The 57,230-nt window shown below is 63.9% G+C and carries 48 protein-coding genes and 2 pseudogenes (2 of these 50 running past the window's edge); 21 read left to right on the forward strand and 29 right to left on the reverse strand.

Annotation, left to right across the window (positions count from 1 at the left end; all coding sequences use genetic code 11):
• Together uraD and puuE are read right to left on the reverse strand one after the other, a co-directional pair.
• Positions 1-412 carry the 5' portion of a 2-oxo-4-hydroxy-4-carboxy-5-ureidoimidazoline decarboxylase gene (gene uraD, locus KCX70_RS05645; protein ID WP_102851406.1) on the reverse strand. 104 nt of this gene lie to the left of the window's left edge, so the window shows 412 of its 516 coding nt (coding positions 1-412); it begins with the start codon at positions 410-412; its stop codon lies off the left edge, out of view.
• Entirely contained in the window at positions 412-1,341 is a 930-nt protein-coding gene (gene puuE / locus KCX70_RS05650; protein WP_212619543.1) for an allantoinase PuuE, read from the reverse strand. The genes uraD and puuE overlap by 1 nt, the downstream gene beginning before the upstream one ends.
• 352 nt (positions 1,342-1,693) lie before the next feature.
• Between puuE and uraH the strand changes: the two genes are divergently transcribed.
• Complete coding sequence (gene uraH, locus KCX70_RS05655; RefSeq protein WP_031311204.1) at positions 1,694-2,047, forward strand: hydroxyisourate hydrolase; 354 nt, start codon at positions 1,694-1,696, stop codon at positions 2,045-2,047.
• Between the two features lie 333 nt (positions 2,048-2,380).
• Here the strand turns inward: uraH and KCX70_RS05660 are convergent, their stop codons facing one another.
• Together KCX70_RS05660 and KCX70_RS05665 are read right to left on the reverse strand one after the other, a co-directional pair.
• A complete protein-coding gene (locus tag KCX70_RS05660) occupies positions 2,381-3,007 on the reverse strand; it encodes a LysE family translocator (protein WP_212619544.1) in 627 nt (208 codons plus the stop codon).
• 159 nt (positions 3,008-3,166) lie between these two features.
• Entirely contained in the window at positions 3,167-4,513 is a 1,347-nt protein-coding gene (locus KCX70_RS05665) for an NCS2 family permease (protein WP_102851402.1), read from the reverse strand.
• Between the two features lie 371 nt (positions 4,514-4,884).
• On the opposite strand from KCX70_RS05665, the gene KCX70_RS05670 reads away from it, so the two are divergent.
• Positions 4,885-5,649, forward strand: a complete 765-nt coding sequence (locus KCX70_RS05670; RefSeq protein WP_021209614.1) for a GntR family transcriptional regulator — start codon at positions 4,885-4,887, stop codon at positions 5,647-5,649.
• Between the two features lie 427 nt (positions 5,650-6,076).
• Here KCX70_RS05670 and guaD read toward each other — a convergent pair whose 3' ends face one another.
• The 5 genes from guaD to KCX70_RS05695 form a co-directional block, all read right to left on the reverse strand.
• A complete protein-coding gene (guaD, locus tag KCX70_RS05675) occupies positions 6,077-7,384 on the reverse strand; it encodes a guanine deaminase (protein ID WP_212619545.1) in 1,308 nt (435 codons plus the stop codon).
• A gap of 364 nt (positions 7,385-7,748) precedes the next feature.
• Positions 7,749-8,582 carry a xanthine dehydrogenase accessory protein XdhC gene (gene xdhC, locus KCX70_RS05680; protein ID WP_212619546.1) on the reverse strand — a complete coding sequence of 278 codons (834 nt, stop codon included), beginning with the start codon at positions 8,580-8,582 and terminating at the stop codon, positions 7,749-7,751.
• 125 nt (positions 8,583-8,707) lie between these two features.
• Positions 8,708-11,098 (reverse strand): xanthine dehydrogenase molybdopterin binding subunit, encoded by a 2,391-nt coding sequence (xdhB, locus tag KCX70_RS05685; protein WP_212619547.1) that lies wholly within the window; start codon positions 11,096-11,098, stop codon positions 8,708-8,710.
• A complete protein-coding gene (gene xdhA, locus KCX70_RS05690) occupies positions 11,091-12,530 on the reverse strand; it encodes a xanthine dehydrogenase small subunit (protein WP_212619548.1) in 1,440 nt (479 codons plus the stop codon). The genes xdhB and xdhA overlap by 8 nt, the downstream gene beginning before the upstream one ends.
• 372 nt (positions 12,531-12,902) lie before the next feature.
• Positions 12,903-13,340, reverse strand: a complete 438-nt coding sequence (locus KCX70_RS05695) for a hypothetical protein (protein WP_212619549.1) — start codon at positions 13,338-13,340, stop codon at positions 12,903-12,905.
• Between the two features lie 80 nt (positions 13,341-13,420).
• Here KCX70_RS05695 and KCX70_RS05700 point away from each other — a divergent pair, with 80 nt between their 5' ends.
• Entirely contained in the window at positions 13,421-13,789 is a 369-nt protein-coding gene (locus KCX70_RS05700; RefSeq protein ID WP_212619550.1) for a MerR family transcriptional regulator, read from the forward strand.
• Positions 13,790-13,794: 5 nt separating this feature from the next.
• Here the strand turns inward: KCX70_RS05700 and KCX70_RS05705 are convergent, their stop codons facing one another.
• From KCX70_RS05705 to KCX70_RS05730, 6 genes are all read right to left on the reverse strand, one after another.
• Positions 13,795-15,150 carry an 8-oxoguanine deaminase gene (locus tag KCX70_RS05705; RefSeq protein ID WP_212619551.1) on the reverse strand — a complete coding sequence of 452 codons (1,356 nt, stop codon included), beginning with the start codon at positions 15,148-15,150 and terminating at the stop codon, positions 13,795-13,797.
• Positions 15,151-15,530: 380 nt separating this feature from the next.
• On the reverse strand, positions 15,531-16,232 hold the full coding sequence (locus KCX70_RS05710; RefSeq protein WP_021209606.1) for an ABC transporter ATP-binding protein: 702 nt from the start codon (positions 16,230-16,232) through the stop codon (positions 15,531-15,533).
• A 2-nt stretch (positions 16,233-16,234) separates the two neighbouring features.
• On the reverse strand, positions 16,235-17,002 hold the full coding sequence (gene livG, locus KCX70_RS05715) for a high-affinity branched-chain amino acid ABC transporter ATP-binding protein LivG (protein WP_102851392.1): 768 nt from the start codon (positions 17,000-17,002) through the stop codon (positions 16,235-16,237).
• On the reverse strand, positions 16,999-18,255 hold the full coding sequence (locus KCX70_RS05720) for a high-affinity branched-chain amino acid ABC transporter permease LivM (protein WP_021209604.1): 1,257 nt from the start codon (positions 18,253-18,255) through the stop codon (positions 16,999-17,001). The genes livG and KCX70_RS05720 overlap by 4 nt, the downstream gene beginning before the upstream one ends.
• Positions 18,252-19,175, reverse strand: a complete 924-nt coding sequence (gene livH / locus KCX70_RS05725) for a high-affinity branched-chain amino acid ABC transporter permease LivH (protein WP_102851390.1) — start codon at positions 19,173-19,175, stop codon at positions 18,252-18,254. The genes KCX70_RS05720 and livH overlap by 4 nt, the downstream gene beginning before the upstream one ends.
• Before the next feature lie 470 nt (positions 19,176-19,645).
• Complete coding sequence (locus KCX70_RS05730; RefSeq protein ID WP_021209602.1) at positions 19,646-20,764, reverse strand: branched-chain amino acid ABC transporter substrate-binding protein; 1,119 nt, start codon at positions 20,762-20,764, stop codon at positions 19,646-19,648.
• A 199-nt stretch (positions 20,765-20,963) separates the two neighbouring features.
• On the opposite strand from KCX70_RS05730, the gene KCX70_RS05735 reads away from it, so the two are divergent.
• On the forward strand, positions 20,964-21,281 hold the full coding sequence (locus tag KCX70_RS05735) for a DUF2288 domain-containing protein (protein ID WP_212619552.1): 318 nt from the start codon (positions 20,964-20,966) through the stop codon (positions 21,279-21,281).
• Positions 21,282-21,451: 170 nt separating this feature from the next.
• On the opposite strand, the gene phnE is transcribed toward KCX70_RS05735, so the two are convergent.
• From phnE to KCX70_RS05755, 4 genes are all read right to left on the reverse strand, one after another.
• Positions 21,452-22,219 carry a phosphonate ABC transporter, permease protein PhnE gene (phnE, locus tag KCX70_RS05740; RefSeq protein WP_021209600.1) on the reverse strand — a complete coding sequence of 256 codons (768 nt, stop codon included), beginning with the start codon at positions 22,217-22,219 and terminating at the stop codon, positions 21,452-21,454.
• Complete coding sequence (locus tag KCX70_RS05745) at positions 22,216-23,049, reverse strand: PhnE/PtxC family ABC transporter permease (protein ID WP_212619553.1); 834 nt, start codon at positions 23,047-23,049, stop codon at positions 22,216-22,218. Before KCX70_RS05745 ends, phnE begins: the two co-directional genes overlap by 4 nt.
• Positions 23,043-23,885, reverse strand: a complete 843-nt coding sequence (locus KCX70_RS05750; protein WP_249121700.1) for a phosphonate ABC transporter ATP-binding protein — start codon at positions 23,883-23,885, stop codon at positions 23,043-23,045. The genes KCX70_RS05745 and KCX70_RS05750 overlap by 7 nt, the downstream gene beginning before the upstream one ends.
• A gap of 161 nt (positions 23,886-24,046) precedes the next feature.
• Complete coding sequence (locus tag KCX70_RS05755) at positions 24,047-24,898, reverse strand: putative selenate ABC transporter substrate-binding protein (protein ID WP_212619555.1); 852 nt, start codon at positions 24,896-24,898, stop codon at positions 24,047-24,049.
• Positions 24,899-25,134: 236 nt separating this feature from the next.
• On the opposite strand from KCX70_RS05755, the gene KCX70_RS05760 reads away from it, so the two are divergent.
• The 8 genes from KCX70_RS05760 (at position 25,135) to KCX70_RS05795 (ending at position 32,576) form a co-directional block, all read left to right on the forward strand.
• The gene (locus KCX70_RS05760; protein WP_102851384.1) at positions 25,135-25,467 is read left to right on the forward strand and encodes a hypothetical protein; all 333 of its coding nucleotides are present in this window, start codon (positions 25,135-25,137) and stop codon (positions 25,465-25,467) included.
• A 175-nt stretch (positions 25,468-25,642) separates the two neighbouring features.
• Positions 25,643-26,698: a M4 family metallopeptidase gene (locus KCX70_RS05765; protein ID WP_212619556.1), complete on the forward strand. Its 1,056-nt coding sequence runs from the start codon at positions 25,643-25,645 to the stop codon at positions 26,696-26,698.
• Between the two features lie 10 nt (positions 26,699-26,708).
• Positions 26,709-27,032 carry a protealysin inhibitor emfourin gene (locus tag KCX70_RS05770; RefSeq protein ID WP_212619557.1) on the forward strand — a complete coding sequence of 108 codons (324 nt, stop codon included), beginning with the start codon at positions 26,709-26,711 and terminating at the stop codon, positions 27,030-27,032.
• 68 nt (positions 27,033-27,100) lie between these two features.
• Positions 27,101-27,988 carry an NAD(P)-dependent oxidoreductase gene (locus KCX70_RS05775; RefSeq protein ID WP_212619558.1) on the forward strand — a complete coding sequence of 296 codons (888 nt, stop codon included), beginning with the start codon at positions 27,101-27,103 and terminating at the stop codon, positions 27,986-27,988.
• Positions 27,985-28,767 carry a hydroxypyruvate isomerase family protein gene (locus tag KCX70_RS05780; protein WP_212619559.1) on the forward strand — a complete coding sequence of 261 codons (783 nt, stop codon included), beginning with the start codon at positions 27,985-27,987 and terminating at the stop codon, positions 28,765-28,767. The genes KCX70_RS05775 and KCX70_RS05780 overlap by 4 nt, the downstream gene beginning before the upstream one ends.
• Positions 28,768-28,892: 125 nt before the next feature.
• Positions 28,893-30,239 carry a spinster family MFS transporter gene (locus KCX70_RS05785; protein WP_102851380.1) on the forward strand — a complete coding sequence of 449 codons (1,347 nt, stop codon included), beginning with the start codon at positions 28,893-28,895 and terminating at the stop codon, positions 30,237-30,239.
• Positions 30,240-30,357: 118 nt separating this feature from the next.
• Complete coding sequence (locus tag KCX70_RS05790) at positions 30,358-31,623, forward strand: Hsp70 family protein (protein ID WP_102851379.1); 1,266 nt, start codon at positions 30,358-30,360, stop codon at positions 31,621-31,623.
• Positions 31,624-31,679: 56 nt separating this feature from the next.
• Complete coding sequence (locus KCX70_RS05795; RefSeq protein WP_212619560.1) at positions 31,680-32,576, forward strand: CHAD domain-containing protein; 897 nt, start codon at positions 31,680-31,682, stop codon at positions 32,574-32,576.
• A gap of 182 nt (positions 32,577-32,758) precedes the next feature.
• On the opposite strand, the gene KCX70_RS05800 is transcribed toward KCX70_RS05795, so the two are convergent.
• Positions 32,759-33,310, reverse strand: coding sequence for a peptidylprolyl isomerase (locus tag KCX70_RS05800; protein ID WP_021209588.1), 552 nt, complete (start codon positions 33,308-33,310; stop codon positions 32,759-32,761).
• Between the two features lie 77 nt (positions 33,311-33,387).
• Complete coding sequence (locus tag KCX70_RS05805; RefSeq protein ID WP_102851377.1) at positions 33,388-34,317, reverse strand: LysR family transcriptional regulator; 930 nt, start codon at positions 34,315-34,317, stop codon at positions 33,388-33,390.
• 67 nt (positions 34,318-34,384) lie between these two features.
• Here KCX70_RS05805 and KCX70_RS05810 point away from each other — a divergent pair, with 67 nt between their 5' ends.
• Together KCX70_RS05810 and KCX70_RS05815 are read left to right on the forward strand one after the other, a co-directional pair.
• Positions 34,385-34,705 carry a hypothetical protein gene (locus tag KCX70_RS05810; RefSeq protein ID WP_021209586.1) on the forward strand — a complete coding sequence of 107 codons (321 nt, stop codon included), beginning with the start codon at positions 34,385-34,387 and terminating at the stop codon, positions 34,703-34,705.
• Positions 34,706-34,868: 163 nt separating this feature from the next.
• Positions 34,869-36,212 (forward strand): DEAD/DEAH box helicase, encoded by a 1,344-nt coding sequence (locus KCX70_RS05815; RefSeq protein ID WP_212619561.1) that lies wholly within the window; start codon positions 34,869-34,871, stop codon positions 36,210-36,212.
• A gap of 42 nt (positions 36,213-36,254) precedes the next feature.
• Here the strand turns inward: KCX70_RS05815 and KCX70_RS05820 are convergent, their stop codons facing one another.
• On the reverse strand, positions 36,255-36,551 hold the full coding sequence (locus KCX70_RS05820) for a hypothetical protein (RefSeq protein WP_021209584.1): 297 nt from the start codon (positions 36,549-36,551) through the stop codon (positions 36,255-36,257).
• Between the two features lie 156 nt (positions 36,552-36,707).
• Between KCX70_RS05820 and KCX70_RS05825 the strand changes: the two genes are divergently transcribed.
• The gene (locus KCX70_RS05825; RefSeq protein ID WP_021209583.1) at positions 36,708-37,079 is read left to right on the forward strand and encodes a hypothetical protein; all 372 of its coding nucleotides are present in this window, start codon (positions 36,708-36,710) and stop codon (positions 37,077-37,079) included.
• 37 nt (positions 37,080-37,116) lie between these two features.
• Here the strand turns inward: KCX70_RS05825 and KCX70_RS05830 are convergent, their stop codons facing one another.
• The 5 genes from KCX70_RS05830 to KCX70_RS05850 form a co-directional block, all read right to left on the reverse strand.
• Positions 37,117-39,216, reverse strand: coding sequence for a glycoside hydrolase family 5 protein (locus KCX70_RS05830; protein WP_212619562.1), 2,100 nt, complete (start codon positions 39,214-39,216; stop codon positions 37,117-37,119).
• A 477-nt stretch (positions 39,217-39,693) separates the two neighbouring features.
• Positions 39,694-41,445: a S8/S53 family peptidase gene (locus KCX70_RS05835; protein ID WP_212619563.1), complete on the reverse strand. Its 1,752-nt coding sequence runs from the start codon at positions 41,443-41,445 to the stop codon at positions 39,694-39,696.
• Entirely contained in the window at positions 41,442-42,407 is a 966-nt protein-coding gene (egtD, locus tag KCX70_RS05840) for an L-histidine N(alpha)-methyltransferase (protein ID WP_021209580.1), read from the reverse strand. The genes KCX70_RS05835 and egtD overlap by 4 nt, the downstream gene beginning before the upstream one ends.
• Before the next feature lie 3 nt (positions 42,408-42,410).
• Positions 42,411-43,706: an ergothioneine biosynthesis protein EgtB gene (egtB, locus tag KCX70_RS05845; protein WP_031311201.1), complete on the reverse strand. Its 1,296-nt coding sequence runs from the start codon at positions 43,704-43,706 to the stop codon at positions 42,411-42,413.
• A gap of 424 nt (positions 43,707-44,130) precedes the next feature.
• Entirely contained in the window at positions 44,131-44,442 is a 312-nt protein-coding gene (locus KCX70_RS05850; RefSeq protein WP_021209578.1) for a hypothetical protein, read from the reverse strand.
• A gap of 133 nt (positions 44,443-44,575) precedes the next feature.
• Here KCX70_RS05850 and KCX70_RS23500 point away from each other — a divergent pair.
• Together KCX70_RS23500 and KCX70_RS23505 are read left to right on the forward strand one after the other, a co-directional pair.
• Positions 44,576-46,360, forward strand: a pseudogene (locus tag KCX70_RS23500) (DEAD/DEAH box helicase); the annotation flags it as partial.
• 744 nt (positions 46,361-47,104) lie between these two features.
• Positions 47,105-49,630, forward strand: a pseudogene (locus KCX70_RS23505) (Lhr family helicase); the annotation flags it as partial.
• Between the two features lie 814 nt (positions 49,631-50,444).
• On the opposite strand, the gene rapA reads toward KCX70_RS23505, so the two are convergent.
• Positions 50,445-53,294, reverse strand: a complete 2,850-nt coding sequence (rapA, locus tag KCX70_RS05865) for an RNA polymerase-associated protein RapA (RefSeq protein ID WP_212619564.1) — start codon at positions 53,292-53,294, stop codon at positions 50,445-50,447.
• A gap of 237 nt (positions 53,295-53,531) precedes the next feature.
• Here rapA and KCX70_RS05870 point away from each other — a divergent pair, with 237 nt between their 5' ends.
• From KCX70_RS05870 to ccoM, 4 genes are all read left to right on the forward strand, one after another.
• Positions 53,532-53,828 (forward strand): aspartate-semialdehyde dehydrogenase, encoded by a 297-nt coding sequence (locus KCX70_RS05870; RefSeq protein WP_212619565.1) that lies wholly within the window; start codon positions 53,532-53,534, stop codon positions 53,826-53,828.
• Positions 53,828-54,436, forward strand: coding sequence for an alpha-ketoglutarate-dependent dioxygenase AlkB family protein (locus tag KCX70_RS05875; RefSeq protein ID WP_212619566.1), 609 nt, complete (start codon positions 53,828-53,830; stop codon positions 54,434-54,436). The genes KCX70_RS05870 and KCX70_RS05875 overlap by 1 nt, the downstream gene beginning before the upstream one ends.
• Positions 54,433-54,594: a hypothetical protein gene (locus KCX70_RS05880; protein WP_021209573.1), complete on the forward strand. Its 162-nt coding sequence runs from the start codon at positions 54,433-54,435 to the stop codon at positions 54,592-54,594. The genes KCX70_RS05875 and KCX70_RS05880 overlap by 4 nt, the downstream gene beginning before the upstream one ends.
• Before the next feature lie 223 nt (positions 54,595-54,817).
• Entirely contained in the window at positions 54,818-54,925 is a 108-nt protein-coding gene (gene ccoM / locus KCX70_RS23450) for a cytochrome c oxidase subunit CcoM (RefSeq protein WP_003300927.1), read from the forward strand.
• A 70-nt stretch (positions 54,926-54,995) separates the two neighbouring features.
• Here ccoM and pulA read toward each other — a convergent pair whose 3' ends face one another.
• Positions 54,996-57,230: the 3' portion of a pullulanase-type alpha-1,6-glucosidase gene (gene pulA / locus KCX70_RS05885; protein WP_102847480.1), read on the reverse strand. Its footprint extends 885 nt past the window's final position; 2,235 of the gene's 3,120 nt are visible here — the last part of the coding sequence; the start codon falls outside the window, past its right edge — the gene reads right to left on this strand; its stop codon occupies positions 54,996-54,998.

Raw genomic sequence — 57,230 nt, forward strand, 5'->3', positions numbered from 1 at the left:
GGATCTGGTGCCGATTGCTGCCCTTGACCGCCATGATGAAGATGAAGCCGAACTTGTCCTTGTAGGCCTGGTTCAGCTCGGTGAAGCGGGCGAATTCTTCCGCGGTACATTCGTGAATGCCGGCGCCGGCCTGTTCGGCGGTGCTCGATGCCGTCAGCTCGCCGCGTACGGCCGCCTTGCCAGCGAGGTCCGGGTGAGCGTTGATCAGCGCCAGTTGGGTGTCGTGCGGAGCCGAGAGCATGGCCTGCGACATGCGCTCGTGCATCACCTCGACGTAGTCCAACGACTCGTCCACACCTGCCTGGTAAACGGTATCGGCGACCCACGGCGAATGCTCGTAGACATCGGCGAACGTGGCGATGAAGGCGTCGCGGTCCAGGGTGGACGGCTTGATGGTCTTGAACGGGGTCATTAGCTGCGTTCCTGGGTCAGAGGGTGGGTCGTGTGCCAGTGGCGGGCGATGTCGACGCGGCGGGCGAACCACACCTGCTCGTGACCCTTGACGTACTCGATGAAGCGCTGCAGCGCCGCCAGACGCGCCGGGCGACCCAGCAGGCGGCAGTGCATCCCGATGGACAGCATTTTTGGCGCGCCCTCGCAGCCTTCGGCATAGAGCACGTCGAAGGCGTCCTTGAGGTAGGTATAGAAGTCGTCGCCCGTGTTGAAGCCCTGCACCTGAGTGAAGCGCATGTCGTTGGTGTCCAGGGTATAGGGGATCACCAGGTGCGGCTTGTCCGGGGTCGATTCCGGATCCCAATAGGGCAGGTCATCGTCGTAGGTGTCGGAATCGTAGAGGAAGCCACCTTCCTCGCGGACCAGCCGGCGGGTGTTCGGACCGGTGCGGCCGGTGTACCAGCCCAGCGGACGCTCGCCGGTGATGTCGGTGAGGATGCGGATGGCCTCGAGCATGTGCTCGCGCTCCTGCTCCTCGTCCATGTACTGATAGTCGATCCAGCGATAGCCGTGGCTGCAGATCTCGTGACCGTCGGCCACCATCGCCTTGATCACGTCCGGATGACGCTGTGCGGCCATGGCCACCGCGAAGATGGTCAGCGGTATGTCATGTTTGCGAAACAACTTGAGCAGACGCCAGACGCCGGCGCGGCTACCGTACTCGTAGAGCGACTCCATGCTCATGTTGCGCACGCCCTGCAACGGCTGGGCTGAAACCATTTCGGAGAGAAAGGCTTCGGATTCGTTATCGCCGTGCAGCACGCAGCGCTCGCCGCCTTCTTCGTAGTTGAGCACGAAGGACAATGCGATACGGGCATCGCTCGGCCATTGCGGATGGGGTGGGTTCTCGGCGTAGCCGATGAGGTCACGGGAGTAGTCGGCGCTCACTGTTGTTATTCCTTTGTCTATCGCGGGTCGCGGCCTTGGTAGCTGTGCGACCGCCTTGATGCAATTGTATACAAAACGTTTTGCGCTTTGTAAATCGCAATTCGCTGATTTCTTTCATCGGTCGACTCAACGGTCGCCTTCGCTGCGCTCCGCTTGTTTTGCCTCGAGCCCTGTCGATCCCTCCGGCGCGAGTTGTCGAGCAAAATCCTGGCCAGAGCTGTGCTAAAAAATTGTGTACAGTTTTTCCTTAAACTGTCTTTAAAAATAGTTCGTGCGTGCTATGCTCGAACCCGGTCCACACCAATCACAAGAGGAGGCGGACATCGGCAGCCAAGCTGCGGTGTCGGAATCTATGGGACGTTTGACTACTCATGTACTGGATGCTGCCCATGGTTGCCCGGGCAGTGACATCCGCATCGAACTCTACCGGGTCGAGGGCGAACGCCTCGAACTGATCACCACCCGGCAAACCAACGCCGATGGCCGTTGTGATTCACCTTTGCTTGAGGGCGACACCTACCGCTCCGGTGTCTACCAGCTGCAATTCTCGGCCGGCGACTACTACCGTGGCCGTGGCGTCGCGCTGCCCGAACCGGCTTTCCTGGACGTCGTGGTGCTGCGCTTCGGCATCAGCGCCGAGCAGGATCACTACCACGTGCCCTTGTTGATTTCGCCGTATAGCTACTCGACCTATCGGGGTAGCTGACGGCGCCTGCCGTGTGCAGCGACACGGCAGAGACCTCTCCCATGCGTGAACCTTGGCTCCCCTGAGTCCCCCGACCCGCCTTTGATGGCGGGTTTTTTTGATTTGGTGATGAGGCTCTAGCTAGGGGAGGGCGAGTTTCGCTCGCGGAGCTGTTTGGCTTTTAGATGCTGTGATCTAACCCTTTTGTCGTGCTGGGCTGAGGTTTTGGTTTCGCCCAGTAGGGCGAACCCAATGCCTCAGCCCACTCGATAATGGGGCTCGGCGCCGATCTCGAAGCCAAGAAGAAAGGCAGGGGGCGCCGCTCTGCTCTCTACAGCCGACGCAATCGGCCCTTCACCGACTCATCAACGAAACCGCCCCGGCCCCTCCAAACAGGGCCGTACTGGTGCGGTTGAACCACACTTGCCCGCGGCCCGTTCGCAGGTGGCGCGCCGCCCCATGCGCCCCCAGCCCGTAGGCCAGCTTGCAGCACAGGTCCAGCACCGCCCAGGTCAGAATCATCACCAGCAATTGCGGCAGGAACGGCCGATCCGCACTGAGAAACTGCGGCAGGAAGGCTGCGAAAAACAGAATGTCTTTCGGGTTGCTCGCGCCCAGGCCGAACGCGCGCCAGAACAATTGGCGAAAGCGCGGGCTGACCTCGGCAGTCGTCACGCTGGGCCCGCTGGAGGGTTGGCGTGATGCCTGCCAGCTCTGCCAGGCGAGATAGAACAGGTAGAAGGCGCCGATGATCTTCAAAACGCCGAATACCTGTTCCGACGCCAGCAGCAGGGCGCCGAGCCCCAGCGCCGATGCGCTGAGCAGACAGATCGAGGCGCTGACCCCGCCGACGAATGCCGGCCAGGAGCGCCGCAGCCCATAGTTGAGACTGTTACTGATCATCAGCAGCGACAGCGGGCCGGGGATCAGAATGACCACCAACGCTGCGCTCGAGAACAGCAACCAGGTTTCCAGGCTCATTTCGGTGCTCCTTTAGGCAAGTATTCAATATCCCGGCGCGCCGCCGATGGGCGCCATCCTGATCATATGCTGGCTGCGGCGTGCCCGGCAGCTTTGGGTCAGGTCATGACGCAGAAAAGCCCCATCGTCGAAACGATGGGGCTTTGTGTCTCGCCTGCTTTAGAGGAAGGCGAACTTGGCGATGAAGACGATGCACAGGACATAAAGGCTAAGCGAGACCTTGTCGCGTTGCCCGGTCAGCAGCTTGAGCGTTGCGTAGGTCAGAAAGCCCATCGCGATACCGTTGGCGATGGAAAATGTCAGCGGCATCATCACCACGGTCACGATTGCCGGGATGGTGTCGGTGTGATCCTTCCAGTCGATGTGGGCCAGGCCGCTCATCATCAGCATGGCGACGTAGATCAGCGCACCCGCTGTGGCATAGGCGGGGATCATGCCGGCCAGCGGGGCGAAGAACATCGCGATCAGGAACAACGCCCCGACGGTCACGGCGGTAAGTCCGGTGCGTCCGCCTGCGGCAACGCCTGAAGCACTTTCCACGTAGCTGGTGACCGGCGGGCAGCCGACGAAGGCGCCGACGACGCTGGAGGTGCTGTCGGCTTTCAGCGCGCGGGAGAGGTTCTGGATCTTGCCGTCCTCGTCCACCAGATTCGCACGGTGCGCGACGCCCATCAGCGTGCCGGCGGTATCGAACATGTTCACGAAGAGGAACGCCAGAATCACGCTGACCATCGCCAGGTTCAGCGCACCGGCGATGTCCATCGCCAGCCAGGTCGGCGCCAGACTCGGCGGCATCGAGATCAGGCCGTTGTACTCGACCAGGCCCATGGCCCAGCCAATGCCGGTGACTACCAGCATGCTCAGCAGGATCGCGCCGAAGACGTTGCGATGGCTGAGTACGGCAATCATCAGGAAGCAGACCGCGGCCAGCAGCGTGGCGGGTTCGCCGAACGAGCCCATGGTCAGCAGCGTGGCGGGGCTGTCGACAACGATACCGGCGGTTTTCAGGCCGATAAGCCCGAGGAACAGACCGACCCCGGCGCCCATGGCAAAGCGCAGGCTCATCGGGATGCTGTTGAGCAGCCATTCACGGATCCGAGACAGGCTCATGATCATGAACAGCACGCCAGAGATGAACACCGCACCCAGGGCGATCTGCCAGCTATAACCCATCTCGCCGACCACTGTGTAGGTGAAGAACGCGTTGAGCCCCATGCCCGGTGCCAGGCCCACTGGCCAGTTGGCATACAGGCCCATGAGGAAGCAGCCGAGCGCAGCACCGATGCACGTGGCGACGAACGCGGCGCCATGGTCGACGCCCGCGTTGGCCATGATGTTGGGGTTGACGAAGATGATGTAGGCCATGGTGACGAAAGTCGTCAGGCCCGCCAAAAGCTCGGTCTTTATATTGGTGCGATGTGCGCTGAGTTTGAAGAATCGGTCTAGCAGGCCGAGTTGCGTGGGCTGCAGGCCGAGGGTGGGCTGTTCCTGCTTGGTGGTTTCCACAAGGTGTTCCTCATCGTTCTTGTTGTCTATCACCCAGAGCGACGCTCTCGAGGGGCAGGTGATGGTTGAGCGCTTTCTGATCGGTTTTTTTGACCGGGAGGTCAGGAAGGCTTGACGTGATTATGCTTTTGTATACAAGAATTGCAACTCGATTTAAGCGTTTTCCATCGGCCAAGCGGGACTTCATGCTTTGCAGTTCAGCCAGCGTTTCGAATGGCTCTGGGCACGTAAAGCCAGCGGGCGAGACGCCGCACAATTTGATTGTGCACAATAAACCCGGATTTTTTTCATTGTTTTGCCGTTGGCCACTGCCTGCCAGCCGCTGAAAGGCAGTAAAGTTCGGTTTGCCGACATTTCCGACGCGAGTCACCATGAACGAACAGTTGCAGCCTCTGAAAAAGCCGTCACGAAACGGCAAGGTCCGCACCGGGACCCAGGACGACATCGTTTACGCCCACATCTTCGATGCAATTCTCGAACAGCGACTGGCGCCGGGCACCAAGCTCAGCGAAGAGGCGTTGGGCGAGATCTTCGGCGTCAGCCGCACCATCATCCGTCGCGCGCTGTCACGGCTCGCCCATGAAGGTGTGGTGTTGCTGCGGCCCAACCGCGGCGCGGTGGTTGCCAGTCCGAGCGTCGAAGAAGCACGGCAGATCTTCTTTGCGCGTCGGCTGGTCGAGCGCGCCATTACCGAACTGGCGGTGCAACATGCCAGCGCCGATCAGCTCGGCGAGTTGCGGCAGATGGTGACCGACGAGCAGGACTGCTTCGCCCGAGGCGATCGCGGCGCCGGGATTCGTCTTTCCGGAGAGTTCCATTTGAAGCTGGCCGAGGCGGCGAAGAATGCGCCCTTGGTGAGTTTCCAGCGCAGCCTGGTATCGCAGACTTCGCTGATCATCGCTCAATACGAAAGCGGTAACCGCTCGCATTGCTCCTTTGACGAGCACAACGAGCTGATCGACGCCATCGCCGCGCGTGACAGCGAGAAGGCGGTGCGCCTGATGATGCACCACATGGATCATATCGACAGCAAGCTAAACCTCGATGAAGACAGCGCATCGGATGACCTCCACGCGGTGTTCTCGCACCTGACCCTGCCCAAGAAAAAGCCGCGTCTGGCCAATCGCAAGGCGTAGGGCGTCTGCAAGGGCGCTGCCGTTTAGGGCTTAACCGCAAGTCTCGGCGGGTTTGGCTTCGCTGTGAGGTCCCGGGCGGCAGCACGGCGCGTCGCGCTGAAGCCCAGCCTGAGGGTGGAGATCACCGGGTCGCTTTCATGGGACGGAATCGCTGAAGGCGCTTCCCTCGCTTGCCGCGAACGGGCTGCATCACCAACTGGCGCTGCAGTAGCGCCTGTTCGCTCGAACCGCAGATCATGCCGTCAGCCAATCCGCCCTACGTTAGGACGGCGTTAAACCCTTGTCGGTGGGCAGCCGCTTTAAGTAGGACGGATCGCCGCAGGCGCTTGCGTTGCCCTGAACTGGCTGCATTCCGACTCGCCATCGCAAGGCGCCCGGTCGCTCGCAAGGCGGGTCACGCCTTCGGCTAATCCGCCCTACGTTGGGCTTATTTATTTTTCCGGTGCACGGATACGCCGGCCGCGTAGGTTTCCTTCACGGCGCGGTCGTCGCCGAGGATCGTCAGGGCGAAGAGTTTTTCCTCCAGCGTCCGGGCCTGGCGCAGGCGGTAGTCGATCAGCGGCGTGGCCTTGTAGTCGAGCACCACGAAATCGGCATCCTTGCCCGGCTGCAGGTTGCCGATGCAGTCGTCCAGGTAGAGCGCGCGGGCGCCGCCCAGGGTGGCCAGGTACAGCGACTTGAACGGGTCGAGCTTCTTGCCCTGCAGTTGCATCACCTTGTACGCCTCGTTCAGCGATTGCAGCTGCGAGAAGCTGGTGCCGGCACCGACGTCGGTGCCCAGCCCGACGCGCACGCCGAAGCCTTCGACCTTCTCCAGGTCGAACAGGCCGCTGCCGAGGAACAGGTTGGAGGTCGGGCAGAACGCCACGGCCGAACCGGTTTCGCCCAGGCGCTGGCATTCCTCGTCGCACAGGTGCACGCCGTGGGCGAACACCGAGCGCGCGCCGATCAGGCCGTGGTGGTCATAGACATCCAGATAGCCCTTGCGCTCGGGGAACAGCTCGCGCACCCATTCGATCTCCTTGCGGTTCTCGGACAGGTGGGTGTGCATGTAAAGGTCCGGGTATTCCTTGAACAGCTGGCCGGCCAGGGCGAGCTGCTCGGGCGTGCTGGTGGGCGCGAAGCGCGGTGTCACGGCGTAATGCAGGCGGCCCTTGCCGTGCCAGCGCTCGATCAGCTCGCGGCTGTCAGCGTAGCCCGATTGGGCGGTGTCGGTGAGGTAGTCCGGCGCATTGCGGTCCATCAGCACTTTGCCGGCGACCATCCGCAGGTTGCGCTTCTCGCAGGCTTCGAAGAAGGCGTCTACCGATTCTTTATGCACGCTGCCGAATACCAGTGCGGTGGTGGTGCCGTTGCGTAGCAGTTCGTTCAGAAAGACTTCGGCGACCTCGCCCGCGTGGGCCTTGTCGGCGAAGGCGCGTTCGGTGGGGAAGGTGTAGGTCTCGAGCCAGTCGAGGAGTTGTTCGCCATAGGAGGCGATCATGCCGGTTTGCGGGTAATGGATATGGGTGTCGACGAAACCGGGCGTGATCAGCGCGTCGGGGTATTCGATCACCTCGGTGCCGGTTGCCAGGGTTGGAAGAAGGTCGGCCGCGGCGCCGATGCGCGCGATCTTGCCGTCTTCGACCACCAACAGGCCGTCTTCGAAATACTCATGGGAGCGCTCGATGCCCACCTCGCGTGGGTCGGCGAGACAGTGGAGCAGAGCGGCACGGTAGGCTTTGGTGCTAGACATGGGTTCTCTCTATAACTCAGACGTGGGAGCGGTCGGGGACACCTGGTCTTGACCGCGATTCGGCTCGGTGCGGCGTTGTCAGGCGCTATTCGCGGTCAAGACCGCTCCCACAGTGGTACTTCAGTACGCTGTGAGACGGGCGCCAACAGGCCGTCTTCGAAATATTCGTGGGATTGCTCTGTGCTCACCTCGCGCGGGTCGGCGAGGCAGTGGAGCAGGGCGGCACGGTAGGCTTGGTGCTGGACATGTCTTCTCTCTATAACGCAGGCGTGGGGGCGGTAGGGGACGTCGAGTCTTGACGGCGATTGGCTTGGTGCGATCTTGTCAGGCGCAGTCGCAGTCAAGACCGCTCCATAGTGTTTCTTCAGCCACGCCGCGAGGCGGGTACCAGCATCGGCACCGGCTTTTCGCCGTCTGCGGCTTTCTCACCGAAGCTGGCGTTGTAGGTGGCGATCACCTCGCCGGCAATCGACACCGCGATCTCGACCGGCAACTTGCCCTTCACCTCCGCGATGCCCATCGGGCAACGCATGCGCTGCACGGTCTCCGGCTGGAAGCCCCGATCACGTAGGCGGTGTTCGAACTTGGCGCGCTTGCTCTTCGAACCGATCAGCCCGTAGTAGGTGAAATCGTTGCGTTCGAGGATGGCCGCGGTCAGTTCCAGGTCGAGCTGGTGATTGTGGGTCATGACGATGAAGTAGCTGCCGGCAGGCATCTCTGCCACCTCATCGACCACATCGTCATTGACTACCTTTTCCACCCCCGCCGGGATATGCGCCGGGAACTCGCTTTCACGCGAATCGATCCAGCGCGCTTTGCACGGCAGGCTGGCGAGTAGCGGCACCAGGGCACGGCCCACATGGCCGGCGCCGAACACCGCGATATGCGCCTGTGGCTGGCCCATGGGCTCGAACAACAACACGGTGGCCCCGCCGCAGCACTGGCCGAGGCTGGCGCCGAGGGAGAAGCGTTCCAGCCGCGTATCACGCACGCGGTTTTCCAGCATCTCGCGGGCAATCGCCTGCGCCTTGTATTCCAGATGACCGCCGCCGATGGTGTCGTAGAGGCGCTCGCGACTGACGACCATCTTCGAGCCGGTATTGCGCGGCGTTGAGCCTCGCTCCTCGATGATGGTCACCAACACGCAGGGTTCGCCTTTTTGTTGCAGCTCGGCGAGGGCATCAATCCAGCTGTTCATCTCGTTCTCCGATGCCGCGAGGGCATGCGCGTGATCGTCTTCGGTGGCCGGGTCGCAAGCAGAGCTTGCACCTACAGGAGCTGTCCAGTGTAGGAGCAGGCTCTGCCTGCGATCGGTACAGCGCATCAGGCCGGGGTGGTTTCCGTGGCGCTTGGTACCGCCGCCGTCCGCTTCAGCTTGCGCATCTGCTCCACGCCCCACAGTACCCGCTCGGGCGTCGCCGGGGCGTCGATCTTCGGCTGGGCCTTGTAGTCCGCCAGGCTGGCGACGGCATCCTTGATCGCGCACCAGACCGAGATGCCGAGCATGAACGGCGGCTCACCAACGGCCTTGGAGTGGAACACCGTGTCTTCTGGGTTCTTGCGGTTTTCCACCAGCTTGACCCGCAGATCCAGCGGCATGTCCGCCACCGCCGGTACCTTGTAGCTCGCCGGCCCGCTGGTCATCAGCTTGCCCTTGTCGTTCCACACCAGCTCTTCCATGGTCAGCCAGCCCATGCCCTGGACGAAGCCGCCCTCTACCTGGCCGATGTCGATGGCCGGGTTCAGCGAGGCACCGACGTCATGGAGGATGTCGCTGCGCAGCATCTTGTACTCGCCGGTCAGGGTGTCGACAATCACCTCCGAGCACGCCGCGCCGTAGGCGAAGTAGTAGAACGGCCGGCCGCGCGCCTGGCTGCGGTCGTAGTAAATCTTCGGCGTGCGGTAGAAGCCGGTGGACGACAGCGACACCTGGCCAAAGTAGGCCTGCTGGATCAGCTCGTCGAAGGAGACGTACTGGTCGCGAATGCGCACCTGGCCGTTCTTGAACTCGACGTCTTCCTCGGTGACCTGGTAGTGCCGTGCGGCAAACTCGATCAGGCGCTGCTTGATGGTCTGCGCCGCGTTCTGCGCCGCCTTGCCGTTGAGGTCTGCACCGCTGGAGGCGGCCGTCGGCGAGGTGTTCGGCACCTTGTCGGTATTGGTGGCGGTGATCTGGATGCGGTCGATGCCCACCTGGAATACTTCGGCCACGACCTGCGCGACCTTGGTGTTGAGGCCCTGGCCCATTTCGGTGCCGCCGTGGTTCAGGTGAATGCTGCCGTCGGTATACACGTGCACCAGCGCGCCGGCCTGATTGAGGAAGCTCGCCGTGAAGCTGATGCCGAACTTCACTGGCGTCAGCGCCAGTCCCTTCTTGAGGATCGGGCTCTTGGCATTGAACGCGCGGATTTCCTCACGGCGCTTCGCGTACTCACTGCTGGCCTCGAGTTCAGCCGTCATCTCCTCGAGCATGTTGTGCTCGACGGCCTGGTAATACGGCGTGACGTTGCGCTCGGTCTTGCCGTAGTAGTTGCGCTTGCGCACCTCGAGCGGGTCCTTGCCCAGCTCGCGGGCGACGGCATCCATGATCTCCTCGATGGCGACCATGCCTTGCGGGCCGCCGAAGCCGCGGTAGGCGGTGTTCGACGCCAGGTTGGTCTTGCAGCGATGGCCGTTGATGGTGGCGTCGCCCAGGTAGTAGGCGTTGTCCGAGTGGAACATGGCACGGTCGACGATGGAGCCGGACAGGTCCGGCGAGTAGCCGCAGTTACCGGCCAGGTCGATCTCGATGCCGTGCAGCAGGCCGTCATCGTCGAAGCCGACGTCGTACTCGACGTAGAAGGGGTGACGCTTGCCGGTCATGGTCATGTCTTCCATTCGCGGCAGGCGCATCTTGGTCGGGCGGCCGGTGAGGTGCGCGATCACCGCGCACATGCACGCGGGGCCGGCGGCCTGGGTTTCCTTGCCGCCGAAGCCGCCGCCCATGCGCCGCATGTCGATGACGATCTTGTTCATCGAGACGCCGAGCACCTCGGACACCAGCTTCTGCACCTCGGTGGGGTTCTGCGTCGAGGTGTAGACGATCATGCCGCCGTCCTCGGTGGGCATCACCGAAGACACCTGGGTTTCCAGGTAGAAATGTTCCTGGCCGCCGATGTGCAGGCTGCCCTGCAGGCGACGCGGGGCGGTGGCCAGTGCGCCACTGGAATCGCCACGCTTGTGGGTATGGCTGTCGAGTACGAAGTGCTTCTTGCGCAGTGCATCGACCACGTCGATCACCGGCTCCAGATCTTCATATTCGATAATCGCGGCCATGGCCGCTTTGCGCGCGGTTTCCAGGCTGTTGGCGGCGACGGCGATCACCGGCTGGCCGACATATTCGACCTTACCGTCGGCCAGCAGCGGGTCTCCGGGCATGACCGCCCCGATGTCCAGCTGCCCCGGAACGTCCTGCGCGGTGATGGCGATCGCAACACCGGGTACGGCATAGCAGGGCGTGGTGTCGATGCGCACGATGCGGGCGTGGGCGCGGTCGCTCATGCGGGCATAGACGTGCAGCTGATTGGGGAACTCCAGGCGGTCGTCGACATACACCGCCTCGCCAGTGACGTGCTTGGGCGCGCTGTCATGCTTGACGCTGCGGCCGACGCCAGTGACCAGGTCCTGCTTGAACAGGGCGGCAATTTCTTCCTGGGTTTTGGTTGGCTTATGCATAGGAAGTGACCCTCGTCTCGTACGCCGGCGCTTGTTGTTCGTGGAAGCATTTGCGCAGCAGGTTCTGTGCGACCAGCAGGCGGTATTCGCGGCTGGCACGGAAATCGGTCAGCGGTGTGAAGTCCTTCTCCAGTGCCTCACAGGCGCGCTCGATGGTCTCTGCAGTGAACGGCGCGCCGATCAAGGCTCGCTCGCAGGCCACCGCGCGTTTCGGAATGGCCGCCATGCCGCCGAACGCGACGCGGGCATCGTCGATCAGGCCGTCTTCGAGCTTCAGGTCGAAGGCTGCGCAGACGGCGGAAATGTCATCGTCCAAACGCTTGGACACTTTGTAGGCGCGGAACAGCTGGTTCGGCTGGGCGCGCGGCACGATGATCTTCTCGATGAATTCACCCTGCTCGCGAGCGGTGACCTTGTAGTCGATGAAGTAATCCTGCAGCAGCAGGGTGCGGCTGTTGTTGCCTTTGCGTAGCACGACTTGCGCACCCAATGCGATCAGCAGGGGCGGCGAATCGCCGATGGGCGAGGCGTTACCGATGTTCCCGCCCAGCGTGCCCTGGTTGCGGATCTGCAAGGAGGCGAAGCGGTGCAGCAGCTCGCCGAAGTCCGGGTATTCCTTCGCCAGCACCTCGTAGCAATCGGTCAGCGGTGTGGCCGCGCCGATCTCGATGCCCTTGTCGGTGACCTCGACCTTTTTCATCTCGGCGATGTGGCCGACGTAGATCATTACCGGCAGTTCGCGGTGGAACTGGGTGACTTCAAGGGCGAGGTCAGTGCCACCCGCGAGCAGGCGGGCGTCCGGGTTGGCGCTGTAGATCTCGGCCAGATCGCCAACGGTCAGTGGCGACAGGCAGCGCTTGTCGCCGCTGTTCAGTTCGGCGGTTTCGTGGGGTTCGATGGCTTTCAGCTGAGCAACGGTTTCGGCTTCGCTGGCGTCGAACTGGTCCGGCTGCTTGCCACAGCAGGCCTGTTCGGCGGCATCCAGAATCGGGCGGTAGCCGGTGCAGCGGCAGAGATTGCCAGCCAAGGCTTCGTGGGTGTCGGCCTTGTCGAAGCCATCCGCCGATTTCTGCAGGGCAAACAGGCTCATGACGAAGCCCGGCGTGCAGAAGCCGCACTGCGAACCGTGGCAGTCGACCATCGCCTGCTGGACGCTGTGTAGCTGGCCCTTGTGCTTCAGGTCCTCGACGGTGATCAACTGTTTGCCGTGCAAGGCGGAGACGAAGGTCAGGCAGGAATTGAGTGTGCGGTAGCGCAAGCGGTCGCCATCGAGCTCGCCGACCACGACGGTGCAGGCACCGCAGTCACCGGAAGCGCAGCCTTCTTTGGTGCCGGACTTGCCGCGGTATTCACGCAGGTATTCCAGCACGGTGGTATTCGGATCGAGTGTCTGCTCACGGCGCAGTTCTCGATTGAGTAGGAACTGGATCAAGGAGGGCCTCCGGGGAGTTTTTGTTCTGGGCTCTGGTGGTGGAAATTATCCTTATCTGACTTTTTGGTCAACAAATTCCTGACTCAAAAGTCAGCTCGTCGACGAGCGAAGTTTACGCAGCAATGCGTGTGCCGCTTCGGCTTGTTGTTCATGGATATGAGTGTGGCCCAGATGGGCCAGGATTGCCCCGCGCAGGTAGACGTAAGGCTTCGGCTAAAGTGCGAGCAGACTGTTGTCTGCTGCAAGGGCGATCTGGTCAGGCGTTTCGGCAGAGGCAGGCCAAACGCGGCGCCTACTGATCTGCCGTCTCAGCGGACGATATTTCGGCGCCCGAATTATCAGTTCGTCTGGCCCTGGAGTGCTTGCGCTCTCTCAGGGACGGTCTACGAAAGGTGTTGCGACAGCCGCTCGACTATTTTTCCCGCCGACCAAAGGTAGCGTTTGGGCCAACATCCAGCCGACCTCCGCGAGCAGGAACGGCAGCAGCACGAGGCTGGCACCATGAGCAAGGGCATACAGCTGCCAGAGTGAAAACAACAGGCGACCTGCCGCATCGTAGCGCCCGAAGCGCGGACGTGGATGGCGAATCCGCAGCACCGCCCAGATACAAACGATGCTGCCAAGCAGGTTGGCCATCAATACGTGCATCGGAGCGAAAGCCGGCAGTGGATATACTCCGACTTGCACGGCGACTGCCGATAACGCCTCATGCAAGACAGTAAAAGACCAGGGCGTGGCGAAGGGCGCCGTGACCAGGAGGTCGTACCAGGCGCTTGCAAGGACGATTCGGCGATAGCGAGCGGTTGTCATGGATGGTTCTCCCGTTGAGGTGCCAACAGTCTCAACCCTGGAGTACGCTCTATGGTCAACCCTATTTCTGGAGCAGGTATATGCGCATCGGTGAGCTCGCGGCCGAATCTGGACTGAGTCGTGACACGCTTAGGTTTTACGAGGCGCGCGGGCTTATCCGAGCTGTACGTAGCGGCAACGGGTATCGGCATTACCCTGCCGAAACAGTGCAAACGCTGTTTTACATTCGCACCGCGCAGCGCCTCGGATTTAGTCTGGCCGAGATCGGTGAAAATCTGGATCGGGTAGCGGACGCGCCCGATCCAGACCAGATGGTCGAGGCTTTGCTGCTTGAAAAGCTGGCGACCATCGATGAGCGCGTGAGCGAGCTGCAGGCGCTAAGGCAGATGATCAGCGAGCGCATCGGGTTGCCTTGCCCATTGCGTGGAAAGGCCGATACGCCCGCTTGACCCCGTCAACCGGCAATCAGCTCGCGTGCCGCCTGGCTGTGGTTGGCGATCAGTCCGGCCACGTCGAGGCCTTCGATCTGGCCGTCGACGACTCGCCACTGGCCACCCACCATCACCCGGTCGGCCCGGTCGGCGCCGCACAGCAGCAGCGCCGAGATCGGGTCGTGGCTGCCGGAGAAACGCAGTTCGTCTAGCTTGAACAGCGCCAGGTCGGCCTGTTTGCCGACGGCCAGTTCGCCTACGTCGCCACGACCCAGTAGCCGTGCCGAACCGCGCGTGGCCCAGCCCAGCACCCGCTCCGGGGTGATCTGCTCGGCGCCGTAGCGCAGGCGCTGGATATACAGCGCCTGCCGGGCTTCGAGGATCATGTTGGACGCATCGTTGGAGGCCGAACCGTCCACGCCGAGGCCGATAGGCGCTCCCGCCGATTCGAGCGCCACGGTCGGGCAAATCCCTGAGGCCAGGCGCATGTTCGAGCTCGGGCAATGACAGATGCCGGTACCCGCGGCGCCGAGACGTGCGATCTCGTCGTCGTTGAAGTGAATCCCGTGCGCCAGCCAGGTGCGCTCGGACAGCCAGCCGACGCTGTCCAGGTAGTCGACGGTGCGCAGGCCGAAGCGCTGCAGGCAGAAGTCTTCCTCGTCCAGAGTCTCGGCCAGGTGCGTGTGCAGACGCACGTCGTGGTGTTCCGCTAGCGCCGCGCTGGCGCGCATGATTTCTGGCGTGACCGAAAACGGTGAGCAGGGCGCCAGGCCGATCTGGATCTGGGCTCCGGCGCCGCGCTCGTGGTAGCGCGCGATCAGCCGCTCGCTGTCCTCGAGAATCGCCTGGGCCGTCTGCACGGTGTGTTGCGGTGGCAGACCGCCATCGGCTTCGCCCAGACTCATGGAGCCGCGCGTCAGCATCGCGCGCATGCCCAGTTCGCGCACGGCCTCGATCTGCACGTCGATGGCGTTTTCCAGACCGTCCGGAAACAGGTAGTGATGGTCCGCCGCAGTGGTGCAGCCCGATAGCAGCAGCTCGGCAAGCGCGACCTTGCTGGCTAGCGCCAGGCGGTCCGGTGTCAGACGCGCCCAGACCGGGTAGAGCGTCTTCAGCCAGGGGAACAGCGGCTGGTTGACCACGGGGCCCCAGGCGCGGGTGAGGGTCTGGTAGAAGTGGTGGTGCGTGTTGATCAGCCCCGGCAGCACGACGTGCTCGTGGGCGTCGAAAGTGCTGTCGACGGGGGACGATGGGGATTGTCCGGAGCCGAGCAGTTCGGCAATGGCACCATTTTCGATCACCAGCCCGCCGGGGGCTTTCTGATCGTTGGCGGTGTAGAGGGCGAGGGGGTTCTTGATCCAGATACGGCTGGCAGTCATGGCCGGCTTCTCCTGAGTTGAGTTCAGAAATGAGCCAGCTCAGTTATGCCCTGTCTGCTGATCCAGGGGGACGCCTAGTCGGGGACGCCTAGTCGGGGACGCCCAGCCAGTACGCCTGATTGCGACGCCTGGCTGCGTGCCTTGCGCAACGACAGTGTGGAAACGCGTTGCGTGGCGCGAAACGCACGATAAAAGATCGTGGCTCGATTGTCACCGTTTCAGTGCACTCGAGAGCGGTGATGGGTTGCACCCATCCTACGGGAGATGTTTCGCCGGGCCAGTAGGATGGGCGAAGCCCATCAGGCGGCGTAGCAACTGTGAAAGGCCGAATGCGAACGCATCGTCGTTCTCGTCCAGCCTTCCAGCGCTTTGCGTCGGCTTCACCCTCCCAGATAGGCGTCGCGGACTTTCGGGTTGACCAACAGCTCTTCACCGCTGCCCTGCATGACGATGTGACCGTTCTCCAGCACGTAGCCACGATCGGCCAGCTTGAGCGCCTGGTTGGCGTTCTGCTCGACCAGGAAGATGGTCACGCCATCTTCACGCAACTGCTCGATGATCTCGAAGATCTGCTGAATGATGATCGGCGCCAGGCCCAACGAGGGCTCGTCGAGCAGCAGCAGCTTGGGTTTGCTCATCAGCGCGCGGGCGATGGCAAGCATCTGCTGCTCGCCGCCGGACATGGTGCCGCCGCGCTGCTGGAAACGCTCCTTCAGGCGCGGGAACAGCAACAGCACCTTGTCCAGTTGCTCCTGAAAGTCCGCCTTGTTCGTGAAGAACCCGCCCATGGCGAGATTTTCCTCAACAGTCAGGCGGGCAAAGATGCGCCGACCCTCGGGCACCACGGCGATATCCTTGCGCATGATGTCGCAGGTCTGCCTGCCGACCAGCTCTTCGCCCTCGAAGCGAATGCTGCCTTCGGAGGCCATGGGCGTGCCGCAGAGCGTCATCAGCAGGGTCGATTTGCCAGCGCCGTTGGCGCCGATCAGGGTGACGATCTCACCCTTGCGGACTTCGACGTTGACGCTGTGCAGCGCCTGGATCTTGCCGTAGAAGGTCGAGACGTTTTCGAAATACAGCATGGTTACGCCTCTCCCAGATAGGCTTTGATCACGTCCGGATTGTCGCGGATCTGCTCCGGCGTACCGTCCGCCAGCGGACAGCCCTGGTTGATCACGACGATATGGTCGGAAATGCTCATGACCAGCTTCATGTCGTGCTCGATGAGCAGCACCGTGACGCCATGCTTGTCCCGCAGCATGCCGATCAACGCCTTCAGGTCCTCGGTTTCCTTCGGGTTCAAACCTGCTGCCGGCTCGTCGAGCATGAGGATGCGCGGGCGCGTCATCATGCAGCGGGCGATTTCCAGACGGCGTTGCTGGCCGTAGGCGAGGGTGCCCGCGGGGCGGTTGGCGATATCGGTCAGGTTGACCTGCTCGAGCCAGTGCGCGGCGAAGTCCATCGCCTCGTGCTCGCTCTTGCGAAAGGCCTTGGTCTTCAGCAGGCCGGACAGGAAGTTGGTGTTCAGATGCCGGTGCTGGGCGACCAACAGGTTTTCCACCGCCGTCATGTCCTTGAACAGACGAACGTTCTGGAAAGTACGCACCACGCCCTTGCGGGCGATCTTGTGGCCGGGTAGGCCCTGGATCGGTTCGCCGTCGAGCAATATCTTGCCGTCGGTGGGCTGGTAGAAGCCGGTCAGGCAGTTGAACACCGTGGTCTTGCCGGCGCCGTTGGGGCCGATCATGGAGACCACCTGCTTTTCATGTACGGTCAGGCCTACCCCGTTGACGGCCAGGAGGCCGCCGAAGCGCATGGTCAGGCCGCTTACTTCGAGAATCGGGCGGCTCATCGCTTCAGCTCCAGGTGGGGACGTTGCATGGGCAGCAGGCCCTGCGGACGCCAGATCATCATCAGCACCATCAAGGCGCCGAACATCAGCATGCGGTACTCGCTGAACTCACGCATCAGCTCAGGCAGCAGGATCATCACGATGGCGGCGAGAATCACCCCAAGCTGTGAGCCCATGCCGCCCAGCACCACGATGGCGAGGATGATGGCCGATTCGATGAAGGTGAACGACTCCGGTGACACCAAGCCCTGGCGCGCGGCGAAGAAGCTGCCGGCAAAACCGGCGAAGGTAGCGCCCAGGGTAAAGGCCGAAAGCTTGATCACGGTGGGGTTCATACCCAGCGCGCGGCAGGCGATCTCGTCTTCACGCAGCGCTTCCCAGGCGCGGCCGATGGGCATGCGCAGCAGCCGGTTGATCACGAACAGCGTCAACAACACCAGCAGTACGGCGATCAGGTAGAGGAAGATCACCTTGTTGATGGAGCTGTAATCGAGCCCGAAGAACTCGTGGAAGGTCTGCATGCCCTCGTCGGCGCGGCGGTCGAACGACAGGCCGAACAGCGTCGGCTTCTCGATGCCGCTGATGCCGTTCGGGCCGCCGGTCAGCCAGGTCATGTTACGCAGCAGCAGGCGAATGATCTCGCCGAAGCCCAGGGTCACGATCGCCAGGTAATCGCCGCGCAAGCGCAGCACCGGGAAGCCCAGCAGGAAGCCGAACAGCGCCGCCATCGCACCGGCAATGGGCAGTGCCATCCAGAACCCGAAGCCGTAGTAATGCGAGAGCAGCGCGTAGGTGTAAGCACCCACGGCGTAGAAACCCACATAGCCCAGGTCCAGCAGCCCGGCCAGACCGACGACGATGTTCAGGCCCAGGCCGAGCATCACGTAGATCAGGATCAGGGTAGCGATGTCCACCGCACCGCGCGAACCGAAGAACGGCCACACCAGCGCCAGAACGATCAGACCGATGATGATGGCGCGCTGGGTAGACGGCAGCGTGAGGAAATTGCCCGCACCCGCTGGTACCGTCGGCAGGTTGGGACTGGCGGCCCAGCCGGCCGCCAGGTGATGGCGGAACAGCTGCCAGAAGAACATGGCCACGGCGCAGGCGGCGATGATCCAGAACGTCTTGGCATCGCTGCCATGCACTTCCAGGCGAATGCCGACGGTTGTGAGCTTCAGGCCGAACACCGGGACGGCAACGGCGAATACCAGCAGAGCACTGAAAAAGGCAGTGCGAAGATTGCGAGTCATACCTTTTCAACCTCCGGACGGCCGAGGATGCCGGTCGGGCGGAACAGCAGCACCAGCACCAGCAGGCTGAAGGCCACCACGTCCTTGTACTGATCGCCGAAGATGTCGGCGCCGAAGGCTTCGGCAACGCCCAGTACCAGGCCACCGAGCATGGCGCCCGGAATACTGCCGATGCCGCCGAGCACCGCCGCGGTGAAGGCCTTGATGCCGGCCAGGAAGCCGATGTGCGGGTTGATCACGCCGTATTGCATGCTGATCAGCACCGCTGCGACGGCTGCGAGCGCCGCGCCGATGACGAAGGTCAGGGCGATGATGCTGTTGGTATTGATGCCCAGCAGGTTGGCCATCTTCAGGTCCTCAGCGCAGGCGCGGCAGGCGCGACCCAGGCGTGAGCGAGAGATGAACAGGGTCAGGACCAGCATGGTGATGATGGTGACCACGAAGATCAGCACCTGCATGTAGGAAATCACCACGCCGTTCATGGCGCTTTCACCGAGGATGAAGTTGCCCGGCATCAGGTTGGGGATCGCCTTGTCCTTGGAGTCTTGCGACAACAGCACGACGTTCTGCAGGAAGATCGACATGCCGATCGCGGAGATCAGCGGGATCAGCCGGTTGCTGCCGCGCAGCGGTCGGTAGGCGACGCGCTCGATGCTGTAACCGTAGGCGCTGGTGACGATCATGGCCGCGGCGAAGGCGCCGATCATCAGGATTGGCAGGGCATCGAGGCCCATCATGCTCAGCCCGACGATGGCGATGAAGGCCACGTAGGAGCCGATCATGTACACCTCGCCATGGGCGAAGTTGATCATGCCGATGATGCCGTAGACCATCGTGTAACCGATGGCTATCAAGGCATAGGTGCTTCCAACGGTCAGGCCGTTGATCAGCTGCTGGAAGTAGTGGTAGAGCTCAGGCATTACATTCTCCTGAACACCCGCAGCCCGTGCTAGCAGGGCCATCGAAAAACCGTCTGCGTTGGCGACGTTCGTCAAAGGCAGCCTTGATGCGGGCCCATCGGTGCTGGTTGGAAAACACCTGAGCTGCACGTTTCGACTGTTTTGATTCACTGCGCATGCCCTTGGGCCGGCCTTCGGCTGTGGCCGCCTTCGGTCGTTGCGCCTCGTCTTGCCTGCCTCGCCTACGTTTTCAACGGCTGCTCGACCGCCAAGGCGGACCTGCTTCGAACACGCTGCACGTGGAATGCGGCGCCAGGGGCTCGGTGCGGATCACGCACGTTGCCAATTTCGAGGCGGGCCAGCTGTGCAGGCCACTCGCTTGGTTGAAGGTGTTGCTGGGGTCGTCCCATCGCTTGTGGCCGGGTCAGCCCCGATCAGCTAAAACAAAGCCCACAGCGGATGCCGTGGGCTTCGGTTGGGTGGTTAAAGGCTCACTTGGCTTCGGTCTTGGTGCCGTCCTGGTGCCATTCGTAAACCACGAAGTTGAAGTCCTTCAGGTCGCCCTTCTCGTCGAACGAGAGGCTGCCGGTCGGGGTATCGAAGGTGTTGCTGCGCAGCGCCTTGGCGACCTCTTCGGTATCCGTGCTGCCGGCCTTCTCGATGCCCTCGGCAATGACCTGCACGGCGGCGTAGGCCGGGAACACGAACGGGCCGCTCGGGTCCTGCTTCTTCGCCTTGAATGCATCGACCAGTTCCTGGTTGCGCGGATCCTGATCGAACGACTTCGGCAGCGTAACCAGCATGCCTTCCGAAGCTGGACCGGCAATGGCGGAAATTTCCGAGTTGCCGACGCCTTCAGGCCCCATGAACCGCACGTTCAGGCCCTTCTCCTTGGATTGGCGCAGCAGCAGGCCGAGTTCCGGGTGATAGCCGCCGTAGTAGACGAAATCCACGCCTGCCTGCTTGAGCTTGGAAATCATCGAGGAGAAGTCCTTGTCGCCGGCGTTGATGCCTTCGAACAGGCTGACCTTGACGCCTTTCTTCTCCAGGGTTTCCTTCACGGCGGTAGCGATGCCTTCACCGTACTGCTGCTTGTCGTGGATGACGGCCACGTTCTTCGGCTTGACGTGGTCGGCAATGTAGTTGCCGGCGGTCGGGCCCTGCAGGCTGTCCAGGCCGATGGTGCGGAAGATCAGCTTGTAGCCGCGCGAGGTGATTTCCGGGCTGGTGGACGCCGCGGTGATCATCAGGATGCCTTCGTCTTCGTAGATGTCGGATGCCGGCTGGGTCGAGCTGGAGCACAGATGGCCGACCACGAAGCTGATGCCGTCATTGACGATCTTGTTGGCAACCGCGACCGCCTGCTTCGGGTCGCACGCGTCGTCATACACGACACCTTCGAGCTGCTTGCCGTCGACGCCGCCTTTTTTGTTGATCTGCTCGATGGCCATCTGGGCACCGATGAACTGCATGTCCCCGTATTGCGCAACGGCTCCGGTGACCGGGCCGGCCAAACCGATCTTGATCGTGTCGGCGGCAAGCGTGTAGCTCGCGGCTCCTGTCAAAGCGATAGCCATGAAAAGTTTGGACAGACGTTGCTTGGTCTTCATATGCGCTCCACTTGCATCATTATTGTTTGAATCCTGCTGGCTGCAGTGTCGTTACGGGGCAAACGTCCCCAAACGGTACGGCAACTGTACCGGCACAGTGTAGAAGCGTCAGCACCTGTTTGCACAGTCAGGAATCATCCGGTTGATGAGATTTACCCGAACGCTATCATTGCGCCCTTTACGTAAACGGGTAGGTCCCATGAACGAAGATTCAAGCACTCTCTATGCCAAGCTGCTGGGCGAAACCGCATCGATCACCTGGCAGGAGTTGCAACCCTTCTTCGCCCGCGGTGCCTTGCTGCGCGTGGTTGGCGACGTCGATCTGATCGAAGCCGCCCAGGCCGTCGCGCAAGACGATCGAGAGAAGGTAGCCGAGTGGCTGGCGAAAGGCCATATGGCCAAGCTCGAAGCCGACCAAGCGCAGGATTGGCTGGAGCGTGATCCTCAGCTCTGGGCTGTGGTGGTGGCACCGTGGGTATTGGTCCAGGAGCGGGGTGAGCGCCCGGTACTGCACTGATCAGGGGCGCTCCGCACGCGTTGCCGACCATTCATGTGACCTTCTTGCAGGTGTCCTTGCGATTGGGCATCTGTTTGCACTTCTAACCCAATGTTCGCAGCGCGCCGTCATCCTGCTCGAGAGTGTTGGCCAGCCTCTGTCGACGATGAACAGTTGCTCAGGCCTGGATATCAGCCGCGCACCCAGCGCATTCGTGCCCAGCCACTCAGGGCGTCGACCGCCAACACCATCAGCAGCATGGCGAGGATAACCGTTGAGGCTTGTGCTTCCTGGAACAGGCTGAGGCTCATGTAGAGCATCTGACCCAGGCCACCCGCGCCGACGAAGCCAAGCACGCTGGCCATGCGGATGTTGTTTTCCCAGCGATACAGGGTGTAGGCCATCAGTTGTGGCCAGAGGACGGGCAGCGTGCCGTAGCAGAAAGCGCTGATGCGACTGCTACCTGCCAGGCGCAACGCCTCGGCTGGCGCGTTCGGCGTGTTTTCAAGGGCTTCGGCGAACAGCCTCCCCAGCACTCCGGCGGTGTGTAGCGCCAGCGCCAGGGTGCCGGCGTTCGGGCCAAGACCGGCGGCAAGGACCATCAGCGCAGCCCAGACCAGTTCCGGTACGGCACGCAGGGCATTGAGCAGCAGCCGCGCTGCGCCTTTGGCGATCAGGCCGACGCGGCCCGCTGCCGGAAGTGCCAGCAGCGCCCCGAGCAGTGCCGCCAACAATGTGCCCATCGCCGACATCGCCAGGGTTTCCAGGGCGGCGTAGCCAATCGCCCGCAGGTGGCCGGCCGACAGGTCGGGGTGGAGAAAGCCGGCGGCGTAGTCGGCCATCTGCCGCAGGCCGTCGACACTGAACACTGCGCCGGCCTCGAGTTGCAGAAAAACGAACGAGCCGATCACCGCAGCGATCAGCAACAGCGGCCATGCGTAGCGCGACAGGGCGTTCATGCGAAGCTCCGGCGCAACAGCTGGCTGATGAGGTCGGCCAGTAGCACCAGCAGCAGGAAAGTCAGCAGCATGCTCGCCACTTCACCACCGGCGAACATGCGCATCGACAGGTCCATCTGCTGGCCCAGCCCGCCCGCGCCGACGAAGCCCATGACCACCGACGCGCGCACCGCGCATTCCCAGCGGTAGACGGTATACGAGAGCATCTCTCCGGTGGCTTGAGGCAGTACGCCGTAGGCGAACGCCTGGAGCCGCGAGCTGCCTGCCCCGAGCAGGGCGCGGATCGGCAGCGGGTCGACCGACTCGAAGATTTCGGCGTAGACCTTGCCCAGCATGCCGGCGTAAGTGATGGCGATGGCCATTACCCCGGCGGTCGGCCCGAGGCCCACCGCGCGCACGAACAGCAGCGCCCAGACGATCTCCGGCACACTGCGCAAGAGGATCAGCAATCCTCGCACCGGCCAGCGAGCCGCCTCGGCCCATTTTCCAGGCCGTCCGCCGCGGCTGAGTGCCGACAGTGACAAGGCGCGGGTAGCCAGCAGGGCGCAGGGAAACGCTACGATCAGCGCCAGCGCCATGCCCGCGGTCGCGATCGCCAGGGTTTCCAGGGTGGCGCGGCCCAGCAGTCGCAGAAAGGCTTCGTCATGTGCCGGGGGCCAGAAACCGGAAAGGAACACGCCCATGGTCTCGGCATTGCTGCCGTCGACCAGCACGCTCAGGTCGAGTTCGCTCAGCGACAGGCCTGGCCAGAGCAATGCCAGCGTCAGCAGCGTCACCATCAGCCGCGGACCGGCGGCCGGGTCCCTTCGGGTGAGCGAAGACGTCAGCATCGAGGCACGTGCAACGGCAGATCGGGCAGCGTCAGCAGGGTTTGCTCGCCGTCCAGCTGTTCATTGGCATAAAGCGCCTCGAGTTCGACAGGCGTGACCTGCGCTGCGGCTTTGTCGAACAGAATGCCTCCGGCGCGGACTCCAATGACCCGCGGGAAATGCTCCAGTGCCAGCTCGACGGCGTGCAGGCTGGCCAGCAGGGTCGCCTGACGGCGCACGCTGTCGCGGTTGAGCACGCCCAGAGAATACGCGGCGAGCACCGGATCCATCGCCGATACGGGCTCGTCGGCAAGCACCAGCTCAGGTTGTTGGTAAAGCACGCGGGCGATGCCGACACGTTGCAGTTGCCCGCCGGAAAGCTCGTCGCAGCGCACATAGAGCTTGTCCTCCAGATCCAGCCGGCTCAGCGCCTCGGCCGCGCCCCGGATATCCAGCGGATAGACCAGGCTGGCAAGGCTGCGAGCCAGTGACCACTGACCCAGACGGCCAGCCAACACGGCGGTGATGACGCGTTGCCGCGGGGGAAGGGGTGGCGCCTGGTGAATCAGTCCCACGCGCGTGCGCAATTTCTGCCGCGCCCCTGCGGACATCGACCACGGCGCGCAGCCCAGCATCTCGAAGTGCCCGCTGCTGGGTTGAATATGGCTGGCCAGCAGGCGCAGCAGGGTGGTCTTGCCGGCGCCGGACGGGCCGATGATCGCCACGCGCTCGCCCTGTGTGATGGTCAGGTCGATATCCTGCAAGGCGAGCGTGCCGTTGGCGTGGCGCTGGCTCAGGCCGGCCAGGCGCAGGCACGGAGCGGCCAGGGCGTAGTCTTGCGCGGGTGACATCTTCATCGATGGACTCATCGTGACGGGAGCGTTCGCAGTGGGGATGTCCACGGCCCGGATTCGCGTTGGACGGAGCGGCGCCTGCGGGGGGCGTGCCCCTAGGTACGGCTAGGTGGGCCGGCCGGGTGCCGGCCACTTCGTGGCCGCTGCGTGTGGGAGCCGCGGCTCTACTTCAGCAAACCAGCGGCACGCGCGGCTTGCTCGATGCCTTCGTAATTTTCCGCGCGAGTCTCGATGAAGCGGCTGGCGGCTTGCAGATCGAGAATCTTCTTGTGTTCCGGGTTGGCTGGGTCGAGCGCGAGGAACGCCGCCTTGATCTTGTCCACCAGCACTGGATCGAGATCGCCGCGCACCGTCCAGTTGTAGTCGTAGTACGGCGGTGTGGTGGAGATCACTCGCACCTTGTCCGTGTCGACCTTGCCTGCGGCGACCAGTTTTTCCCACACCGACGCATTGAGCACGCCACCGTCGGCTTTGCCGGCTTCGACCCAGGCGGCAGTCGCGTCATGCGCGCCGGAGTAGGCGATGCGCTTGAAGAACTGCTCGGGATCGATGCCGTCCCTGATCATGAAATAGCGTGGCATCAGGCTGCCGGAGGTCGAGGAGACGGAGCCGAAGGCGAAGGTCTTGCCCTTGAGATCCTGCAGCGTTTTCACGTCGGGATCGGCGGTGATGAATTTGCTGGTGAACTGTTCGTCCTGCTCGCGCTGCACCAGAGGGATCGCATCGCCGGTCTTCAGGCGGGTCTGGACAAAGGTGAAACCACCGAGCCAGGCCAGGTCGAGCCGATCGGACGCGAGCGCTTCAACCACGGCGGCATAATCGGAGACCGGGGTGAATTTCACCGGCATGCCCAGTTCTTTCTCGAGGTATTTGCCCAGTGGCTCGAACTTGCGGATCAGTTCGGTTGGCGCTTCGTCGGGGATAGCCGACACCCGAAGCGTTTCGGCGGCATGAGCGGTTACGAAAGACAAGGATACGGCAAGGCCGGCAAGGGCTGCCAAGGTGCGCTTCAGCATTGTGGTTCTCCGGTTAAATAGCGGAAAGCGCGCGGATTATAGAGGTTGCAAGCCCTGCACGGGCAAGTCGCTTCGTGGCGGCGGCGGAGGATGTCGGCGATCGCGGCGGCGGATTCGTCCTGGCCAGCCTGAGCATCAGCCCCAAAAAAGTCTGGCTCGGCCTAAACATTTTTTTTGTGATTCAGATCTCGGTTAACTAGAATCGCCGCCTTCACGGACGATGGTGGCTTATTGCTATGAATCCAAGGCAGGACAAGCGCACGCTTCATGCCCTTCGTAAACACATCGATGAATTACTCGCCTCCGGGGCGACGATCACCTCGCGCGATCCGGTGACGATCGTCACCGCGGGGGAGACGTTGAAAGTCAGGCAGGGCATGTTGGTCGGTTACTCCGGCTTTCTCGATATGGTCGAGCCGGCGGCGGACCATGACTGGCCGGACGCGCTGAGGCAGATGGCGATCGATCTCTGCATCAAACAGCTCGACCAGGCCATCGAGGCCCTGGAGCGTCGCCAGCCATCGACCACTCAGGCCCCTGCGGCCAATGACGGCTCGGTCGTCGGCTGACATCCGCATCGCTCCGGGATCGTTGCCCGGCTTGGCCCTGCCTCGCGGCGGATCGCGTACCGGGTTTCTCACGGGGCTGCTATATCCTCAGTAAACGAACTGGGCGAGAACGCTTCGGTCAGGTCCGAATCAGACGTGCATGGATGCTTCGTCGGTATCGATCATCGGAGGGGCCATGCACGAGCCAACCGCGCAACACGGATTCATCCCACCCTACATCCTCGACCGGATCATCGATCACGGCTCGCAAGGGCAGCGCGAGCGCGCGCTGGGCACCTTGACGCATGTACGCAGCCTGCTGCCGAATCCCGGTCCGCCCAAGCGCCAGCCTATGGTCGGCGTCGTGCCCGAGGGGGCTCGGCCAGGGGAGCCGCGGCGCAGCATCCACGATGCCCAGCAACAAATGGTGTTGCCGGGTGTGCTGGCGCGGATCGAAGGCCAACCGGCCGTCGGCGATGCGGCGGTCGATGAGGCCTATGAAGCGCTTGGCAAGACACACCAGTTCTTCTGGCAGGTGCTGGGCCGCAACTCGATCGACAATCACGGGTTTCCGCTGGTCGGGACGGTGCATTACGGCGTCGGCTACGAAAACGCCTTCTGGAACGGTGCGCAGATGGTCTTTGGCGACGGTGACGGCGAGATCTTCAATCGCTTCACCTCATCGCTGGATGTCGTGGCGCACGAGCTGGCCCACGGGGTGATCGAAAGCGAGGCAGGGCTGGTCTATTTCAACCAGTCCGGCGCGTTGAACGAGTCGATCTCCGATGTGTTCGGGGTGTTGGTCAAACAGTTCGGCCTCGGCCAGACTGCGGATCAGGCGGACTGGCTGATCGGCGCCGAGCTGCTGACCGACAAGGTGCAGGGTGTTGCGCTGCGCTCGATGGCCAACCCGGGAAGCGCCTACGACGACCCGTTGCTGGGCAAGGATCCACAACCGGGGCACATGCGCGACTACGTCGACACTCGCGACGACAACGGCGGTGTGCACCTCAACTCCGGCATTCCCAACCGCGCGTTCTACCTGGCGGCGACGGCCATCGGCGGCCATGCCTGGGAGACGGCCGGGCGCATCTGGTACGACACCCTCTGCGATCGCCGTTTGGCCAACGATGCGAGTTTCGCTGCGTTCGCCCAGCTCACCCTGGTTCATGCCGAGGCGCGCTTCGGTGACGCGGATGAGCTGCGGTTCGTGCGGCGGGCCTGGGCCGACGTTGGGGTATCAGTGAGCTGAGGAGGGTTCCATGAAACAGCTGCCACCGTTGGGCAAGGATGCGTCCGTGCGCTTGTCGAGGCAGGGCGGCTTCGCCGCGATCCAGGCACTCAGTCGGCCTCGCGAAATCGATTTCGCCAGCTGCGACGAGCAGCAGCGCGGACAGTTGTGTTCGCTGTTGGAGGGCTGCCTGCCGCTGGCGTCGGACGACGGCGGGCATGGCGACCGTCGTTACTATCAGATCGAGTTGCGTTACCGGGAGCGGGAGCGCGACGACGAGATGGTGCTGCGTATCCCGGAAGAGCAGGCGCCTGGGGAACTGGTGCGGCTCTGGGACAAGGGCGAACTACGCTGAAGCCGACTTGCGCCTACGCATTGTCGCGGGGCTAGAATCGCCGACCCCCGTTTTCCGAGGAACGCTTCATGTCCGAGTTGCCATCCGTTGCCTTCGCCGGCATTGGCTTGATGGGTCATCGCATGTGCCATCGGCTGCTTGCCGCCGGTTACCCGCTGACCGTCTGGAACCGTTCGCCTGAAAAATGCGCGTCCCTGGTCGAAGCCGGTGCACGGCGGGTAGATAGCCCGGCCGAACTCTGTGCTGCCGCCGATCTGGTGCTGCTGTGCCTGGCCGATACCGCAGTCGTGCGCGAGGTGGTTTTCGGCGCAGGCGGCATCGTCGAGGGCGCACGGCCTGGCCAGTTGCTGATCGACCACTCCAGCCTCGAGCCGGCCGCTACGCGCAACATGGCTGCCGAGCTCGAATCACGCTGCGGCATGTACTGGGTCGATGCGCCGGTGTCCGGTGGCACGGCCGGCGCCGAGGCGGGCACGCTGGCGATCATGGCCGGCGGTCGCGCTGAAGATGTCGAGCGCGCCCGCCCGGTGCTGGCGCATCTGGGCCAGCGGCTGACCCACATGGGTGGCGTCGGCGCGGGTCAGGTGACCAAGGCCTGTAACCAGATGATCGTCGGCTGCAATGCGCTGGTCATCGCCGAAGTGGTCGCCCTGGCCGAACGCTCCGGCGTCGACGCCAGTCTGCTGGCGCCGGCGCTGGCCGGCGGCTTCGCCGATTCGAAACCGCTGCAGATCCTCGCCCCGCAGATGGCCGCCAGCGAATTCGAACCGGTGAAATGGTACGTGCGAACCCTGCTCAAGGACCTGGATACGGCGGTCCGGTTGTCCCGTGAGGCGGGCAGCGCGACGCCAATGGCGGGGCTCGCCGCGCAGCTGATGCGCCTGCACGGGAGCCATGGCCATCTGGAGCACGACCCCTCCACCCTGATCGAGCTGTTCCGGGAGCGAGTCCAATGAAGATTGCCGCCAACCTGTCCATGTTGTTCAACGAGCTGCCGCTGGCCGAGCGCATCATGGCGGCGAAGGTCGCTGGCTTCGATGGCGTGGAAATCCAGTTTCCCTATGAATTGCCGGCGATTCGCCTGAAGGAATTGCTCGAGCGGGCGGGATTGCCACTGGTGCTGATCAACCTGCCGGCGGGGGATTTCATGACCGGTGGCGCCGGGCTGGCGGCGGTGCCATCGCGACAGGCCGACTTCGACGCGGCGTTGCAGGAAGCCTTGAGCTACGCCGCAATGACCCGCCCGGCCTGCGTCAACGTGCTACCCGGCCGGCTGGCCGCCGGCGTCTCGCGCGATGAGGCGCTGGACACCCTGGTCGCCAACCTGCGCAAGAGCGCCGACGCCTTTGCGCTGCTCGGCATCCGGGTACTGTGCGAGGCGATCAACCCGCTGGACATGCCGGGCTTTCTGATCAACACGCCCGAGCATCTAAAGGTGCTGCTCGAGCGCGTCGATCATTCCAACTGCCAGGCGCAGTTGGATCTTTACCACATGGCTCGCCAGGAGCTGGATGTCGCGGCGGGGATCCGGCTGCTGGGCGAGCGAATCGGTCATGTGCAATTTGCCGACTGCCCCGGTCGCGGCGCGCCGGGTAGCGGCTCGGTGGCGTTCGAACCCTTGTTCGATGCGCTGCGCGAGGTGAACTACGACGGTTGGCTGGCGGCCGAATACCGCCCCGAAGGCCCGAGTACCACGGCCGGGCTCGCCTGGCTCGAGGGCTGGCGGCGGCTCTGAGCCGCCGCATTGGCTGGCATAAGCGAAGATGATGGTGACAGACAGGCGGCGCGGAGAACTCTAGAGTCAGTTCGCGAGTCGGTCAGCAAGCGGCCGGCGCATAACAATAACTCGAGAGCGACGTCATGCAGCCATCCACCCAAGCCGCGAACGCCTGGCGCGTCCTGTTCCTGCTGTTTCTGGCCAACCTGTTCAACTTCTTCGATCGCACCATTCCGGCGATCATCGCCGAGCCGATCCGGCTGGAGTGGAATCTCAACGATTTCCAGCTGGGCCTGATCGGCACGGCCTTCACCATCATCTATGCGATCGCCGGGGTGCCGCTGGGGCGCATGGCCGACGTCGGCTCGCGTCGCAAGATCATGGGTTGGGGGCTCACCGTCTGGAGCGGCCTGACGGCGGTCAACGGCTTCGCCTGGAACTTCTGGAGCTTTCTGCTGGTGCGCATGGGCATCGGCATCGGTGAAGCCAGCTACGCGCCGGCCGCCAACTCGTTGATAGGTGATCTGTTCCCGGCCAACAAGCGCGCCCGGGCGATGGGCATCTTCATGCTCGGCCTGCCGCTGGGGCTGCTGCTGGCGTTTTTCACCATCGGCTCGATGGTGCAGTACTTCGGTAGCTGGCGTGCGCCGTTCTTCATCGCCGCCGTCCCGGGCCTGGTGCTGGCGCTGTTCATCTTCCTGGTGCGCGAACCTCAGCGCGGAGCAGCCGAGACGGTCAAGGTTTCCCAGGAGCCGGTGCAGCAACCGGTGCGCAAGGTCCTGGCGATCCGCACCTTCTGGTGGCTGGTACTGGCGGGATTGGCGTTCAACTTCGCCACCTACGCCTGCAACGCCTTCATGGTGCCGCTGTTGATGCGCTATCACGCCGTGCCGCTGGTGGAGGCGTCCATCGCTACCGGTGTGATCGTCGGCCTGACCGGTCTGATCGGCCTGACCTTCGGCGGCTGGGTTGCCGACAAGATCCATCAACGCTTCGCCCGGGGCCGGCTGATCTTCGCTGCCGTGAGCATGGCCGTCGCCACCCTGGCGACGGGCTACGCGCTGCTGGCAGGGCGCATCGAGGTCGGCGTGTTCGTGGCGGTCTTCAGTATCGGCTGGCTGTTTTCCTACAACTTCTACACCTGCGTCTACACCGCCATTCAGGACGTGGTCGAGCCGCGCCTTCGGGCCACGGCCATGGCGCTGTTCTTCGCCGGGCTGTACCTGCTCGGAGGTGGCATGGGCACTGTGGTGGTGGGGCTGCTGTCGGACCATTTCGCCACTGCGGCGATGCTGGCCGCCGGGGCCAGCGAGATGAGCGAAGTGTTCCGGGCCGAAGGGTTGCACGGCGCCATGTACCTGATCCCGGCGTCGCTGCTGCTGACCATGGTGTTCCTGTTCCAGGCGTCGCGCACCTTCTGTCATGACGCCAAGCGCATGACCGACGGCATGAGTCTGTCAGTCAGCGAAGCCGAGGCCGCTCTGGCCTGATCCCCCAGGCTGTCGACCGCCCGTTGGCGGTCGGCGGCAGGCTCTCCGACGATTGACCTGCAAACTCGTGCAGGCTCGCATACACTGCGCGGCCGTTTTTTGGCAGTCCGGACCGCTTATGCAAAACCCGACCCCCGCCCGTGCCTGCGGCGTCGACTTCGGCACCTCCAATTCCACCGTTGGCTGGTGGCGCCCCGGCACCGATCCGCTGCTGGTGCTGGAAGACGCACAGCACACCCTGCCGTCCGTAGTTTTCTTCAACGTCGAGGAGCGCCGCCCGGTGTACGGCCGGTTGGCCCTGGCCGAGTATCTGGAAGGCTACGAAGGGCGGCTGATGCGTTCGCTCAAGAGCCTGCTGGGCTCCAAGCTGCTCAAGAGCGAAACTACGGTGCTGGGCAGCGCCATGCCGTTCAAGGACATCCTCGCGCTGTTCCTCGGTACGCTCAAACAGCGCGCTGAAGAGCAGGCCGGGCGCTCCTTCGACGAAGTGGTGCTGGGCCGCCCGGTGTTCTTCGTCGATGACGATCCGCAGGCCGACAAGGAAGCCGCCGATACCCTCGCGGCCGCCGCCCGGAAGATCGGCTTCAAGGATGTGTCGTTCCAGTACGAGCCCATTGCAGCGGCGTTCGATTACGAGTCGCGCATCGAGCGTGAGGAGCGCGTGCTGATCGTCGACATCGGTGGCGGTACATCGGATTTTTCCCTGGTAAGGCTGGCCCCGGAGCGACGGGCGATCGACGACCGTCAGAGCGACATCCTCGCCACCTCCGGCGTGCACATCGGCGGCACCGACTTCGACAAGCAGCTCAGCCTGCAGGGCGTGATGCCGCTGTTCGGCTACGGCAGCCGGATGAAAAGCGATGCGCCGATGCCCACCAGCACGCACCTCAACCTGGCCACCTGGCACACCATCAATGCGGTCTATGCGCCGGCTTCGCTGCGCGCACTGCAGAGCATGCGCTACGACATCGTCGACCCCACCGGCATCGACCGGCTGTTCAGCCTGATCGAGCAGCGCGCCGGACACTGGCTTGCCATGCAGGTGGAGCAGGGCAAGATCGAGTTGACCGAGCATGAACGCTACCTGATCGACTTCGCGCGAATCGAACCCGGCCTGGAAGCCGCGCTGACACGGCCCGTATTCGAAACGGCGATCGAGCCGCTGCTCGAACGAATCCGCGCCAATGTCAGTCAATTGCTGGCAAGTGCCGGGCTCAAGCATGCGGATATCGATACGGTGTTCTTCACCGGCGGTTCGAGTGCCATTCCGGCGTTGCGCCAGAGCGTTGCCGCACTGCTGCCGCGGGCACGTCACGTCGAGGGCAATCGCTTCGGCAGCATCGGCAGCGGTCTGGCCATCGAGGCGCGCAAGCGCTACGGTTGATTCGCCCGTCATGCCTGCTGTCTCAAGCCTGGCAGCGGGCCTGATCGGGGGTTTTCATGGGGTACAAACTGCGTCCGCGAGATCCAGCTGTCGAGGTGCGCAAGGTCGCCCGGCAGGGGTTCGACAAAGCCATCGAGGCCTTGAGCGTGCCGCCCGCGGAGCGGGGCGAAGGCGTGCACCAGGCACGCAAGCGCTTCAAGGAGCTGCGCGCGTTGCTGCGGCTGGTGCGCAAACCGCTGGGTGACGAATTTCAGCGCGAGAACCATCACCTGCGGGACCTGGGCCGGCAACTGGCCGAGTCGCGCGACGCCACCGCCATGCTGGAAAGCTGGGACGCGCTGGCGGCACGTTTCCCCGAGCCGTTCGCCGAGACGACGTTCAGGCAGGCCAGGCGGCGGCTACGGGCCAGGGCAGATCACGCCGGAAGCGGCGTTGCCGAGATCGACACGCGCATCGCCAAGGTGATCGACGAGCTGAAGGGCGGGCAGGTCCGTATCGACAGCTGGCCGCTGCAGGCCAAGGGCTTCGATCTGTTGGCGGGCGGAATAAAGCGCACCTACGCCGATGGCTGCGCGGAGCTGGCCAGGGTCAGGCTCGATCTGAGCGACGAGCAGCTCCATCAGTGGCGCAAGCGGGTCAAGGATCACTGGTACCAGACGCGGTTGCTGGCGCCGAGCTGGCCGAAGCTGATGCAGTTGCGCAGCGACTCGTTGAAGAAGCTCGCCGATCTGCTCGGCGATGACCACGATCTCGCGGTGATGCGCCAGCTCATGCAGCAACAGCCGGAGCTGTTCGGCGACGAGGCGATGCAGGAGCGCCTCGGCAACCTGATTGCCGAGCGTCGCAGCGAGTTGCAGAGTGCTGCGCTGAAGCTGGGCGGCGAACTTTACGCTGAGGCGCCTGCAGAGTTGGTGGCGCGCTGGCGGCGCTACTGGGACGGCGCCACCGAGTAGCGCGCGGGTTGCCGGGCCGATCTGGTGTCAGGTCGCCTGGCTGTTTTGCTCGTGATTGTCAGCACCGTTTCCAGCTCGGTGCGAGTGAACCGATCATTGCAGCCGGCAGGTATTCGCGCAGCTTGCCGATGAGCTGCCAAGGGTAACGGCGCCCGGCCCAGGCCGTGTGCGCCGTCGTTCGGTCAGAGCTTCTTCGCCGAAACGATCTTCACCGGTGTCAGCGGTACGTTCTGCATCATGCTGCGGTTGCCGGTCGGCACCTGGGCGATCTGGTCGACCACGTCCATGCCGCGCACCACCTTGCCGAACACCGCATAGCCGAAATCGCGGCTGCCATGGTCGAGGAAATCGTTGTCACGGTGATTGATGAAGAACTGGCTGGTGGCCGAGTCGACGCTCTGGGTACGGGCCATCGCCAGGGTGCCACGGACGTTGTGCAGGCCATTGTCGGCCTCGTTCTTGATCGGCTCGCGGGTCTTCTTCTGATTCAATCCTTCGTTGAAGCCACCGCCCTGAACCATGAAGCCCGGGATCACCCGATGGAAAACGGTGCCGTCATAAAAGCCGCTCTCGACGTATTCGAGAAAGTTCTTCGTGCTGATCGGCGCCTTCTCGGCTTCCAGTTCTATTTCGATTTCGCCCATGCTGGTGTTGAGCAGGACGTGAGGATTCTCCGCGGCAAGCAGGTTGCCGGCCAGCAGTAGCGAACAGGCGGCGAGTACGAGTCGTTTCATGGTGCGTTCCTGGTATGGGTAAGCCTGGGTGGCCCGCTCAGGCAGGCCGGATCGAAACCAGGCGCGGCGGCTGCGCCTCAGCCTTCGCGCTTGGCGCTCAGCGCCTGAACGGGCGTTTGTGCTTGTGCATCGTACGTCTTGATCAGGTCGATGAGAATCTGCGTGGCCGGCCCGAGTGGCCGGTCCGGGTTCGTATAGAGGTAGAACAGCGGCCGTCGAATGCTGCCCTGGATCAAGGGCAACGGCTTGAGCGCGCCCTCGGCCAGCTCGCGCGCGATCATGTGGCGGGGCAGCCAGGCAAAGCCAAGGCCGCTACTGACGAAGCCGACCGAGGTGGCGAGGCTGCCCACCGTCCAGCGCTGTTCGGCACCGAGCCAGCCGCTGTCGCGCGGCTGGCGCACGCCCGAATCGCGCACGACCACCTGCATCTGGCTTTGCAGGTCCTGCACGCTGAGCTTGCGCTGCAACTGATGCAGCGCATGGTTGGGATGAGCAACGGCGATGAACTCCACGTTGCCCAGCTCCTGGCCGAGATAGCCGGTGATGTCCAGGCCGCTGATGGCCAGATCGGCCGTACCGTCCTTGAGCACCTCCTCGACGCCGGACAGCACCTCCTCGCGCAAGCGCACCCGACAGCCGCGGCTCTGCGGCATGAAGGCGGTGAGTGCGCGAATCAGCTTGGCGTTGGGGTAAGCGGCATCGACTACCAGCCGCACCTCGGCCTCCCAGCCCTGCTCCATGTGGTGGGCCAGGTCTTCCAGCTGGCCGGCCTGGTGCACCAGTTGCCGCGAGCGCCGCAGCAGCACCTCGCCGGCATCGGTAAGCACCGCCTTGCGACCATCGATACGCAACAGAGGCACGCCCAGTTGCTCCTGCATGCGTGCCACGGTGTAGCTGACCGAGGACTGCGAGCGATGCAGCATTTCCGCGGCCTGGGCGAAGCCGCCATGGTCGATCACCGCTTGCAGGGTCCGCCATTGATCGAGGGTCACGCGGGGTACTTTCATTCCAGTGCTTTCCTGTTGCGTCGGTCTGGTACGCTGGCACTCGCCTTCACGAGGAGTCCGCTTGAATATGAATAAACTTTGCGTTGTCGCGCTCGCCATCTTCCCATTGAGCGCCCTGGCCGTCAGCTATCCCGTGGAGCTGGAGCAAACGCTCAACGGCGCCGAGGTGCTGGCCAGCACCGAAACCATCGACCGCGACATGGCGGGGTTGCTGTTGCAGAACTATGGCAACCGCCCGGTGGAGTGTAATGCGGTGTTTCGCAACGGACCGGAAGCACCTCGCACCCGGCACCTGACATTGCAGGCGGGCGAGCGCAAACCGATGACGGCGAAATTCAAGCGCGATGTCATTCGCTTGCGCATCAAGCTGACCTGCGAGCCGCAATGACATCGGCCTCAGCCCACCTGGCCGCCGTCGACTCGTCTGGCGCCCTGCGCCCGCTAAAGCCCGCTCGGCGTCCGGTTCCACCGTTGCGCAGCACAAAGCCGCCGCTGAGTGCGCCGGACGGGTTAATCTATGCGACGTTTTTTCGATCCTGAGGTAGTCCCCCTTGTTTGACCAATTCGCCCTCCACGAACGCCTGCTCAAGGCGGTCGCCGAACTCAAATTCGTCGAGCCGACCCCGGTGCAGGTGGCGGCCATTCCTCCCGCGCTGGAAGGGCGTGACCTGAGGGTGACGGCGCAGACCGGCAGCGGCAAGACCGCCGCCTTCGTGCTGCCGATGCTCAATCGGCTGATCGGCGACGCCGTGGTGCGTACCGACGTGCGCGCGCTGATTCTGCTGCCGACCCGTGAACTGGCGCAGCAGACGCTCAAGGAAGTCGAGCGCTTCTCGCAGTTCACCTTCATCAAGTCGGCGATGATCACCGGTGGCGAGGACTTCAAGGTCCAGGCCGCTATCCTGCGCAAGGTGCCGGACATTCTCATCGGCACCCCGGGGCGCCTGATCGAACACCTGAACTCCGGTACGTTGATCCTCAAGGATGTCGAGCTGCTGATCCTCGACGAAGCCGACCGCATGCTCGACATGGGCTTTGCCGAGGATGTGCAGCGCCTGGTCGGCGAATGCGCCAAGCGCCAGCAGACGCTGCTGTTTTCCGCCACCAGCGGAGGTGCGGCGCTGCGCGAGATGACCGCCGCCGTGTTGCGTGACCCGCTGCATCTGCAGCTCAACCGGGTCAGTGAGCTGAACGAGGGCACGCGCCAGCAGATCATCACGGCCGAGGATACCGAGCACAAGGAAAAGCTGGTCCATTGGCTGCTGGCCAACGAAACCTACAAGAAGGCGGTGATCTTCACCAACACCCGAGTGCAGGCCGACCGCCTCTATGGCCGGCTGGTCGCCGAGGGGGTGAAGGCCTTCGTGCTACACGGCGACAAGGACCAGAAGGACCGCAAGCTGGCCATCGATCGGGTCAAGGAGGGCGGCGTCAAGGTATTGGTAGCGACCGATGTGGCCGCGCGCGGGTTGGATATCGAAGGCCTGGATCTGGTGATCAACTTCGACATGCCGCGCTCGGGTGACGAGTACGTGCACCGCATCGGCCGTACCGGCCGCGCGGGTGCCGAAGGGCTGGCGATCTCGCTGATCTGCCACAACGACTGGAACCTGATGTCCAGCATCGAGCGCTACCTCAAGCAGCGCTTCGAGCGTCGTGTGATCAAGGGTCTCAAGGGTAGCTACATGGGACCGAAGAATCTCAAGGCTTCGGGCAAGGCCGCCGGTACCAAGAAGAAAAAAGAAGACAAAAAGAAGGCGGCGGACAAGAAGGGCAAGCCGGCAGCGAAGCCGGTGGCCAAGCGTCCGAAGAACGCCAAGCGCGAGGCCCCGGCTCCGCTGGTCAGCCAGGATGGCTTGGCGCCGCTGCGCCGCAAGAAACCTACACCGCAGTGATCCACGCAGCCGGGGTGGATCCGCTACCCCGGCTCAGGTGATTCAGCGTTTTTCAGCCGGTGCGATATCGGCGTCCTTCTCCGCCTGCTCGACGTGCTCGATGCGCTTGTCGTAAGCCTCGCACTCATTGCCGAGCTGCTCGGCGGTCTGCTTGACCTCCATGTCCCGCAACTCCTGATTGATCTCCGTGGCGCGTTTGGGATCGTTCTCGGTCAGTGCACTGACGCGATCGGCGAGCTCCTTGGCCTTTTCGTTGATCTGGTCGGTCGTGCATTGGTCGGCGAGCACCGGCTGGCTGGCCAGCAGGGCGAGGGTGAGGGGGAGTATCAGGCGTCTCATGGCGCGCTCCTTTTGTCATCGATCTGTTCGGTTGATTGCCGTCGACGCGCTTTAGTTCAGCCGTTTCCGTTGGGCCGGGATCGAACCATGCCGCTGGCGGCGGGGTCCGAATGTGCAAGAGCCGCCGTTCTGTGGCGGTGCGACAGGAGAACGGACATGAGCTACGACTGGGACCTGATGTTGCGCCTGCTCCGAGAAGCGCAGAAAGCCGGCAACGAGCCCTTCGCCCCGCGCCAGTATGCCGATGAGCATGCGCTGGCGATGGAAGAGGCCGGCCAGCCGATGCCCAACATGGATTCGTTGAAGGCCGAAGCGCAGAACTACGAAAGCTTTCTTTTCGAGGGAGGTTTCATGGTGGCGCGTCCCGAGGAGGAAGGTGGCAATGGCGAGAACTTCGTGCTGACCGAGCGCGGCGTGCGCTTGCTTAACATGCTCGAAGGCGGCGACCTCGGCCATCGTCAACGGCTGGACGAAAAGGGCGAGTCGGCACTCACCCCTGAAGTCTTCGACGGCATGGCGACGGGTTGAGCCTTGCGGCGCTCCGCCGAGCACGGAGCGCAACGGGTCAGAGCGGGCCGACCGCTCCGCAGGCCTTGTTGGCGGCATGCTTGAGCAGCACTGGCAGCTGCGGACGAGGCTTGCCGTTCTTGACGTCCAGCGACAGCGCGTAATCGTTCCACCAGGGGCCTGCCGCCCAGTAGGTGCTCGGGATGCAATGCTGGCCGAGGTACCGGAGCAGGTTATCCGTCGCGGCGACGGCCGAAGGAGAATAGTCTGGTGCGCCGTGCTCGCCGATGAAACCACGTAGCCGGTATCTGCTCAGCCACTCGACGAAGGGTTTGGCCCTGACCACGCCTATCATCGGGTCATACACCTCGTGGCGGTTCGTGTAATAGCCGGAGTAATCCTTGTCGAAGTACAGATGGGCTTCGAACATCAGGTTGTTCTTCGCATCGCGCATCCAGGGGTCGCTGACCAGCCGGGTGTTGTAGGACGGCCAGTGGAACGCGCTCGACCAGCGATCGCCAGCGATGATCACCCAATGCTGCGCATCGACGCTGCGAATGCTCTTCGCGGCGGCAAGGGCGGCTTCGGGCCACTTGCCGTTGGTGGTGTGGGGCTCGTTCATCAAGCCGTAGCCATAGACCGCCGGGTGCTTGGCGACCTGCTGGGCGATGCGTCGCCAGGTATCGGCGAACGCGCTCACCGGCACGTCGCCGGAGCCGATCATCTTGCCGTAGTAGCGGTAGTAGTTATGCATGTCGAGGATGACCTGCATGCCGTACTTGCGGGCATGGTCGAGCGTCGCCAGCAGGCGTCCCAGTTCGGCGCGGTTCAACTCGCCGTTGAGCCGCGGCTGGATCCGCTCCCAGCGAAACGGCAGGCGCACCAGTTTCAGGTTGCGCTCGGCGTAGCGCTTGAAGTCCGCCTCGCCGGGGTAGATGTACTGCTTCAGATAAACCCCGGGCAGCGCGACATCGGCGCCGAATTCGGCGCCGGCCAGGTTGATGCCGACCAGGTTGATGGGATTCGCCGGTGCGCCGCCGCCGACAGGCGTCTGGCTGCCGGGGTTCGGGGTGGGATTGCTGAAGCCGGTGCTGCTCACCGAGACGGTGCGCGGATAGCCGACGGCCTTACCGTTGATGGCTCCACCGTCGACCATGACGGTCATGTTGCCGCCCGATTGATAGATCAGTGTGATACTACGCACCAGGCCATCGGCGAAGCGGATCTTCGCACCTTTGTGGAATGCGGCCTTGTTCTCCGCCGTCGCCTTGACCGATACACCGTTGAACTTGCTGGTGTTGTAGACACCGTTGACGAAATCGCCGCCGTTGAATGCGTTCAGCGCCACGGTCTGGGCGGGCGCCTGGTTCGCAGGCGGCGTGACCACTGGCGCGGAGGGCTGACTCGGCGTGGGTGTGGGCTGCACTGGAGTGGCCGTGCTGGTGGTCGAAAGCAGCTTGTTCGGGTAGCCGAGCTTGCCGCTGAGGGTCGCACCGCTGAGCATTACGCTCATGTTGTTGCCGGAGATGTACACCGCGCTGATCTTGCGCACCTGGCCGTCCGCCAGCTTGACCGACGATCCGACCTTGAACGCGGCGCGGTTTGCGCTGCTGGCCGGGATCGACAATCCGGCCGACCTGCGCCATACGCCGCTCAGCCAGTCGTTGTTGGTGTAGTTGTTGATGGCGGAACTGTGGACGACAGCGCTGCTCTGGTTCGCATCGGTGCTTGGAACGACGACCGCAGCGCCCTCTGATGGCGCCGCTCCCAATGCCGAGAGGGTCTTGGGGTAACCGTTCTTCGAAGCGTCAAGGGCGCTGCCGGAGAACATCACGCTCATGTGGGCGCCGGAAAAGTAAACCACCTTGATCGAGCGAACCTGTCCGTCCGCGGTTCTGACCTGAACGCCTTTCCTGAACGCCGCCTTGTTTGCCGCCGTGGCCGGGATGGACAGGCCGGCCGACTGGCGCCAGCTGCCCCTTAGCCACTGTGAGCTGGTGAAGTCGTTGACCTGAGCGGTCGCGATGCTCTGCAGCGACGAAACGGCCGCGTTGGGCGTCGCCGCGTGTACGGGCTGGAGCGGGCTGAAGCCGATTACGGCCAGCAGGGCGGTGCCGAGCAGCACCTTGGGTGCGCTGAATGTTGCCTGGATGGACATGAGGATCTCCGGAACTTAATACGACAAAAGGCCGAAGCCTTTTAAAAAGCGCGGAAGCGTCCAAGGACATGCAACGAGTGAAGCACCGACCAACGACACCACCTATCCACTCGAACCGACGAGAGAAGCCCGCCCGATTCGCGTGGATAGGTTTTATATAGGTTAACGGCGTGTTTTTGAAGTTAATCTGGCGTCATAAAATAGTTGTTCTGTCGGCTGTTGATTGAGAATTTGTTGTGCTACTAGTTGATGGCTTTTAAATATTAAATGGCCTCTATTCAATAACTTACTGAATTAACTGCTATTTATCGAAGCTCTTGCGGATTTTTGAAGATGCAGGCGCGGCAGACACCGCTTCGTCTGTTTGTGGTGTGCCGGAGCAACCTAGCAAATGCAGGTATTACAGAGTATTTCAAAGCGAGGCGGTATATAGGCGCGGTTAGCGAACTTAATAGCGAACTGATAGCGCTCTGCGCGTTATCGGACCTGTTGCAGGCTGTCCACCGTCAGCTCTAATGCCTTGCGCATGTCCAGCCTCGCCGAGCGGCCAATGTCCCGGTTGTCCAATTGATAGCCGCGTTCGGAAGGCAGGATCGGTGCAGTCAGGTCATCCGCTTCTGCCGCTTCGAAATCGCTGTTGCGGCCGATGGTCAGCGCGCTTCGGCGTAATAGTTCGCGCAACTGTTCAGGCGCCAGGGCTGGATTGATCGACAACATGGCGCCGACGATGCCGGTGACCATGGGGGTTGCGTAGGAAGTACCGCAGTGCACCTCGCCGCGCTTGCCCGTTTGCAGCGTGGCCGCGCGGGTGCAGGCGGACGCGGTGATGTCGACGCGCATGTCCACGTTCGAGGACGGACGCTTGGTCACGTAGTCCGGATGTTCGACCGGCACATCCTTGCTGAAATCGCGCTGATGGGCGCCCACCACCAACAATTGCTCGGTGATGAAGGAGGAGGGCAGGCGGTAATCGTCCTGGCCCGAGCGGGCCGAGCCGTTGCCGGCCGAGTTGACCACCAGCACATCGGGATGCTCGCGGCGCAGCCAGAGGAAGAATTCTTCCAGCAGCTCTTCGTAACCACTCATGGCGACCCCCGAGCGAATCAGCGAGTCCACCTCTTCCCCCTCGACATCTCGCGTGCCGATGCGATGAATCCCCCAACTCCAGTTCAGCACCCGTACGCCGTCCTCGACCAGGTTGACCGAGGCCGCGACGTTGGCGGTGATACCGGCGTCCGAGTTGCGCTCGACGATGACCTCGAAGCCTGCGCTCGCCGGCTCGATCGACGTTAGAAAGCCGCGGTCTTGCGCTTCGACGCTGCGTGCGGCCAGGATGCCAGTGACGCTGGTGCCGTGTTCCGCTGGCGATTGCGCATCGCGGGCATAAACGCAGGTGCGAGGCGTATTCGGATCGCACTCGCCGAGATAGGCCGTGAATTCGGGCGAGTCGAAGTCGACGTCGCGCTCGATGATGCCGATGCGCACCGGCTGGGCCTTGATCGGGGCGCTCTGTGCCGGCAGCCGCCGTTGGTAGAAGTCCACTGCATCGAGGAAGCGATTGGCGACCCACTCACTGGTGCGTGGCTTGGGTTGCTTGTCTTGTTCCAGCGGCTCTTCGGCACCGGATTCCTCGATGATCACGGCATCCACGCTCGTTTCGCTGCCCAGGCGCAGCACCAGCGCGTCGCGTTCGGTCAGGTTCTTTACCGGTAGCCGCAGCTGGTAGGTGTTGAGCGGCGCAATGGCACCCACCACTTCGGCACCGTACTTCTCCGCCAGGCGCCGCGACTCGTGCAGTCCGTCGTGGTCCTCCTCGATGATCACGCTGACCAGGTCCACATAGGTGGTCAGGCCGTCCATGTTCTTGGCGACTTCGTCCGGACCCGCCGGCACCACGTGGCTGCCATTGAGGGTGAGCCAGACCGGATTGCTGCGGTGCTCACCTTGCTCCAGCCAGAGCGGACCACTTCGATGGTTCTGTCTACTCAGGGCCAGGCGAAGCCGGCCATCCTGCGCCCGGGTCGCCTCGACGGGCTTGCCGCGAAGCATCACGTTCAAATCGTCGCGGGTGAGCCCCTCGCTGCGCAGGCAGAAGGTCATGTGCTCAGCGGAGAAGAGATCGCCGCAGCGCTGCAGGTCCTTGAGCCGCAACGGCTGTTCCTCGGCGGCTGCGGTACCGAGGCCAAGCGCGAGCGCAAGCGCGGTTAGAGGGCGTGCGATGGGCCTCATGAACGGCGTTGCAGGTAATGGACGCTGAACAGGTCCTGGGCATCGGTCCATTGGCCGCTGCAATCGAAGCCGGCGCTGCTGGCGAGCGCGGCGAAGGACTGCAGCGTGTATTTGTAGGAATTCTCGGTATGCAGGCTTTCACCGGCGTCGAAATGAAAGCGCTGGCCTTCGATGGTGATGTCCTGTGCTTCGCGGCTGATCAGGTGCATCTCGATCCGCGAATCCTGCTCGTTGAAAAATGCCTGATGGGTGAAGCGCGACGGATCGATATCGCTGTCCAGCTCCTGGCGGATGCGCTGTAGCAGGTTGAGGTTGAACGCCGCGGTGACGTGGGCGCGGTCGTTATAGGCCGCCTCCAGCACGCTGCGGTCCTTGACCAGGTCCACGCCAATCAGCACGCCGCCGCCCGGCGGGAGAATCTCATGCAGGTGCCCGAGCAGCCTGCGCGCTTCCAGCGGGGTGAAGTTGCCGATGCTCGAGCCGGGAAAGAACACCAGCGGATGGTGAATGGTGAAGTCGTCCGGCAGTTTCAGTTCATCGGAGAAATCCGCGCAGGCCGCATGGACCTCGAGCCAGGGGTAATCGGCGGCGAGTCGCTGAGTGCTGGTCAGGAGGAAGTCCTCGGAGATGTCGATGCCCAGATAGCTGACCGGACGCAGCCCCTCGAGCAGGAGGCGGACCTTGCGGCTGGCGCCGCTGCCCAGTTCGATCAGGTCGGTCTGCGGGCCGGCGATTTCCAGTATTTCGTTCGCCGCATTGGCGAGGATCTTTTCCTCGGTGCGGGTCACGTAGTATTCGGGCTGCAGGCAGATCTCCTCGAACAGCTCGGAGCCGCGTCGATCGTAGAAGAACTTCGGCGAGATGCGCTTGGGTGTTGCGGCGAAGCCTGCCAGCGCCTCGTCGCGCAGGGAGCTGTCGTGGGTTGGCTGCGTCTGGTCATGAAAGTGTACGGCTAGTGCCATGTTTCATAGCTCCCTGGCCAGGCGCAGCCCGGCGAATTGCCAGCGCATCGCCGGCTGAAAGAAGTTGCGGTAGGTCGCGCGGATGTGGGCCTCCGGCGTTGCGCAACAGCCGCCGCGCAGCACCATCTGGCCCGACATGAATTTCCCGTTGTATTCGCCCAGGCTGCCCTCCAGCGGGCGGAACCCGGGGTAGGGGCGGTAGGCGCTGGCCGTCCATTCCCAGACGTCGCCGAATAGCTGAGCCGGCCCTTCATGCGGGACGCTGGCAGGAACAGGTTGCAGATGATCGCTTTCCAGAAAGTTGCCACGCCGTGGCTGGTCAGTGGCGGCGACTTCCCATTCGGCTTCGGTGGGCAAGCGGGCACCGGCCCAGCGCGCATAAGCGTCCGCTTCATAGAAGCTGACGTGGCAGACGGGCGCTTCCAGATCCAGCGGCTGCAAGCCGCCGAGTGTCATTTCGCACCAGCCGCCGTCCTCGCGGTGCCAGTACAGCGGCGCGTTCCAGCCATGCTGGCGGATGTGGGCCCAGCCATCGGACAGCCAGAGCTCGCTGCGCGCGTAGCCGCCGTCGGCAATGAAGGACAGGTATTCGCGATTGCTTACCAGGCGGTCGGCCAGCTGAAAGTCCTCGACGAACTGCCGGTGCCGCGGCGTCTCGCAATCGAAGGCAAAGCCACTGCCGGCATGGCCGATATGACGCACGCCGCCGGCATAGCTGTGCCAGCGGACGCGGTCGTTGTGCAGCGCGGGCGCGGGTTTCAGGTCGCTGCGATACACCGGGTGCAGCGGGTTGTGCGCCAGGATGTGCTTGATGTCCATCAGCAGCAGTTCCTGATGCTGCTGCTCGTGCTGCAGGCCCAGCTCGACCCTGCGCATGATTTCACCGGCGTGCTGTTGTGGCGGGTTGCCGAGCAAGTCGCCCATCGCCCGGTCGACGTGCTGGCGGAAGCGGTAGACCTCCTCCACGCCAGGCCGCGAGATCAGCCCGCGCTGGCTGCGTGGGAACGGCGTGCCGTGGGTTTCGTAATAGGAGTTGAACAGGTAGTCGTAGGCCGGATCGAGCGGCTTGTAGCCGGGCAGATAAGGTTTGAGCAGGAAGGCTTCGAAGAACCAGCTGACATGCGCCAGATGCCACTTGGGCGGGCTGACGTCGGGCATGCTCTGGATGACGTAGTCTTCGGTCTGCAACGGGGCGCAAATCGCTTCGCTGGTCGCGCGAACCTGCCGGAAGCGTTGCAGCAGGTAGTCCAGTTCGGCCAGAGCCGGCTGTTCCGCCCGCTGTTGTGCCAGGTTCCCCATGGTGCGTTCCCCCTCGTTCGCCATTCGAAAGCTCGACTGCGGGCGGCCGAACCGCCTCTATAGCGACCCGAAGCGAGGCGCAAAAGTTTCTGTCATGGGTCGGTCGCATGCCCGCCTGTAGAGCAAAGCAGCAGGACGAGCGGCCGGAAAGGCGAGCCGACGATTGTGCAGCGCCGGTATGTCTGCCTCATGGCGGCCCGTGGATGGAGTGAACGCCGCGGGGCCGGATACGGGCGGTCGCGGTTGTCCGCTGCGCGCCGGTACTTCCTGGGTTCTGCAACGCTCGTATTTCGCGTTGCGCCTGAGTCGTCGATGCCTCGCAGCGAGCTACGAGCGCAACGCGATTTCTCGGCGGCCAGGCGCGCAAAACCCACGCCCAGGCCGTGGTAGCGGGTCGCTCATGGTCGATTCGGATGAGGGCGGCTCAGTAGTTCGGTGGGGTTTCCGGAATGCCGGTGTCGTCATCCAGCGCCGGCATGGTCCAGGGCTCGAGGCGCTGGCCCTTCTCTTCCACGTCAAGTCGCGCCTGCTCGATGACACCGCCGAGACGTTGCGCACTGATGTATTCCTCGTGTGACACGCTGGGCACACGCAGCACCTCGGCACCGCTACCCGACATGACCGTGAAGCCGAAACTGTCCTCGTCCGGGTTGGCGCTGGTAACGCAGCCGCACGGCAGGAACGCTTCGGAGACGAGCTGCATCGCTTCGTCCAGGTTCAGGGCTTGATTGATCATGGTGTTCTCCATCGACGGGCTGTCTCAAGTGGACCCTCAAGCGGCGGCGCCGTTTCCTTCCGCTTGACGGGTAGGCGACGGGCTGTGGCGAGACGGCCTTGTAGATGCGCCGTCGCGGCAGCATATTCAGGCCATGACAGACCCAACCGTTTCCGACGCGCTGGCGACTTTCCACCCGGCGGTGGCCGGCTGGTTCGGCCGCAGTTTTCCCGCACCCACGCCGGCTCAGGCCCGCGCCTGGCCGCTGATCCGTGCCGGCCGCTCGACGCTGGTGGCGGCGCCCACCGGCTCGGGCAAGACGCTGACCGCCTTTCTCGCTGCCATCGACCAGCTGGTGCAGGAGGATATCGCCGAAGGCGGGCTACCGGACCGGACCGCGGTGCTCTACGTCTCGCCGCTCAAGGCGCTGTCCAATGACATCCACGTCAATCTCGAGCAGCCGCTGGCGGGCATTTCGGCAGAGCTGCAAACGCTCGGCCTGCCACCGCTGGAAATCCGCACCGCCGTACGCACCGGCGACACGCCGCAGGCCGAGCGTGCGGCGATGCGCAAGCGGGTGCCGCACATCCTGGTGACGACGCCGGAGTCGCTCTATGTGCTGCTCGGCTCCGAGTCGGGCCGGCAGATGCTGGGCCATGTGCGCAGCGTGATCGTCGACGAGATCCATGCCATCGCCGGCAACAAGCGTGGCAGCCACCTGGCGCTATCGCTGGAGCGGCTGGAAGCGTTGTGCGGGCAGCCACTGGTGCGTGTCGGGCTGTCGGCGACACAGAAGCCCATCGAAGCGGTGGCCGATTTCCTGGTTGGCGCCGGGCGCGACTGCGAAATCATCGATGTGGGCCATGGCCGGGCGCGCGACCTCGCCCTGGAGGTGCCGCCGGTCCCGCTGGAAGCGGTGATGAGCAACGATGTCTGGGAGCTGGTCTACGACCGGCTGGCCGTGTTGGCGGGTGAACATCGCACCACGCTGGTCTTCGTAAACACCCGGCGGATGGCCGAACGGGCCGCACGGCATTTGAGCGAGCGGCTGGGCAACACGGTGGTTGCGGCCCACCACGGCAGTCTCGCGCGCGAACAGCGGCTGGATGCCGAACAGCGGCTCAAACGCGGCGAGCTGCGGGTGCTGGTGGCTACCGCGTCGCTGGAGTTGGGGATCGACATCGGCGACGTCGAGTTGGTGTGCCAGCTGGGCTCGCCGCGGTCGATTTCCGCCTTCCTGCAGCGCGTCGGCCGTGCCGGCCACCAGGTCGGCGGCATCTCCAAGGGGCGGCTGTTTCCAAGTTCACGCGACGACCTGATCGAATGCGCCGCCTTGCTCGATGCCGTGCGCCGAGGCGAGCTGGATACCCTGGTGATCCCCACGGCTCCGCTGGACGTGCTGGCGCAGCAGATCGTGGCCGAGGTGTCGTGCCGGGAATGGCAGGAGGATGCGTTGTTCGCATTGATCCGTCGGGCCATGCCTTACGCCGATTTGAGCGAGGCGGATTATCAGGCGCTTCTGGCGATGCTCGCCGAGGGCTACACCACCCGCCACGGGGCACGCGGCGCCTACCTGCACCGCGATCTGGTCAACCGCAGCCTGCGGGGACGACGCGGAGGTCGTCTGACCGCGCTGACCTCCGGCGGCACCATTGCCGACAATTCCGACTACTCGGTGCTGCTGGAACCCCAGGGCTTCAACATCGGCACGGTCAACGAGGATTTTGCCGTCGAGAGCCTGACCGGCGATGTCTTCCAGCTCGGCAATACCTCCTACCGCATCATCAAGGTCGAGCCCGGCCGCGTGCGCGTCGAGGATGCCCAGGGCCAACCGCCGAACATCCCGTTCTGGCTGGGCGAAGCGCCGGGGCGCAGCGACGAGTTGTCCGCAGCGGTGGCCAGGTTGCGTGGGGAGATCGATGTGCGTCTGAGCACCGCCGCCCCTCACCCCAGCCCTCTCCCCGGAGGGGAGAGGGGGCGGTCCGAGTGGGTTGAAAACGATGTGTCCGGCTCGGAATTGGGAGGGGCAGCGGAGGGGCCGGTGGGCGTTGCGACGCGTTCGGTGGCCGCAGGCTTGTCTCCCTTACCTGAAGGGGTGATTGAGGCGCATCGTGCCACCGCCGCCCCTCACCCCAGCCCTCTCCCCGGAGGGGAGAAGGGGCGGTCCGAGTGGGTTGAAAAGGATGCGTCCTGCTCGGAGTTGGGAGGGGCAGTGGAGGGGCCGGTGCGCGCTGCGACGCGTTCGGCGGCCGCAGGCTTGCCTTCCTTGCCTGAGGGAAAGATCGAGGCCCATCGTGCCACCGCCGCCCCTCACCCCAGCCCTCTCCCCGGAGGGAAGAAGGGGCAGTCCGAGTGGGTTGAAAAGAATGTGTCCGGCTCGGAGTTGGGAGGGGCAGCGGAGGATCCGATAGGTGCTACGACGCGTCCGGTGGCCGCAGGCTTGCCTTCCTTGCCTGAGGGAAAGATCGAGGCCCATCGTGCCACCGCCGCCCCTCACCCCAGCCCTCTCCCCGGAGGGGAGAGGGGGCAGTCCGAGTGGGTTGGAAAGGATGTGTCCGGCTCGGAGTTGGGAGGGGCAGCGAAGGATCCGATGGGCGCTACGACGCGTCCGCTGGCCGCAGGCTTGTCTCCCTCGCCCCAAGGGGGAGAGGGCCGGGGTGAGGGGGGAGCGGCGCGCACGGTCGATCTGATGCCTGCCATCGACTGGCTCACCGACACCCTCGGCCTGCCGGAAGCCGCCGCTCGCCAGATCGTCGAATACCTCGCTCGCGCCCGTTCCGCGCTGGGCGCGCTGCCGACGCAGCAGCGGTTGATCATGGAGCGCTTCTTCGACGAGTCCGGTGGCACCCAGCTGGTCATTCATTCGCCGTTCGGCAGCCGGATCAACCGGGCCTGGGGGCTGGCGCTGCGCAAGCGCTTCTGTCGCACCTTCAACTTCGAGCTGCAGGCCGCGGCGACCGAGGACGCGATCATCTTTTCGCTGTCCACCAGCCACAGCTTCCCGCTCGATGAAGTGTGGCGTTACCTGCACGCTAACAGCGCCGAGTCCGTGCTGGTCCAGGCCTTGCTCGACGCACCGCTGTTCGGCGTGCGCTGGCGTTGGAACGCGACCACCGCGCTGGCGCTGCCGCGCATGGCCGGTGGGCGCAAGGTCGCGCCGCAGCTGCAACGGATGAAGAGCGAGGATCTGCTCGCCAGCGTCTTCCCGGATCAGGTCGCCTGCGTGGAGAACATCGTCGGCGAGCGTGAAGTACCCGACCATCCGCTGGTGGCACAAACACTGGACGATTGCCTGCACGAAGCCATGGACAGCGAAGGCTGGCTGGCGCTGTTACGGCGCATCGAGGCGGGCGATATCGAGCTGCTGGCGCGTGACTTGCCGGCGCCATCGCCGCTGGCCATGGAGGTGCTGGGCGCGCGACCCTACGCCTTTCTCGACGACGCGCCGCTGGAAGAGCGCCGAACCCAGGCCGTACTCAACCGCCGCTGGACCGATCCCGAGTCGGCCGACGATCTCGGCGCGCTGGACGTCGCGGCGATCACGGCGGTGGGTGAGGAAGCCTGGCCCCAGGCGCGCAATGCGGACGAACTGCATGAGGCGCTCACAGGGCTGGGCTGCATCGCTGAGGCGGAAGCGCAGGCCGATCCGCAATGGCCGGCCTGGCTGAACGAGCTGGCCCGCGGCGGGCGTGCAACGCGGATGCAGGTCGCACAAGACCGTGCACTTTGGTTGCCCATCGAGCGTCTCGCGCTGTTGCAGTCCATCTACCCCAGCGCTCGTTGTGAGCCAGCTCTCGAACCCTTGCCCGGCTTCGATCGGCCATCGAGCGAGGATGATGCGCTGGTCGAGCTGATCCGCGCGCGCCTGACCGGCTTCGGCCCCTTGCCTGTGCCGCTGATCGCCCGGCCGCTGGCCTTGCCGGCCTCGGCGGTCGCGCTGGCGCTCACGCGCCTGGAGTCCGAAGGCTATGTGCTGCGCGGCCGCTTCACGCCCGGCGCTCGTGAGGACGAGTGGTGCGAGCGCCATCTGCTGGCGCGCATCCACCGTTACACGGTCAAGCGCTTGCGCCGCGAGATCGAACCGGTGGAGCGCGCCGACTTCATGCGTTTTCTGTGCGACTGGCAGCACCTGTCCGAGTCGACGCGCATGCAGGGCCGCGATGCGCTCGCTACGGTAGTCGAGCAACTGAAAGGCTTTCAGGCTGCCGCGGGCGCCTGGGAGAGCGATCTGCTGCCCGCGCGTCTGAAGGACTATGGCGGCACCTGGCTGGATGAGCTGTGCCGCTCCGGGCGCATAGTCTGGACGCGTCTGGCCGGGCGGATCAAAGCCAGCAGCGGCCCGGTGCGCGGCACGCCCATCGTGCTGCTGCCGCGCCGGCAACTGGCGGCCTGGTATGCATTGGCCAGCGAGGCGCCGCCACCAGAGTTGTCATCCCGTGCGCAGCGGGTGTTCGAGACGCTGCAGGGGCAGGGCGCCTTGTTCTTCGACGAACTGCAGCAGGACGCCCGCCTGTTGCGTAGCGAACTCGAGGATGCCCTGGGTGAGCTGGTCGCGGTCGGGCTGGTCAATGCCGACAGCTTCGCCGGTTTGCGTGCGTTATTGGCGCCCGCGGCGAAGCGTTCACGCAGCACCCGACAGAGCCGCGGCGGTGCCTTCATCGGCGGCATGGCCGACGCCGGTCGCTGGGCCCTGGTGCGCAAGGGTACGCCGGCACTGGCTGATTCCTCGGCTCGCCGGCCGGTGCTCGATCCCGAAGCGCTGGAGCACATTGCGCTGACCTTGCTGCGTCGCTACGGCGTGGTGTTCTGGCTCCTTCTCGACCGCGAGGCCGATTGGCTTCCGCCTTGGCGAGAGCTCCTGCGCGTCTACCACCGGCTCGAAGCGCGCGGCGACATCCGTGGCGGGCGTTTCGTGGCGGGCGTGCCGGGCGAACAGTTCGCCTTGCCCGAGGCGGTTGCTTTGTTGCGCGAGGTACGCAAGCGATCGCCAATCGGCGAGATGATCGCCGTCTCGGCGGTCGACCCGTTGAATCAGGTCGGCACGCTGCTACCCGGCGAACGGGTACCCGCAGTGCCGGGCAACCGCATCCTCTATCGCGACGGCGTACCGCTGGCGCTACTGATCGCCGGCAAACCGGAGCTGTTGGCGGAGCTGAACGAAGACGACCAGCGAAAGGCGAGGCAACTGTTGGCGGTGGCCAGGCGATAGCGGATGGACGGTAAAGACGGTGGGAAGCAAACAGCGCAGCCCAGGGGCTGCATTCGTCGCGGGTCGCGACTCCCACAGGGTTAGCGTTGGCCGATGGCGTTCCGTAGGAGCCCCGACCTCGGGGCGAAGAGTGGGTGCGGTGCGGAGCAGCGGTTGGAAGCGATGAGCTAAAAGCGCAGCCCTGCAGTCTGCATTCGTCGCGGGTCGCGACTCCCACAGGGCGTAGCGTTGGCCGAAGGCGTTCCGTAGGAGCCCCGACCCCGGGGCGAAGGGTGGGGGCGGTGCGGAGCGGCGGTTGGAAGCGAGGAGCTAAAGGCGCAGCCCAGGGGACTGCATTCGTCGCGGGTCGCGACTCCCACAGGGGTTAGCGTGGGCCGATGGCGTTCCGTAGGAGCCCCGACCTCGGGGCGAAGAGTGGGTGCGGTGCGGAGCAGCGGTTGGAAGCGATGAGCTAAAGGCGCAGCCCTTTGGGCTGCATTCGCCGCGGGGCGCGCCTCCAACAGGGATCGGGTTGGGCCGATGGGCTTTTGTGGGAGGCCCGACCTCGGGGCGAAGAGTGGGTGCGGTGCGGAGCAGCGGTTGGAAGCGATGAGCTAAAGGCGCAGCCCTTTGGGCTGCATTCGCCGCGGGGCGCGCCTCCAACAGGGATCGGGTTGGGCCGATGGGCTTTTGTGGGAGGCCCGACCTCGGGGCGAAGCGGGGTGGAGCAGAGCAGTCCGTCAAGCAAGAACTGTAGTCCAAGCGTCAAGCTTCAAACCCAAAGCTAAAACTCAATCCGTGCCCGAGCCTGTTGCCCTCCAGCCTCCAGCCTCCTTTACCCCGCCACCAACACCCGAATCGCTTCCAGGCGCAGACCGGCCTTTTCCAGCATCGCCAGGCCTTCCTCACGCTGTTTGCGCACGGCTTCGATCTCGCTGTCGCGCACGCTTGGGTTGACGGCTTGCAGGGCGGTGAGGCGGGCCAGCTCTTCGTCGAGGCTCGCCTTGAGTTTGCGCTGCGCTTCGGCGACGCGCTCGGTGTGGCGCGGGGTGACCTTGGCTTCGGCGTCGGCGATCTGCTTGGCCAATACATCGCGTTGTGCCTGGACGAACTTGTTGGCGCTGGCGCGCGGGACGCTTTCCAGCTGATCGGTGAGCGTCTCGAACGCCACCTTCGGCGCCAGGTCGTTGCCGTTCGAATCCAGCAGGCAGCGCAGCGCCAGAGGCGGCAGGAAGCGGTTGAGCTGCAGGGCACGCGGCGCTACCACTTCGCTGACATAGAGCAGTTCCAGCAGAACCGTGCCGGGCTTGAGCGCCTTATTCTTGATCAGCGCCACGGCGGTGTTGCCCATGGAGCCGGACAGCACCAGATCCATGCCGCCCTGCACCATGGGGTGTTCCCAGGTGAGGAACTGCATGTCTTCGCGGGCCAGTGCCTGCTCACGGTCGTAGGTGACGGTGACGGCTTCGTCGTCGCCGAGCGGGAAGCTGGCGTCGAGCATCTTTTCGCTGGGGCGCAGGATCAGTGCGTTCTCGGAATGGTCTTCGCTGTCGATGCCAAAGGCGTCGAACAGCTCCTCCATATAGATCGGCAGGGCGAACTGGTCGTCCTGTTCTTCGATCGCTTCGACCAGCGCCTTGCCCTGTTCGCCACCGCCCGAGTTGAGTTCCAGCAGCCGGTCGCGGCCGGTATGCAGCTCGGCTTCCAGTCGCTCGCGCTCGGCGCGGGCTTCGGTTATGAGCTTCTGGAATTCATCATCGTCGCCTTCTTCCAGCTGGTTCAGCAGGCGCGGCCCGAACTGATGCTGCAGGGCGTTGCCGGTGGGGCAGGTGTTGAGGAAGGCGTTCAGCGCCTCGTGATACCACTTGAACAGACGTTCCTGCGGGCTGGTTTCCAGATAGGGCACGTGCAGCTGGATGACGTGGGCCTGGCCGATCCGGTCGAGGCGACCGATGCGCTGCTCCAGCAGATCGGGGTGGGCCGGCAGATCGAACAGCACCAGGTGATGGGCGAACTGGAAATTGCGGCCTTCACTGCCGATCTCGGAACAGATCAGTACCTGCGCGCCGAATTCTTCATCGGCGAAGTAGGCGGCGGCGCGGTCGCGCTCGAGGATGCTCATGCCTTCGTGGAAGACGGTTGCCGGGATGCCGGAGCGCACGCGCAGCGCGTCTTCCAGGTCCAGCGCGGTCTCGGCGTGGGCGCAGATGACCAGCACCTTGTACTTCCTCAGCATCTTCAGCGTGTCGATCAGCCACTCGACGCGCGGATCGAAGTTCCACCAGCGGTTCTGCGCGTCCGGCTCTTCCTGCTGGCTCTGGAAGCTGACTTCCGGATACAGCTCGGCATGCTCGCCCAGCGGCAATTCCAAGTACTCGGCGGGGCAGGGCAGCGGATAGGGATGCAGTTGGCGCTCGGGGAAACCGCGCACGGCGGCGCGGGTGTTGCGGAACAGGAGGCGGCCGGTGCCGTGACGGTCGAGCAGTTCGCGGATCAGGCGGCTGCTGGCTTCGATGTCGCCATCGGTGGCCGCGGCGAGCAGGGCTTCGCCTTCGGCGCCGAGGAAGTCATGGATGGTCTGGTGCGCTTCCTGCGACAGGCGGCCTTCGTCCAGCAGTTCCTGCACGGCGCGGGCGACTGGCTGGTAGCTGGCACTCTCGGCGCGGAAGGCTTCGAGATCATGGAAACGGTTCGGGTCGAGCAGGCGCAGGCGGGCGAAGTGGCTTTCCTGGCCAAGCTGTTCCGGAGTGGCGGTCAACAGCAGCACGCCTGGGGTGACTTCGGCCAGTTGCTCGACCAGCTTGTATTCGGCGCTGGCGTTTTCCGGGTGCCAGACCAGGTGATGCGCTTCGTCCACAACGAGCAAGTCCCAGCCGGCGGCGAAGGCTGCGTCCTGGGCGCGCTCGTCGTCCTTCAGCCAGTCCAGCGAGACCAGCGCCAGCTGGGTGTCTTCGAAGGGGTTGCTGGCATCGCTCTCGATGAAACGCTCGTCATCGAACAACGCGACCTGCAGATTGAAGCGGCGGCGCATTTCCACCAACCACTGATGCTGGAGGTTTTCCGGGACCAGGATCAGCACGCGCTTGACGCGGCCAGACAGCAGTTGGCGATGGATCACCATGCCGGCTTCGATGGTTTTGCCCAGGCCCACTTCGTCCGCGAGCAACACGCGCGGGGCGATGCGGTCGGCGACTTCACGGGCGATATGCAACTGGTGCGCGATGGGTTGCGCGCGCACCCCGCCCAGGCCCCACAGCAAGGAGGTCAGCTGTTTGCTCTGGTTTTCCAGAGTGTGGTAGCGCAGCTTGAACCAGTTCAGCGGGTCGATCTGGCCGGCGAACAGGCGATCGCTGGCGAGGCGGAACTGGATGAAGTTCGACAGCTGGGTTTCCGGCAGGGTGCGGGCTTCGCTCTGTGCGGTCAGGCCGTGGTAGACCAGCAGGCCGTCGACATCCTCGACTTCGCGCACGGTCATCTTCCAGCCTTCGAAGTGCGTGACCTCATCACCCGGGACGAAGCGCACACGGGTCAGCGGAGCGCTGCGGGCGGCGTATTGGCGGGTTTCGCCGGTGGCGGGGTAGAGCACGGTGAGCATGCGGCCGTCCTGCATGAGGATGGTTCCCAGACCGAGTTCCGCTTCGCTGTCGCTGATCCAGCGTTGCCCCGGTAGATACTGCTGCGCCATGCCCTGCCTCCCGCTGTAAAAAAGCCCGCTATGTTAACGGAACACTGCCGAGAGAGCGACGACAGATGCCACCGGATTAGCGTTGTCGCCGTTCTCGTTTCCGTTGTGACGAACGCAAACGGACCCTGCCAGTGTAGCGTTGCTGCTAAAGTCGTCAGCAGATCGGCCGATCAACCGGTACAGGCTCGCCAGACCAGGTGTGCCCCCGGCTCGTCGGCCTGCCACGGGAGAGCGAAGATGCTGCCAGTCATTCCACCCGGCACCGTCCAGGTCACTGCGCAACAGGACGTAATCAAGCCACGACCCGATATCGCACCGGTGACGCCGGTTCAGCCGAGCGCCAACGAGAGTTCGGTGGGGCTCGATCGCCGTCATCCTCAGGAAGCCGAGCAGATGCTGCGCGACGAGCAGCGCCGGCGCCAGCGGCGGGGCTACACGGCGCAGGAGCTGGCCGAGGGCGAAACCGCCGAAGAGGATCAGGATGCGCTCGAGGAACTCCCGCGGCAGGGCCTCTGGGTCGACGTCGAGGTCTGATGCGCTCGCTCGACGGTCTCGCCATAACCCTGCCTCAGGCCGATCTGACCTACTGGCCGCAATGGGCCGACGCCGCGCTCGCTGATCGCTGGCTGTCGACGCTGACCACCGAGACGCCCTGGACGCAACCCCGGATCAGGCTCTACGGGCGCCAATGCGCCGTGCCAAGGCTGGTCGCCTGGTATGGCGATCCCGAGGCGCGCTATCGATATTCCGGGCTGGTGCACGAGCCCTTGCCTTGGACGCCGCTGCTCGGTGAGATTCGCGAACGAGTCCAGGCTCAACTGGGCGAGCGTCTGAACGGCGTGCTGCTCAACCTCTACCGCGATGGCCAGGACGCCATGGGGTGGCACAGCGATGACGAGCCCGAGCTGGGTCACGAGCCTCTGGTGGTCTCGCTCAACCTCGGCGCAACCCGGCGGTTCGACCTTCGCCGCAAGGGAAACAGTCGGATCGAGCATTCGCTGGACCTGGATCATGGCTCGTTGCTGGTCATGCGTGGTCCGACACAGCATTATTGGCAGCACCAGATCGCCCGGACGCGCAAGGTAACCGAGCCGCGTCTGAACCTGACCTTTCGCCAACTCTTTCGTGAGCCCGTCTTATGAGCAGTGACGCCAAGCTGATCGACTTCAGCGTCGAGCGTGAAAAGCGCATTCATGACATCAAGGAAAAGCGCCTGGCCGAAATGCGCCAGGCGTTCGAGGAGGCTTTGCCGCTGGCCCGGCCGAAAAAGAAACCCAAGGCCAAGCCTAAGAAACGCTGAGCTCCTGTCCTCGAGCTAGACGTCCACTGCGCGATCCGAGCGGCTCGATGAGTCGTTCGGCCTGCGTCTCTCGCCGCATCCCCCCTCTTTTCTTGACCCAGATCAGCTAACGCGATGCCTGGTTTGCGCGGCTTCGCGGCCATTGACATCGATCAATTTTTAAACGGCGCGGCGGGGTAACGTACAGCCATCAGACAGCACAACGGCTTGGAGGCAGGAAATCATGTTCGTCGATAATGTGGTGCTCGCAGGGGTGGTCACGGTCGGCCTGATGGTCGCCTTCCTTGGCGGTTTCGGATATTTCATCTGGCGGGATGCTCACAAGAAGTAGCGGTCCCGCAGATAGACAGAGCACGCAAGGCATTTGGGCGACTTAGGTCGCCCTTTTTTTTGCCTGCCATTCAGCGCCGTTGCTGGGGTTGGACGAAGACAGCGGTGGTAAAGGCCGGTACGTCGAATTCGCCTTCACGGACCTTCGCCTGACGGCTGATCGGGTCGACCGAGTCCCGGAGAACCGGATGCAACTGGTAGCCTGCCGCACCCGGCAGGCGAATCCGCTGGCCGGTTGCGTTGAGAACCACCATCAGCGATTGGTAGCGACGATCGAGGTCGTGACCGGCGCGAGGACCGTCCGCCAGGCTGAAGGCGATCACGCCGGGCTGCTGCTCGGGACCGGTGTTGTGGAACCGCAGCCGGCGTTCCACGTCGCGGGCGCTGCCCAGCTGGAACAGCGCGCTGTCGCTGCGGATCTTCAGCAGCTCGAGGAAGCCGCGCTTGGCCCTGAGGATATCGGTCGCGCCTGGCTTGGCATGCGGATCGGCAATTACCTGGCGAATCAGCGGCCAGTTATCGCCATCCTTGTCGGCTCGCGGCAGGCCCTTGTTCCAGTTGTTGTCCTGGTAGCTGAAGTCCACGGCGTTGAACCAGTCACCCGAGTCGTAGCTGTCGCGTTGCATCGACTTGGAGCGCAGGATGTCCGAGCCGAGATGGATGAAGGGCACGCCCTGGCTGAACAGCGGTACGGACAGCGCCACCAGTTGCAGGCGCACGCGGTCGCTAACGGGCAGGGTGGCCGGCAGCTTGTACTGATTGTTGTCCCACAGCGTCTGGTTGTCGTGCTTGGAAACGTAGTTGATGGTCTCCTGCGGATCGAGCGTGTAGCCGGCCGGTTGCCCGTTGTAGTCGATATCGCCACCCTTGCGAACGCTGCCGTCGGCGGTGACGAACTGGAAGTCGCGCAGGCCTCCGGCGATCCCGACGCGAATCAGGTCGGCGGCGTGCAGGGCCTGGGCCTTTTGCTCCGCCCCCGCACCGGCCAGCTCGTTCGGCAGCACGTACAGCCCATTGGCGAATCCCTGGTTGCGACGGATGCTCTCGCCACCGTCGAAGGGGCTGCCGCCGCGGACCGCGTCGCGCTGCCGATCGTTGAATGTACCGATGCCGGTGCCGGCCATGTTCCGTTGGGTGGCATTGATGCCTCGCGCGTTGCCGGCGACTTCGCCGAATTCCCAGCCCTCGCCGTAGAAGTAGGTGTGCCGGTCGATCCGGCGCACGGCCCGATAGGCATCGACCAGATTCTGGCGCATGTGGTGGCCCATCAGATCGAAGCGGAACCCGGCGATCTTGTAGTCGCGCGCCCAGACTTCCAGCGAGTCGATCATCAGCTTGGCCATCATGCGGTGCTCGCTGGCGGTGTTCTCGCAGCAGGTCGATGTCTCCACCGCACCGGTGGACGGATTACGACGGTGGTAGTAACCGGGCACGATCTTGTCGAGCACCGATTTGTCCGCCAGGCCGGAGGCGTTGGTGTGGTTGTAGACCACGTCCATCACGGTGGCGAGCCCATTACCGGCAAGCGCCTGGACCATCTCGCGGAATTCGATGATGCGCTGGACACCCTCGGCATCGCTCGCGTAGCTGCCCTCCGGCGCGCTGAAGTGGAAGGGGTCGTAGCCCCAGTTGAAATTGTCCAGGGCACGCAGATCGTTGTACAGCGATTGCGCCTGGCCGCTGGCCGGGTCGAAGCCCTGCAGTACCTGGCGCACGCTCGCCGCGCCGCAGTGCTGCGACCAGTGTTCACGAGCCGTTGGCGATAGCTGGCAGAGTTTGGCGAAAGGATCGTCGAGGTCGACGCGGCGATCCGGATCCTCGTCGATGGTGGCGATATCGAACACCGGCAAGAGCTGCACGTGAGTGAGCCCGGCTTTCTGCAGGTCACGCAGATGCTGCATGCCATTGCTGCCCGGCTGGGTGAAAGCGCCGTAGGTACCGCGCAATTCCGCTGGCAGGCTGGTGTCGCTGGCGCTGAAGTCGCGCAGGTGGGTTTCGTAGATCACGCTCGCTTCGGGACGTTCGGGGTGTGGTGGGCGCAAGGCGTCCCAGCCGGCGGGCTTGAGGTCATCAGCGTCCAGGTCGACGACCTGGGCGTACTGGCTGTTGCGCGAGAGGCTCAACGCATAGGGGTCGCTGACCAGCGTCGTCTCGATCGTTCCGGAGCTTGGCCGGAAGGCGGTGACCTCGTATTGGTAATACTGTCGGTCGAGTGAGCGAGGCCCGTCGAGGCTCCACACTCCGAGCCGCTCGTGCATCACCTTCGGATAACCAGGCAGCAGGCGCTTGTCGGTATCGAACACATG

The organism is Stutzerimonas stutzeri (assembly GCF_018138085.1).
GTDB classification, from domain to species: domain Bacteria; phylum Pseudomonadota; class Gammaproteobacteria; order Pseudomonadales; family Pseudomonadaceae; genus Stutzerimonas; species Stutzerimonas stutzeri_AI.

Coding starts and splice junctions, on each gene's coding strand:
- uraH (WP_031311204.1), top strand. CDS start 1,694: ATGGGACGTTTGACTACTCATGTACTGGATGCTGCCCATGGTTGCCCG.
- KCX70_RS05660 (WP_212619544.1), bottom strand. CDS start 3,007: ATGAGCCTGGAAACCTGGTTGCTGTTCTCGAGCGCAGCGTTGGTGGTC.
- KCX70_RS05670 (WP_021209614.1), top strand. CDS start 4,885: ATGAACGAACAGTTGCAGCCTCTGAAAAAGCCGTCACGAAACGGCAAG.
- guaD (WP_212619545.1), bottom strand. CDS start 7,384: ATGTCTAGCACCAAAGCCTACCGTGCCGCTCTGCTCCACTGTCTCGCC.
- xdhC (WP_212619546.1), bottom strand. CDS start 8,582: ATGAACAGCTGGATTGATGCCCTCGCCGAGCTGCAACAAAAAGGCGAA.
- xdhB (WP_212619547.1), bottom strand. CDS start 11,098: ATGCATAAGCCAACCAAAACCCAGGAAGAAATTGCCGCCCTGTTCAAG.
- KCX70_RS05695 (WP_212619549.1), bottom strand. CDS start 13,340: ATGACAACCGCTCGCTATCGCCGAATCGTCCTTGCAAGCGCCTGGTAC.
- KCX70_RS05700 (WP_212619550.1), top strand. CDS start 13,421: ATGCGCATCGGTGAGCTCGCGGCCGAATCTGGACTGAGTCGTGACACG.
- KCX70_RS05705 (WP_212619551.1), bottom strand. CDS start 15,150: ATGACTGCCAGCCGTATCTGGATCAAGAACCCCCTCGCCCTCTACACC.
- KCX70_RS05710 (WP_021209606.1), bottom strand. CDS start 16,232: ATGCTGTATTTCGAAAACGTCTCGACCTTCTACGGCAAGATCCAGGCG.
- livG (WP_102851392.1), bottom strand. CDS start 17,002: ATGAGCCGCCCGATTCTCGAAGTAAGCGGCCTGACCATGCGCTTCGGC.
- KCX70_RS05720 (WP_021209604.1), bottom strand. CDS start 18,255: ATGACTCGCAATCTTCGCACTGCCTTTTTCAGTGCTCTGCTGGTATTC.
- livH (WP_102851390.1), bottom strand. CDS start 19,175: ATGCCTGAGCTCTACCACTACTTCCAGCAGCTGATCAACGGCCTGACC.
- KCX70_RS05730 (WP_021209602.1), bottom strand. CDS start 20,764: ATGAAGACCAAGCAACGTCTGTCCAAACTTTTCATGGCTATCGCTTTG.
- KCX70_RS05735 (WP_212619552.1), top strand. CDS start 20,964: ATGAACGAAGATTCAAGCACTCTCTATGCCAAGCTGCTGGGCGAAACC.
- phnE (WP_021209600.1), bottom strand. CDS start 22,219: ATGAACGCCCTGTCGCGCTACGCATGGCCGCTGTTGCTGATCGCTGCG.
- KCX70_RS05745 (WP_212619553.1), bottom strand. CDS start 23,049: ATGCTGACGTCTTCGCTCACCCGAAGGGACCCGGCCGCCGGTCCGCGG.
- KCX70_RS05750 (WP_249121700.1), bottom strand. CDS start 23,885: ATGAAGATGTCACCCGCGCAAGACTACGCCCTGGCCGCTCCGTGCCTG.
- KCX70_RS05755 (WP_212619555.1), bottom strand. CDS start 24,898: ATGCTGAAGCGCACCTTGGCAGCCCTTGCCGGCCTTGCCGTATCCTTG.
- KCX70_RS05760 (WP_102851384.1), top strand. CDS start 25,135: ATGAATCCAAGGCAGGACAAGCGCACGCTTCATGCCCTTCGTAAACAC.
- KCX70_RS05765 (WP_212619556.1), top strand. CDS start 25,643: ATGCACGAGCCAACCGCGCAACACGGATTCATCCCACCCTACATCCTC.
- KCX70_RS05770 (WP_212619557.1), top strand. CDS start 26,709: ATGAAACAGCTGCCACCGTTGGGCAAGGATGCGTCCGTGCGCTTGTCG.
- KCX70_RS05775 (WP_212619558.1), top strand. CDS start 27,101: ATGTCCGAGTTGCCATCCGTTGCCTTCGCCGGCATTGGCTTGATGGGT.
- KCX70_RS05780 (WP_212619559.1), top strand. CDS start 27,985: ATGAAGATTGCCGCCAACCTGTCCATGTTGTTCAACGAGCTGCCGCTG.
- KCX70_RS05785 (WP_102851380.1), top strand. CDS start 28,893: ATGCAGCCATCCACCCAAGCCGCGAACGCCTGGCGCGTCCTGTTCCTG.
- KCX70_RS05790 (WP_102851379.1), top strand. CDS start 30,358: ATGCAAAACCCGACCCCCGCCCGTGCCTGCGGCGTCGACTTCGGCACC.
- KCX70_RS05795 (WP_212619560.1), top strand. CDS start 31,680: ATGGGGTACAAACTGCGTCCGCGAGATCCAGCTGTCGAGGTGCGCAAG.
- KCX70_RS05800 (WP_021209588.1), bottom strand. CDS start 33,310: ATGAAACGACTCGTACTCGCCGCCTGTTCGCTACTGCTGGCCGGCAAC.
- KCX70_RS05805 (WP_102851377.1), bottom strand. CDS start 34,317: ATGAAAGTACCCCGCGTGACCCTCGATCAATGGCGGACCCTGCAAGCG.
- KCX70_RS05810 (WP_021209586.1), top strand. CDS start 34,385: ATGAATAAACTTTGCGTTGTCGCGCTCGCCATCTTCCCATTGAGCGCC.
- KCX70_RS05820 (WP_021209584.1), bottom strand. CDS start 36,551: ATGAGACGCCTGATACTCCCCCTCACCCTCGCCCTGCTGGCCAGCCAG.
- KCX70_RS05825 (WP_021209583.1), top strand. CDS start 36,708: ATGAGCTACGACTGGGACCTGATGTTGCGCCTGCTCCGAGAAGCGCAG.
- KCX70_RS05830 (WP_212619562.1), bottom strand. CDS start 39,216: ATGTCCATCCAGGCAACATTCAGCGCACCCAAGGTGCTGCTCGGCACC.
- KCX70_RS05835 (WP_212619563.1), bottom strand. CDS start 41,445: ATGAGGCCCATCGCACGCCCTCTAACCGCGCTTGCGCTCGCGCTTGGC.
- egtD (WP_021209580.1), bottom strand. CDS start 42,407: ATGGCACTAGCCGTACACTTTCATGACCAGACGCAGCCAACCCACGAC.
- egtB (WP_031311201.1), bottom strand. CDS start 43,706: ATGGGGAACCTGGCACAACAGCGGGCGGAACAGCCGGCTCTGGCCGAA.
- KCX70_RS05850 (WP_021209578.1), bottom strand. CDS start 44,442: ATGATCAATCAAGCCCTGAACCTGGACGAAGCGATGCAGCTCGTCTCC.
- rapA (WP_212619564.1), bottom strand. CDS start 53,294: ATGGCGCAGCAGTATCTACCGGGGCAACGCTGGATCAGCGACAGCGAA.
- KCX70_RS05870 (WP_212619565.1), top strand. CDS start 53,532: ATGCTGCCAGTCATTCCACCCGGCACCGTCCAGGTCACTGCGCAACAG.
- KCX70_RS05875 (WP_212619566.1), top strand. CDS start 53,828: ATGCGCTCGCTCGACGGTCTCGCCATAACCCTGCCTCAGGCCGATCTG.
- KCX70_RS05880 (WP_021209573.1), top strand. CDS start 54,433: ATGAGCAGTGACGCCAAGCTGATCGACTTCAGCGTCGAGCGTGAAAAG.
- ccoM (WP_003300927.1), top strand. CDS start 54,818: ATGTTCGTCGATAATGTGGTGCTCGCAGGGGTGGTCACGGTCGGCCTG.